Origin of the sequence: Nocardia sp. 2TAF39, assembly GCF_052114905.1 — a bacterium.
Classification (GTDB): Bacteria; Actinomycetota; Actinomycetes; order Mycobacteriales; family Mycobacteriaceae; genus Nocardia.
Genome location: NZ_JBFRFQ010000026.1, coordinates 1 through 54547, shown reverse-complemented (window position 1 = coordinate 54547; position 54547 = coordinate 1). Strand labels below are relative to the sequence as shown.

The window sequence follows — 54547 nt, the reverse complement described above, 5'->3', positions numbered from 1 at the left end:
GTGGAGGTGCTGCGCCCAGGGCTGCTCGTGCTCGGTGCGCGCGGTGCGGCGCGGTTCTTCGGGTCCGAGGAGGCGGCGGCCGAGTGTCTCATCGACGCGGCGGCCGCGGTCGGGGTGGAGACGCAGATCGGGATCGCCGACGAGCTGTCCACGGCGGTGATCGCGGCCCGCCGTGCCGCGATCGTGCCCGCCGGTGCGGGGGCGCGGTTTCTTGCACCGCTGCCGGTGGGCGAACTCGCGGCCGAGCCGAGCCTGGCCACGCCGGCGCGCGCCGACCTGGTCGATCTGTTGCACCGCTTGGGTTTACGCCGGGTCGGTGATTTCGCCGCGCTGTCCACGACCGAGGTCGCCTCCCGATTCGGCGCCGACGCTGTGCGCGCGCATCGCTGTGCGCGGGCCGAGCCGGAACGTCCGCCGTCCGCGCGGCGGTCACCGCCGGATCTGGTGGTGGAGTACCGCTGCGATCCGCCGATCGAGCGGGTCGATGCTGCCGCCTTCGCCGGTCGCCTGCTCGCCACCCGCCTGCACGCCGCTCTCGCGGATGCCGGGCTGGCCTGCACCAGGCTGTCGGTTTTCGCGGAAACCGACGCGGGGGAGGAGCTTTCGCGTATATGGCGGTGCGCCGAGCCGTTGACGCCGGAGGGCACTGCGGACCGGGTGCGTTGGCAGTTGGACGGCTGGCTCACCCGGCGGGGCGGTGGACGGCCCACCGCGCCGATCACCGTCCTGCGGCTGGAACCCGTCGAAGTGGTCGCGGCGGGCGCGCTGCAACTCGGGTTGTGGGGCGGGGTCGGCGAGGAGGACGAGCGGGCCCGTCGCGCGTTGATCCGGGTGCAGGGTCTGCTCGGCGGCGAAGCGGTACGGGTCGGCGTGCTCAGCGGCGGCCGCGGCCCCGCCGAGCGCATCACCATGGTCGCACTGGGTGACGAACTCGTCCCCGCGGCCGACCCCGCGCAGCCCTGGCCCGGCCGCCTGCCGGAGCCCGCGCCCGCCGTGATCCTGCTGAACCGTCCGCTGGTGCGTCTGGAAGCCGCCGACGGCACCCCCGTCAAAGTCACCGACCGCGCCATGTTCGACGCCGATCCCGCGCTGCTGCGCTGGGGAAGCAGACAGTGGCGGCTGACCGGCTGGGCGGGGCCGTGGCCGGTGGATGAACGCTGGTGGGCGCCGGATTCGGACGACACCCCTGTCGAATGCACTGCCCGCGCACAGGTCCAGCTCGACGGCGAGCGCTCCGACGTTCGGGTGCTGCTGCTGGTCTACTACGACGAAACCTGGCGCGCCGAAGGACTCTACGGCTGAAACCAAGGGCGAGACCACACCGTCGCGATGGTGAACGGATGTCCGCGCAGCTGCGCCCATTTCGGCTTCCGCGTCAGGAACGCGTCGTCCACCAGCGCCTCGGCGACCTCGGTGAGCACCCACCCGGCGGACAACCCGGCCGACATGTGCTCGCTGAACAGGTGCAGATGCGTGCTGATCGCCACCGGCTCCCCAGAGGCGCCTGTGTAGTGCGTCGGCATGCCGGACACCATGATGAATTGCGGGTGGTAGCTGACCAGCACGCACAGCGCTCCTGGCGCGGCCAGCCGCCACGCCTCCGCGTAGAACGGCGCCAGTTCCGGCAGGTGCTCGTCGATCAGCGAAGCGATGACCAGGTCGTAGGCGCCCTCGGTCAGCCCTGTGGCCCGCACGTCGCCTTCGGTCAGCGTGGTGTGGGCCCCACGTTGGATGGCCTGCTCCAGCATCCCCGGGCTCAGGTCGACTCCGTCGATGTGTGAGATCCCGTTTTTCCGCAGCCAGGCACCGGTCCGCCCGGTGCCGCAGCCCAGGTCGGCCGCCCGCCGCACCCGGCTGAGGTCCAGCCGTCGCAGTCGCTCCAGCAGCGCGAGATCCATCTCGTCCAGCACCGTCTGCTCGTAGGTCGGCGCCCATCCGTCGTACCCGCTGGCCACGTCGACGGTGCGGTAGTGGCGACGGTCGAAATCGGCGAAGGACGGCATGCGGGCGAGTATTCCCCCGAACTCGATTCCGCGCCAGGAATTTACCGACCGGGTACGTGGTGGGCTGTCCGCCGAAACGGGTTGCCCACCCGGAGCTTCGGCATTCGGCGTGCCCGATTCGGTGGCACCGCAGCTCATTCGAGTGATCCGCGCTACCACTCGCGCCGGGCGAATAACGGCAAGTATCCTCGAAAGTCGTGAATCTGACGGTGGACCGGGTGGCATTCGGAGATGTGCGGATCGCCTACCGGGATTCGGGGGTGGGCGCGGTCAGCGACGTTCCCGTGATGCTGGTGCACGGCATGGGTGGCGACGGGTATACCTGGGACCGGTTCGCCCGTGTCCTGGTGCGGTCCGGGCGCCGGGTGGTCATTCCCGACCTACGCGGACACGGTCGTAGCTCGCATACCGATTCCTACCGCTTCGACGACTTCGGCACCGACCTGCTACGACTCTGCGATCGGCTGGAACTGAGCTCGGTCGATCTGGTCGGACATTCGCTCGGCGGTTACGCGGCGTCCTGCGTCGCGCAGGAGCGGCCGGAGTTGGTGCGCAGGTTGGTCATCGAGGAGTGCCCGCTGCCACTGCGGTCCGGCGCCGAGGAAATGCGGCTGACCCGCCGCTTCCCGACCGTGCCCGAACTGTGGCACGCCTCGTCGAGCCTGGCCAGGCACCCGCGCGCGGTGCTCACGTTCGACCGGTCCATGACGAGGACCGCGCTGGAGCAGTTTCGCAAGCCGAACCCGGAGTGGTGGGACCGGCTCTCCGACATCACCGCGCCGACGCTGGTGCTGCGCGGCGGTCCCGGCGGCATGGTCGATCCGGAGAAGCTGGCCGCGCTGCAGGCCGGCATCCCTGACTGCACTGTGGCGGCGTTTACCTGCGGCCACAGCATTCACCGCGACCGTTACCACGAATTCGCCGCAGTGGTCCGCCCATTCCTGGCGGGCTGAGCACAGTGTGCGGCGTCCGGATTCTGGTGCCGCTGCTGCCCGTGATTACCAGTGCGTGCCGGGAACCCAGCGGGCCGCTCGACGCAGGGCTGTGTTGATGACGCGGAGGGCGGTCGACTGTGGCCATGGCTCCGGTCGGGGGGCGGCGGGTTCGGCAGGCTCCGTGTGCTCGCCCTTGGCGGCGGGGGAGTCCGGCAGGGCGCGGTAGTAGCGGTGCAGGATGCCGTCGCGGATATTCGGGGTGATCAGGGCGCAGTATTCGGCGATGGTGCCCAGCGGCACGTCGATGCGCTTGGGGCGTTCGGTCAGTGCGCGCACGATCGTGGCGGCCGCCCACTCGGGGGACTCGGCGGGGCCCTGATCGCCGCTCGGGGTGATCATCGGGGTACGCACCAGCGGCATGTGGATGGTGGTGAAAGTGACGCCGTCGGCCATGGTTTCGATGGCAGCCACCTCGGTGAACTTGTCCAGCGCAGCCTTGCTGGCCAGATATGCCGAGAACCGCGGTGTGGCCACCTGCACGCCCGCGCTGCTGATGTTGACGATGTGCCCGAACTTGCGTTCCCGCATCTGTGGCAGCAGGGCCAGCGTCAGCCGCAGCGCGCCGAAGTAGTTGACCGCCATGGTCCGTTCGAAGTCGTGCAGCCGGTCGGTGGAGCGGTGGATGGCGCGGCGGATGGATCGGCCCGCATTGTTCACCAGCATGTCGACGTGGCCGTGCTCGTCCAGGAGGGTTTTGACGGTGTGCTCGACGGAGTCGGAATCGGTGATGTCGCACGGGTATGCGTAAGCGACGCCGCCTGCGGCCGTGATCTCTTCGACCAGGGTGGCGAGTTCGTCGCCGCGGCGCGCGAGCAGGAACACGGTGGCGCCCTTGCCCGCGACGGCCAGCGCCGCGGCTCGTCCGATCCCGGACGAGGCTCCGGTGATGAGGACATGTCGTTCGGCTAGGTCGCGGTTGCGGCGCCATCGCCGGATCTGCCCGCGAAAGCCGGCGGTCTCAGCGGATGCGTCGGACATCGCTGCTCCTTTGCAGGGTCGAGTCGGCATTAACTTACTTCGAAGTAAGTTTACTCGCGAAGTGGTCTTGGTCGCGCCCTGGATCAGCCGCTCTCACAGTGGCGGCGCGTCGCATCGGCGCAGTTGGTGTGTTCGAGATCCCCGCGCATGAAGGGGTTCCGGCGCGGCGAGTCGGATCGAACGGCCCTCGAATCAATCGAACATATGTGCGATACTCGGCGCATGGCGGACGATCGGATGGCGGAGGTTTTTGCCGCGGTGCGGCTCGGTGGCGTCGACTCGACGGCGGCGCGGCAGGCGCTGGAAAAGCTGTGGAACGAACTCGGTGAACACGCGGACGCGTTGCACCGCTGCGTGATCGCGCACCACTTGGCCGACCTGCAGGACGAGGCCGCCGACGCGCTGCGCTGGGATCAGCGGGCGCTCGCCGCGGTGTTCGGGCCCGGAATTCCGCTCGACGAAGGTCTGCGCGGTTTTCTTCCCTCGCTGTATCTGAACCTGGCCGACAGTCATCGTCGCGTCGGTGAGTTCGAGGTGGCTCGGATGCAACTGGCCATCGCTCGCGGGCATCTCGACGTCCTCGCCGCCGACGCCTACGGCGCTTTGATCCGGACTCGGCTCCGTAGCGTCGAAGCAGCCCTGGCCGCCGGTTGCACGGAGCGTCTCCCGGGCTCCTGACCTTGCGGTACGGCATGTGGTCGCGAGTTTGCCACCGGTCCGAGGGTGGGCAGTTCGAAGCGCTCCGGCCCACTCCACCGGAAACCGTGATGTACCGTGACCAGAATTTGATCGACGGCATGTGCGTCAGTTGCTCGCGCCAGTCCCTGACATGCTGGCGATTTCCGGGTACATGATGCAGTCGCATCGCTTCGTGCTGGGCGTCGACCAGTTCCGGCGACGATGATGTCGCAGGTGATGCAGAGCATGGCGTGCTGAATCGGGTGCAATGGTGCTGTCCAATCCATCAGCAGCCCAGACTGGCGTTGTCGATGGGGATGATTCCCGTGCTGTTCCCCAACGCCGCGGAACGTGGGCGCGCGACTACCGTATGGATCACCGCGGTCACGCTCGGGACGCCGCTCGGCCCGATCGTCGGTGGGCTGCTGCTGAAGGCCTTCTGGTGGGGCTCGGTATTCCTTATCGACATCCCGACGGTCGTCATCGCCGCCGTCGCGGTCGGCCTGCTGGTACCGGAATCCCGCAGTCGGGTACGCCGCCCGATCGATCCGCTCAGCGTCGTCTTGTCGGCCGCCGGTCTGGTGGGTCTGACCTATGGCTTCATCCGGTTCGGCGAGAAGGGCTGGGGTGACGGCCCGGCGTGGATCACCGCGGTCGCCGGCGTGACGTTGCTGGTCGGCCTGGTCGCGTGGCAGCGGAAGCTGACGCATCCGCTGGTGGATATCGGTCTGTTCCGCGACCGTGGGTTCGGCTGGGCACGGTGTTCCAGTTGTTCAGTGCCTTCGCCATGTTCGGGCTGTTCTTCAGCATTCCGCAGTATTTTCAGGCGATTCTCGGTGTCGACGCGCTCGGTAGCGGTCTGCGGATGCTGCCGATGATCGGTGGCCTGCTCATCGCTACCAATTTCCTGGAGGGGCTCAGCGACAAGCTCGGTGTCCGGCCCACGCTCGTGATCGGGTACGGACTGCTGGCCGTCGGTCTGGCGATGGGAGCGACAACGGATGTCGGCACCGCGTACGGGTTCATCGCGGTGTGGATGGCGGTGGTCGGCCTGGGTGTCGGGTTGGTGCTGCCGACCTCCATGGCGCTGGCGGTAGGCGCGCTCACCCCCGAACGCGCGGGCGCAGGCTCCGCCCTGCTGTCGGCGCTGCGCCAAGCCAGCGGCACGATCGGGGTGGCGGTGCTGGGCACGGTGGTGTCCATGCGGTATCACTCGGCGCTCGGGCCGCTGAACCACGAGCCGATCAGTGCGGGAGTCGGCTCCGGTGTGGCCGTCGCCCACAGCATTGGCGACAACGTGATGCTCGCCGAGGTGCAATCCGCCTTCATGAGCGGCATGAGCCTGCTGATGTGGGTTTGCGCCGGAATCTGCCTCGCGGCGATCGCCATGGTGGGGCTCAGCGGACGGCAATCCACCGAAACCACCCGAGCGCCGGCCGAGCCGGAATCCGCGCAGGTCGGTTGAGCGTCCGATGCGTCGGAATGGCCGCAGGCCCAATGTGTGCAGGTAGTCGGACAAGGCTCTCCAATGCGGAAAGTTGATGAGAATGTGCAGACAGCACCTGTGTTTCGAATGTATGTTCGAGTATAAGGAGGTGCTGTATGGGCTGGGGCAACGGGCCGCCGAGCTGGGCGGAAATGGAGCGAGTGCTGTCCGGGCGGCCCGGACGAGCCGACCCGGACGCCAGGTACCCCGGCGACGGTGGCGACAGCCCGGCGTGGTCGCGCAAGCGCGTCGAGTACCGGCCCGAGCCGGTCGAGCGCGCCGACGAACCGTCGGTGCCGTATGCGGAGCTGCACGCGCATTCGGCCTACAGCTTTCTGGACGGGGCGAGCCAGCCGGAGGAACTGGTGGAAGAGGCGGTGCGGCTCGGCCTGGAGGCGATCGCGCTCACCGACCACGATGGCTTCTACGGCACCGTCCGCTTCGCCGAGGCGGCCAAGGAGTGGGGGATGCCCACGGTCTTCGGCGCCGAGCTGTCGCTCGGCGTCCAGCCCGAGCCACGCGGTCCTGCGATGGAACGCGGGCACGCCACCGCCGACTCGGCGGCGCGTACCGGCTCGCCGGATCCAGCCGGGCCGCATCTGCTGGTGCTGGCCCGTGGCCAGGAGGGCTACCGCCGACTGTCCCGTGCGATCGCGGCCGCGCACCTGGCCGCGGGGGAGAAGGGCATCCTGCGCTACGATCTGGACGAGCTCACCGCCGCGGCCGAGGGGCACTGGCACATCTTGACCGGCTGCCGAAAGGGACACCTCCGCCAGGCGCTCGAGCGCGACTTGCACACGGGGAGCACACGTCTCGTGCACGCGGAGGCCGCGCTGCGCGACCTGACCGAACGCTTCGGCACCGAGCGGGTGAGCGTGGAACTCACCCACCACGGCATCCCGGAGGACGACGAGCGCAACGCCCACCTCCTCGCCCTGGCCGATCGCCTCGGCCTGCCCGTGCTCGCCAGTACCGGAGCGCATTTCGCCGCGCCGGGGCAGCGCAGACGAGCCATGGCGCTCGCGGCGATCCGGGCGCGGCAGAGTCTGGACGAGGTGGCGGGCTGGCTGGCGCCGGCAGGCGGCGCGCATCTGCGTTCCGGGGCGGAGATGGCGCGGCTGTTCGCCGACTGTCCCCATGCGGTGGCGAACGCGGCGGCGCTGGCCCGCGAATGCGCTTTCGATCTGAAGCTGATCGCCCCGAAACTGCCGCCGTTCGACGTGCCCTCCGGACATGACGAGCAGTCCTGGCTGCGCGAACTCACCCTCGCGGGCGCCGCGCGGCGCTATGGCCATCCGAAGCTCAACCCAGAAGCGTATGAGCAGATCGAGCACGAACTCGCGGTGATCAACGCCTTGGAGTTCCCCGGCTACTTCCTGGTGGTGCACGACATCGTCAGCTTCTGTAAAGACAATGACATCCTCTGCCAGGGGCGCGGTTCGGCGGCCAACTCCGCGGTCTGCTACGCGATCGGCATCACCAATGTCGACCCGGTGCGCAACCAGCTGCTGTTCGAGCGGTTTCTCTCCCCGGAACGCGACGGGCCACCCGATATCGACGTCGACATCGAATCCGACCGTCGCGAAGAGGCAATCCAGCACGTCTACGCCCGATACGGCCGCGAGTACGCCGCGCAGGTGGCCAACGTGATCACCTATCGCGGCAAGTCCGCGGTGCGCGATGCCGCACGGGCACTGGGGTTTTCGCCGGGCCAGCAGGACGCGTGGAGCAAGCAGGTGAGCCGCTGGGGCGGTGTTGAATCGGCGGCGCTCCCGGGGCCCTCCGTGGTTACGCAAGCTACCGCCTCCGAGCCCGTCGCTCGCGCCGGTGTTGAATCGGCGGCGCTCCCGGGGCCCTCCGTGGTTACGCAAGCTACCGCCTCCGAGCCCGTCGCTCGCGCCGCGGTCGGCGCCGAGTCGAACACCGACATTCCCGCCGAGGTGCTGGAGCTGGCCGCCGACATCGAGGGGCTGCCACGGCATCTGGGCATCCACTCCGGCGGCATGGTGATCTGTGACCGGCCGATCGCCGACGTCTGCCCGGTGGAGTGGGCCCGCATGCCCGGCCGCAGCGTATTGCAATGGGACAAGGACGATTGCGCCGCCATCGATCTGGTGAAGTTCGACCTGCTCGGACTCGGCATGCTCTCCGCGCTGCATTACATGATCGACATGGTGCGCGAGCACAAGGGCGAAACCGTCGAGCTGCACACGTTGGATCTGGCCGAACCCGCCGTCTACGAGATGCTGTCGCGCGCGGACTCGGTGGGCGTCTTCCAGGTCGAGTCGCGGGCGCAGATGGCCACGTTGCCCCGGCTGAAACCGCGGAGCTTCTACGACCTGGTGGTCGAGGTGGCACTGATCCGTCCGGGCCCCATCCAGGGCGGTTCGGTGCACCCCTACATCCGGCGTCGCAACGGGGCCGAGGAGATCGTCTACGACCATCCGGCGCTGCGCAATTCGCTGGAACGCACCCTCGGCGTTCCGCTGTTCCAGGAGCAGCTCATGCAGATGGCCGTCGACGTCGCCGGGTTCACCGCCGTCGAGGCCGATCAGCTGCGCCGCGCGATGGGCTCCAAGCGGTCTCCGGAACGCATGGACGGCCTGAGGAAACGGCTCTACCAGGGCATGCGCGAACGGCACGGCATCACCGGCGAAGTCGCCGACCGCATCTACGAGAAGCTCTATGCTTTCGCGAATTTCGGTTTCCCGGAAAGTCATTCGCAGAGCTTCGCCTCGATCGTGTTCTACTCGGCCTGGTTCAAGCTGCATCACCCCGCCGCCTTCTGCGCGGGTCTGCTGCGCGCTCAGCCGATGGGTTTCTACTCGCCACAGTCCCTGGTCGCCGATGCCCGCAGGCACGGCGTCGCGGTGCATGGCCCCGACATCAACGCCAGCCGCGGCGAACCCACCCTCGAAGCGAAGGGCACCGAGGTGCGCCTCGGCCTCGCTGCCGTCCGCCATATCGGCACCGACCTCGCCGAACGCATTGTCGCCGCCAGGGGCGAGCGGCCCTACATCTCCTTCCTCGACTTGACCGGACGAGTGGAACTCACTGTCGCCCAGGCGGAATCCCTCGCTACCGCCGGTGCGTTCGGCAGCCTCGGCAGCACGCGCCGGGAAGCCCTGTGGGCGGCGGGCGCCGCCGCAGGCGAACGTCCGGACCGGCTGCCCGGCACCGGCGCGGCTACCACCGCGCCCGCTCTGCCCGGTATGAGCGACCTGGAAATGGCCGCCGCCGACGTCTGGGCCACGGGTGTCTCCCCGGACAGCTATCCGACCCAGTTCCTGCGCTCTCGGCTCGACGCCCTCGGCGTCACACCAGCCTCCGGCCTGCTCGACGTCCCCGACGGCTCGCGCGTCCTGGTGGGCGGTGCGGTGACGCACCGGCAGCGCCCCGCCACCGCCGCGGGCGTCACCTTCCTCAATCTGGAGGACGAAACCGGCATGGTGAACATCGTCTGCTCGGTGGGTCTGTGGAGCCGCTACCGCCGTCTCGCCCAGGGCGCTCCCGCCCTGCTCATCCGCGGCCGGGTGCAGAATGCCGAAGGTGCGGTCAGCGTGGTCGCCGAACACCTGCAGCGCTTGGATCTGCGGATGGAGTCGAGATCGCGCGACTTCCGCTGATCGGAGAACGGCTGGAAGCGTTCTGGAGAAGGATTATTCGGGGCTGTTCGCGCAGTGCGAGCGGCTACTGTGCGATTCCATGAGAAAGCTTGCTGTGCTCGCTATCGGGCTGCTGGGGTTGACACTGCTGGTCGGCTGCGGCGACGACGCAGCGAAGGACCGGTCGTCCTCGGTAGCCACTGGCCCCGCCCCCGCAGTCGTGTCCCCCGGGCTACGTGAGCAGGCGCCCCCGAAGCGGGACAACAACTCCGGCAGTGACACGGTTTCTCTGCGCAAGGAGGTCGTCACCGGCAGCGTCGAGATCACCGCCGACGCGCCTGTCGCCGCCGCGGGCACGATCGCCGATCGGGTGCGCGAGCTGGGCGGCCGGATCGACAGCCGCACCGAGCAGCCCGGCACCGATGACGACGAGCCGAGCGCCACGCTCACCGTCCGGGTGCCCGCCGACAAGACCGACACATTCATCGATGCCCTCGGTGGCGTCGGGCGCGTCACCCGGGTCAGCACCAATCGGGACGACGTCACCATGCGGTGGGAGGACTTGGAAGCCAGGATCAAGGCGCTACAGGCTTCGGTCGACCGGCTACGCGCGCTTATCGCGGGCGCCACCAACACCGCCGACCTGCTCAACGCGGAGCAGGCGATGACCAGCCGCCAGGGTGAGCTCGACAGCCTCACGGCGCAGAAGCGGCATCTCGATGATCAGGTCGCCCTGTCCACGCTGACCATCGATATCACCACCGGTGACAAGAAGTCCGACGACACCGACAGTTTCTGGGATGGCATCGTCTCCGGCTGGCACTCGCTGGTGGACTGGCTGAAGGACGCGGTCGTGTTCACCGGCAAGGCGATACCGTGGCTCGGCTTCCTGCTGGTGATCGCCGCCCTGGTGTGGGGCATCGCCCGGCTGGTGCCGCGGCATAGGAAGGCCGCGCGCGGTGGGGGAGAATCGGTACCGGCTCCCGCGGAGCCCCCGACCAGCGCCGAACCCTCACAAGGCGCTGAAACCAGCGCAGGAGACAAGGGTGCCGACGGTAGTAAGGGCGACGATCAAGCCGAACAGCCGTAAGGGCCCGCTGGTGGAAACCCTCGACGACGGGAGCCTGCAACTGTATGTGCGGGCTCCCGCCGTCGAGGGCAAGGCCAACAAGGCCGCGATCGAGCTGCTCGCCGAACACTATGGGGTGCCCAGGTCCGCGGTCCGGCTGGCGGCTGGCGCCACGTCGCGCTTCAAACGATTCGAGATCGGCCTCTGACAGACCGGATTCCCTTGACGGGCAATGCTTTTCACCTCGGACCCGGCATGGGGTCTACACCCCGCCGGGAAACCCGAGCTGGCGCCACGCCTCGTACACCGTCACCGCCGCCGCGTTCGAGAGATTCATCGAGCGGCGTCCAGGCAGCATCGGAATCCGCAGCCGGTCGGTGATCCGAGGGTCCGCGAGCACATCCTCCGGGAGCCCGGAGGGCTCGGTCCCGAACAGCAGCACATCGTTCTCGCGGTAGGCGACATCGGTGAACCGGGTGGTGGCCTGGGTGGTGAACGCATAGACCCGCTCCGGGCGCAGCGCCTCCCACGCCGCCGCCAAATCGGCGTGCACCGTCACCGACGCCAGATCGTGGTAGTCCAATCCGGCTCGCCGCAACTTCGGCTCGGACAGATCGAACCCCAGCGGCTCGATCAGATGCAGATGGCACCCGGTCCCCGCGACCAACCGAATCGCGTTGCCGGTATTCGGCGGGATGCACGGCTCGTGGAACATCAAGTGGAACACAGCGGACCAGTCAACCAGGTTGCGCGGTGCGATCCGATAGGGCGTTGGTCACGCGGGCAGTAGCCGGAGGGGTTTGGGGTGACGGGACTGGGAGCAGCAGCTTCGTTTTGACGTTGATGAGCGGTCGATGCCCGTCTGCGGAGACTGATGTGCGTCTCGTGGAACACCAGATGGAACACCGGGCCAGTTGATCAGGTGCCGGTGCGGATGAGTCGAGGCCCCGGCGGCGGCATCTAGCCGAAGCTGCCCGTGCTGGGCTTGCCGGTCACGTCGACGGTGATGACGTCCGTCGTCGACGCATAGTCGTGATTCCCGGTGGGGCGTTCCCAAGCACACGCGCCACGCACATGCATCTGTCCGGTCGGGAGACTCCCGTTCCCCAGCGAAGATTGGACCATCTTGCCGTTCGGGATGGCGAAGGACGTGGGGTTGTTGCCGCCGAAGATTTCCCCGGTGTCGTCGTTGTACACCCAGCACACACCCTGGGTGTTCGGGTTGTGGAACTTCGCCGACACGGTTCCAGTCAGCGAAAAGACCTCCTCGATCACCGGGGGTGCGAGCCCGGGGTCTGCGGCAGCAGTGGTGCCAGAGGCGAGCGCCGTCGCTACAGCCGGGAGCGTGGCAAGCGTGAGAAGAGGGAGTCGGCGATTGGTCATGATCGGAATGCTGCCATCCCGTGCCTACATTTCTGGAACATTCAAGCAAGTTGGGCCACAACATCATTGAACCCACACAGGAATCGGCATCCCGGACCGCGCGCGGGCGTCATGTTCCGCGAATGCTCATGGGAATATCAGATGGAACCGAACAGGAAGCTACCCGAGGCGCGCCGAGCGGCTTCACGACATCGAAGGCTGCTCCCGTCGCTGGTCCAGCGCAGTCCGAATCAGCGCACGGGCGTGGTCGGAATGGGCTGAAGACACGGCACGGTCCCGGGTCCAGGCAGTTCGGCCGTCGACAACTGAACAAACCGAACGAAGGGCGCGGCAGACCCGGAGTGCGTTCGAGACGCTGGCGAGGTAGGGCGTGGGATCCGAAATGATCGGGTGAGCCATCGAGGGGCGAAGGTTTGGACAGAAGCCGTATGCCCGTCGGGGGCGCGGTGTAAAGGCGTCTGGAAGAATCGGGCCGTGACCGATGCCGATACTCCTACCGCCGGGCAGCGGTCCGGCAGAAGCCTGGGTGCGCAGTTTTTGCGATGCCATCTGCCGATGGTCGTTGTCACGCTGGTGATTGCGGTGGCGGTGGTGTTCGTCGCCTCCGAGCGGTGGCGACGTGGGGCGTTGTTCTTCGGGGGTGCGACGCTGCTGGCCGCGGCGTTCCGCCTGTGCCTGCCGACGGCGCGGGTCGGTCTGCTCGCGGTGCGCAGCAAGCCGTTCGACGTGGGTGCGCTGACCCTGCTCGGCTCGAGCATCGTGTTCCTCGCGGTCACGATCAACACCATGGGTGTCGGCTAGCGCGGCAATGCTCGGTGTCGGTGTCGGTGTCGGTGTCGGTGTCGGTGTCGGTGTCGGCTGGCATTCGGGCGTACACGCCCCGTCACGGGCGACGTCGCAGCTCAGCGTCCGGACCGCACGCCGATCCGCGCCAGCCGCATGGTCTCGGTCAGCAGCTTCGATACCGCGGCCGCCTCGGTGAGGAAACCGTCGTGCCCGTCGCGCGAGTGCACGACCTCCAGCCCGTCGCAGCCGGGTAGCAGATCGGCCAGCTCCTGCTGGGTCCAGAGCGGGTAGAGCCGATCGGAGTCGACGCCGCCGACCACGCAGGGCACCGGCGTGGCCGCGAGCGCCGCCGCGACACCGCCGCGCCCACGGCCGACGTCATGGCGGTTCATCGCCTCGGTGAGCAGCACGTAGGTGGCGGGATCGAAGCGTTTGCACAGCTTCTCGGCCTGGTGGTCCAGGTAGCTCTGCACCGCGTAGCGGCCGCCGCGTAACGGATCCTCGTCGTCCTGCGGCTTGTTCTGGAACCGGTGGTCGAGCTCGGACTCGGTGCGGTAGGTCAGGTGCGCGATGCGCCGGGCGATGCCCATGCCGGCCCTCGGGGCGCGGTCGGTGTCGTGATAGTCGCCGCCCTGCCAGTCGGGGTCGGCCTTGATCGCCGCGATCTGCGTGGTCTGAGTGCCGATCTGGTCGGCGGTGGCGCGCGCGCCGACCGCGAGCACCAGCGCGGAGGCGACCCGTTCCGGCGCGCCGACCATCCACTCCAGCACCCGCATGCCGCCCATCGACCCGCCGACGATGGCGGCGAGCCGCCGGATGCCGAGCAGGTCCATCAGAACTGCCTCCGCGGTCACCTGGTCCCGGATCGAGATCTCCGGAAACCGTGCGCCCCAAGGCTTTCCGTCCGGAGCGCGGGTGGACGGGCCAGTGCTGCCCATGCAGCCGCCGAGCACGTTCGTCGCGATCACACACCATTCGTCGGTGTCCAGCGGCGCGCCGGGACCGACCATCCCGTCCCACCAGCCGGGCAGCGGGTGGATGTCATCGGGCCTGCCGACGACGTGCGAGTCGCCGGTCAGCGCGTGTTCGACAAGCACGACATTGTCCAGCGCGGGAGAGAGCTCACCCCAACGCTGCACCGCCAAGTGGACATCAGGAACGACCGCCCCGCTCTCCAGCAGCACATCCCCGATGTCGATGATGCCGAGCTGCCCGTCCGGAGGTGGAAGTACCACGCCGGAGGAACGGGCGGAATTCGGTTCGATACGCACGGTCACGACGCCGCTGCCGCGAAACCGGCACGAGGGTCGGCGTCGATATCTTGGATACCAACTGCGAGGCAGACCAGGCCGAAGACAGCTCTGAAGATCGATCTCTCGTTGGGCGTCGAATGAGAATGCGTCGTCGACGCCGGGTGAAGCACGAGAGAACGCACGTCCCTGATGTTAGCCACATGGCTCTGCGGGGCCGATCCGTCGACGAACTTCTTGCCTGCGCCGAAGCGGTCGCGCGGCTCGACCACGGCGACCGTGTCGTTCGGGACCAGTTGCCGCCTGTGCGCGCGAGTGCTCATCATGCCGGAACGAACCTCTCCGACGGGGATTTGCTCAGTGTCGAACGACACCTGCGCCAGGTAGTCTCCGGCCGCGGGCGGGGTGAACTCACTCATGGTTTTGCTCCAAAGCAGGTGTTCGCCGGTACTGAGGCTTATCGGGGTGCGTGTGAACAACAACACATTTCGGCGACCTCCTGAGCGCGCTTGCTCCCGACTTTCGGGAGCCAGGTCATCACCCGGAGCACCCCACCGCAGCTGGAGGGTTGCCGGCCAGCGAGCCGGGGCTTGGCGCTGGCACTCATGACCTTTTCGGCATCATAGCTGGCAGGCGGTCAGCCTTCGAAATCTTCTGGCGAACTCACTGGCCATCGCTGGTTCGCGCGACGCAGCAGGTGCGTACGAATTCGTCGAAGGTGTCGGTGAGCGCGGCGCGTCCTGCCGCGGCCGCGCTCGCAATGTCGCCGTGGCCGAACACCTCGCCCGAGCACTCCATGCCGACGTGGCCGATCAGCTGCCAGGTTCCGACGATCAGGCGCACCGCGGGCGAGTCGGGCTCGGTGCGGAGCCGCTCGGCCACCACGGCTGCGATCGCGGCGGTCTTGTCGTCGGCATGCTCGAGGCTGCGCGCGCTGACCGACGGGCTGCTGCGCAGAATCCGCTGCATCTGCTGGAACTGCCGGAACGAGATCGGTCCCGTGTTGCCTTCGTCGGCAGCCTGGTCGACCACGCGTAGGAACGCCTCGCGCAGCGCACCGAGTTCGTTTCCGGTGACCGGAAGGCCGCGCAAAGTCTCGGCGACGGCGAACCCGAAGTCCTGGATCGGGCCGAGGACGATGTCCTCTTTGCTGTCGAAGTAGCGGTTGATCGTGCGCGGCGAGACGTCGGCGGCGTGGGCGATCTGCTCAACCGTTGTCGCATCGAAGCCCTGGGTGTCGCACAGGTCGAGACCGACCTCGATGATGCGCAACCTGGTCTGCTGCTTCTTGCGTTCGCGCAGGCCGGGCTGCCCCGCGTTCGCTGGGGGGCTCGCGGAGGTGTCCGCCGCAGCGCTCGCGCCGATCGGCGCTGATGACTCGAGCATTCGTACATGGTATCGCGATCTGCCAGTGTGCTGTCTAAAACCGTCAAATGTCTGATTGCGACATTTTTCACTTGACGACAAATGTCGCCAAATGACAGGATGGCTCCACTACTTCGACCAACGAGGAGATGACGGTGACCGAGACTGCGAAAGCGGTAGACGTTCCGGAAAGACAGGGCAGTTCGGCGCGCTGGCTTGCGCTGGGGGTGATTGCTTTGTCCCAGCTCATGGTGGTTCTGGACGCCACGATCGTGACAATCTCGCTGCCGTTCGCCCAACGCGATCTCGACATCAGCGACGGCAACCGGCAGTGGATGCTCACGGCCTACACGCTGATCTTCGGCGGCCTGCTGCTGCTGGGCGGCAGGCTGGCCGATTACCTGGGGCGGCGCCGGATCTTGCTCATCGGGCTGGTCGGCTTCGCAGGTGCCTCCGCCCTGGCCGGTCTCGCGCAGAATGGCGCCGAAATGTTTGCTGGGCGTGCGCTCCAGGGCGCTTTCGCCGCGCTGCTCGCACCGGCCGCGCTCTCGCTGCTGTCGGTGACTTTCACCGAACCCGGTGAGCGCGCCAAGGCCTTCGGCCTGTTCGCCGGCGTCTCCGCGGGCGGCGCGGCGCTCGGCTTGATCGCGGGCGGTGCACTCACCGAGTACGCGTCGTGGCGCTGGTGCCTGCTGGTCAACACGCCGGTCGCGTTCCTCGCGTTGCTCGGCGCGTTGGCCTGGGTGGTGAAGGACGTGCCGACGCCGCGCAGCGGGGGTTACGACGTGCCGGGCGCCGTCACCGTGACGATGGGCCTGATCGCCATCGTGTACGGCTTCAGCCGTGCCGCCGAAGACGGCTGGCTGGCGGGCAGCACCCTCGCGTTGCTCATCGTGGGGCTGGCACTGCTCATCGCCTTCGTCGCGATCGAACGGCGCTCGTCGAACCCGCTGTTGCCGCTGCATATTCCTGGGGAGATCAACCGGGGTGGCGCGTTCCTTGCCGCGCTGCTCATCCCGATCGCCATGTTCGCGATGTTCCTGTTCCTGAGCTTCTACTTCCAGGTCACGCTCGGCTACTCGGCGCTGAAGGCCGGCTTCGCGTTCCTGCCGTTCCCGGCGGGCATCGCGATCTCCGCGGGCGTCACCAGCGCGTTGCTGCCGAAGCTCGGGCCGCGTCCGCTGATGGTGGGCGGCGCCGTGCTCGGGGTCATCGGCCTGGTGCTGCTCGCGCAACTGGGCTTCGGCGACAGTTACCTCGCGGGTGTGCTGCCCGCGCAGGCGCTGATCGCGCTGGGTATGGGCCCGCTGTTCGTCGGCATGCAGACCGTTGCGCTGCATCAAGTTGAGGAAGAGGACTCGGGTGTGGCCTCTGCGCTGCTGAACGCGGCGCAGCAAGTCGGCGGCGCGGTCGGCACAGCGTTGCTGACCACCATCTCGGTGCAGGTCGCGAAGACCTTCGCGGCGAACAATCCGGCCATCGACAACTTGGCTGCCCGCGCCGCGATCCACAGCTACGACGTGGCTTTCTACGTCGGCGCCGGGTTCTTCCTCGCGGCCATCCCGGTCATCGCCCTGATGATCCGGGACCGGCCGGAGAATCTGATCGAAGGCTCCGAAGAAGGCGCTGAAGGCGCCCGGGTTCCGGTCGCGGTCTGATCGGCTCGCACGAGGTCCGCGTATCGCATCGGCGATGCGCGGACCTCGTCGTTTCCCCGATTCACCGCCATACGAGGGGTTGCCGCGCTGAACCACTACGGTTACGGTCCTCCCGCGCCGCGAAGATGCCGCTGAGCTACCAATCGGTAACTATCGTGGCCCGGCTCACTCCGGGGGCTGCCCGCACGGTGAGATCCACGGAAGCAGTACGCTTGTCTTGTTTGCACCAGAAGTCTCGCGGACAACGCGGGACATATACGTTGTCTGTTGGAACAGCTGGGGTCCGCTCACAAGCGTGTTCGCCTGGCCGTGCAATAAGGGCACCATCCTAGGAGGACACGAAGATCCATGTCCAAGATCAAGGTTGAAGGCACTGTCGTCGAGCTCGACGGCGATGAGATGACCCGGATCATCTGGCAGTTCATCAAGGACAAGCTGATCCACCCGTATCTCGACGTGAACCTGGAGTATTTCGACCTGGGCATCGAGTACCGGGACAAGACAGACGACCAGGTCACGATCGACGCCGCCGAGGCCATCAAGAAGCACGGCGTCGGCGTGAAGTGCGCCACCATCACCCCGGACGAGGCGCGCGTCGAGGAGTTCGGCCTGAAGAAGATGTGGCGGTCGCCCAACGGCACCATCCGCAACATTCTCGGCGGCACGATCTTCCGCGCCCCGATCATCATTTCCAACGTCCCGCGCCTGGTGCCGGGCTGGACCAAGCCGATCATCATCGGCCGTCACGCATTCGGCGACCAGTATCGCGCCACCGATTTCAAGGTGTTCCAAGGCGGCACTGTCACCCTCACCTTCACCCCGGACGACGGCAGCGAGCCGATCGTGCACGAGGTCGTGAAGATGCCCGAGGACGGCGGCGTCGTGATGGGCATGTACAACTTCAAGAAGTCCATCGAGGATTTCGCGCGCGCGTCGTTCAACTACGGGCTCGCGCAGAACTATCCGGTGTACATGTCCACGAAGAACACCATCCTGAAGGCCTACGACGGCATGTTCAAGGACACCTTCCAGGAGGTCTTCGACGCGGAGTTCAAGACCCAGTTCGACGCGGCCGGCCTCACCTACGAACACCGCCTGATCGACGACATGGTCGCCTCGTCCATGAAATGGGAGGGCGGTTACGTCTGGGCTTGCAAGAACTACGACGGCGACGTGCAGTCCGACACCGTCGCGCAGGGATTCGGCTCGCTCGGCCTGATGACCTCCGTGCTGCTGACCCCGGACGGCCGCACCTGTGAGGCCGAGGCCGCACACGGCACCGTCACCCGGCACTACCGCCAGCACCAGCAGGGTAAGCCGACCTCGACCAACCCGATCGCGTCGATCTTCGCCTGGACCCGCGGCCTCGAGCACCGCGGCAAGCTGGACAACACTCCTGAGGTCATCGGCTTCGCGCAGACCCTGGAGGACGTTGTCATCAAGACCGTCGAGGGCGGCCAGATGACCAAGGATCTCGCGCTGCTCGTCGGCGGGGACCAGGGCTACCTGAGCACCGAGGAGTTCCTCGGCGCGCTGGACGCCAACCTGGCTCACGCGCTGCGCTGAGCCGACCCGGCGCCGAACCGTCTCGGCGCCGAGCTGCGGGGCCGAGACATAATGTTCGGCCGACTCCGGCGCTGGGTACGTACCCAGCGCCGGGCTGAACGGAATCGGACACCCGCCCCACCTGCGGTGGAACGGGTGTCCGGACTGTTTTCGGGGTCAGTTCCGGTTCGCCGCGCCGCTGCCGATCAGGCCGGCGACGGCACGGGTGAAGCTTGCCGAACCGTTGCCGCGTTCGACCTCCGCGTCGAACAGTCGCTGCAACGGGTCGAGCAGATCCGTCGGCACGCCCTGGTTGCGGCTGGCCGTCCGGATACCGGCCAGCCCCGCCTGGTTGACCGCCAGGTCGGAGTAGTTGACCGGGAACTCCCCGGAGTCGACCTCCGCGGCGAGCACCGGCAGCATGTCCAGCAGTGCGCGGAACCACGGGACCAGGAAGCTGTCGGTGAACTCGCTCGCAGCGAAATTCTCGCTGCCCACCATCGCGACGGCCTGGAAGAACCCGCCGAACATGCCGTACATCCCCGCGAGCACCGCCATGTCGTGCAGCCCAGCCAGGCCGGCGTCCGCACCGAGGTACTTCGCGTTCCCGAGTTCGGCGATGGTGTCGACGTGCTCGGCCTGCCCGATGGGAGAGCCGCTGTACATCAGCAGGGTGTCGGGTGTGCCCAGGGTCTGCGGCACGCCCAGGATGCCGCCGTCCAGGAAGGAGCCACCGCGGCCGCTGAGCGTGCCGGCCAGTTCGCGCGCCTCGTCCGGGCGTCCGGTCGCAACGTTCAGGATGGTGCGCCCGTCCAGCCCGCCGGGTGTGGAGCCGAGCAGGGCGGCGGCCCCGCCGGTGTCGGCCACCGCGACGACGACCAGTCTGCCCGCGCCGATCGCCTCGGCAGGCGTCGCTGCCGGTCGTGCGCCCAGCTCCGCGAGCCGGGTTCCCTTGTCGGCGGACCGGTTCCACACGGTGGTCGGGTGGCCGTTGCGCAGGAAGATCTCGGCGATCGTCGTGCCGATGCGCCCCAGGCCGAGGACGGTCACCGGAGTCCGGTTGTCGTTCATTGGTTTCTCCGTCGGTTCGTGAGTTCGAGTGTGTGGGACGCCCGGAGACCAGTCTCGGTGCTCCGGGCAGCGTGCAGTGAGTGGCAGAACTGCCCATGATCGAACGCTTCCTGCCATGCTGGTGGTATGACCGGTCGAACCGTCGCGATGGCACTCGCTCCCGGCGCCCTGCACCCCTGGGATCTCTACGAGCTGGGCGTAGTGGCCTCGATCTTCGGCACACCGCAGCCCGATCTGGCCGACCCTTGGTACGACCTGCGGGTCTGCTCGGTGACGTCGGCGACGGACGCGCAGCCGATGGGCTTCGGCGCGTTCCTGCGGCCGGAGTACGGGCTGGGGGAACTGCTGGAGGCCGACACGGTCATCGTCCCTTCGGTCGCGCAGGACTGCGTCACCGCCGAACGTGAATTGCCGCGGGGACTGCTCGATGCCCTTGTCGAAGCGCATCGCCGCGGCGCGCGCATAGTCGCCCTCTGCGACGGCACCTTCGCCCTCGCCGCCGCCGGGATCTTGCACGGGCGCCGGGTCACCGCGCACTGGGAACACGCGCCCCTGCTGGCCAAGCGCTATCCGACTATCGAGGTCGACGGCTCGGTGCTCTACGTCGACGACGACGACATCCTCACCAGCGCGGGCATGACCGCCGCGCTCGACCTCTGCCTGCACCTGGTCCGGCGGGACCTCGGTGCGGCCGTCGCCAACCGGCTGGCCCGGCGCATGGTGATCCCGCCGCACCGCTCCGGGGGGCAGGCGCAGTTCGTCGACCTGACCATTCCTGCGCGCGCGGAGGACGATCTCGGCCCCGTGCTGCAATGGGCCATCGCGCACCTCGGCGAGTCGCTCACCGTCGAGACCCTCGCCGCCAAGGCCAACATGAGCCAGCGCACCTTCCACCGCCGCCTGCAGCAGTCCACCGGCGTGACCCCGATGCAGTGGCTGCTCGGCCAACGCCTCGCACACGCCCAATCCCTGCTGGAATCAACCGATTACGGCATCGAACGAATCAGCCGCATGTGCGGCCTCGGCACCGCCACCAACCTACGCCGCCACTTCTCCGGCGTTATCGGGGTTACTCCGGCGGAATACCGCCGCACTTTCCAGCGGCGCTCACCGGCGGGTTCCGGTGCGGGTAGGAGCCCCTGGCATGGATCGGCGCCGGACTGAAGCGTTCGACCCATCGGTCCGGCGACGGAAAGCGCGTACCCTACGCGCTGCGCTGATGCGGCGTTCAGCACTCGCGTACCAGCGAATTCTGTTGTCTTGCAGTGAATATCGTTGACGCTTCAGGCGCGTGGTTCGGCAGCGTTGTGATCGCCGAGGGCTTCGGCTACCCCGCCACCGTAGGCGCCGCCCTCGCGGTTCTCGGCATTCTCCCGCGGAGTCCTTCACCGGACCTGCGCTCTCGGGAGCCGCCGCCTACTGCTGCCGGGGCAGGGACTACGCGCAGACCTTGTCACCTGCGGGAGGTTCGTCCGCATTGCGGCTTCCGAAGCCGGCCTACATGATTTCTCGATGGCACGGTGGTCGAACTCACGTCTGCTCCAGGAAGCGGATCCGCCGGCCGAGCGGTTACATGACCGTGTGACCCTGGTAGCCACTCGTACGACTGCACGCCCCGACGAGGCTGAGCGGATGCGGTGGCACATTCCCGCCATGCTGGCGCTGGCGCTCGGCGGATTCGGCATCGGCACAACCGAATTCGTCGCCATGGGTTTGCTGCCAGACATCGCTTCCGCCATGCGAGTCTCCGAACCGATCGCGGGGCACGCGGTGTCGGCCTACGCGCTCGGCGTGGTGATCGGCGCTCCGGTGATCGCCGCACTGTGCGCGCGAGTTCCGCGCAAGCGATTGCTCGTCGCGCTGATGGTGGCGTTCACCCTGGGTAACGTGGCCACCGTACTGGCACCCTCGTTCCAGACCTTGGTGCTCGCGCGGTTCGTCTCCGGGTTGCCGCACGGCGCCTACTTCGGTGTCGCCTCGCTCGCCGCCGCTACGCTCGCCCCGGTGGGGTAGCGCGCCAAGGCGATTGCCGCAGTTATGCTGGGGTTGAGCGCCGCCAATGTCGTCGGCGTTCCCGCCGCCACCTGGCTCGGCCAGCATCTGGGCTGGCGCGACGCGTTCGTGGTGGTCGCGGTGATCGGCGTCGCCACCGTCGCGGCCCTGATCCATTTCGTCCCGGAACTCACCGGCATCAAAGCGACCAACCCGATGACCGAACTCGGGGCGCTGCGCCGCCCGCAGGTGTTGCTGACCCTGCTGGTCGGTGCCGTCGGCTTCGGCGGCATGTTCGCCGTCTACACCTACATCGCGACCACGCTCACCGACGTCGCGGGAATGCGGGCTGGACTGGTGCCCGTGGTGTTGATGCTGTTCGGCGTCGGCATGGTGGTCGGCAACATCGCCGGCGGCGTGCTGGCCGACCGCGGTGTGGACCGAGCGATCTTCGCGATCGCCATGGCCGTCGTCCTCGCCGGTTTCGTCGCCGCCGCACACAACCCGTACACCGCGGCCGTCGGGGCATTCCTGGTCGGAGCCTCCGGGGCCGTGTTGTCGCCTGGCCTGCAGACCCGTCTGATGGATGTCGCGGCCGCCGCCCAAACGCTCGCTGCCGCCCTGAACCACGCCGCCCTGAACACCGCCAACGCCGCCGGTGCCTGGCTCGGAGGCATCGTCATCGCCGCGGGCCTGGGCTATTGCGCTCCCGCCATCGTCGGCGCGGGTCTCGCTGTGCTCGGCATCCTCCTCTTTCTCCTCACCACCTGGATCGCCCGCCGCCCCGCCACCCAACCCTGACCCCAGCGCGAGTGGTCCCTGTTGCGGCATCGGCCCCTTTGCTACCTTTGCCCACCGCTCGTCGGAACATACAGGGATGTATGTAAGTGTAACGACGATGTTCGAATGGTCCGAGACCGATGTGCTGATCCGCTATGCCGTCCGGGCGTTCATCGACAAGGAGATCCGCCCCAACCTGGACGTGCTCGACCGCGGCGAACTGCCGCCGTACCCGATCATTCGAAAACTGTTCAGCCAGTTCGGGATCGATGCCATGGGCGCCGAGGCCGTGGACAAGATGCTGGTCGAGCAGCGGGCACGCGGGGCAGCGGCCGCCGGCCCACGCGGGAGCCCGTCAGGGCCGGGCGTGCCCTGAACCGGGCGGTCCTGTGCCAAGTGCGTGTGCAGCATGAAAACGCGGTTTCTGCCGTGCGAACAGTTGCCATATTCGGTCATGAACCAACGGTAGGGTCAGAGTGTGCAGTTTCGGTACAACTTCCGCCTGTATCCCACTGTGGGACAACAGCGGTCGTTGGCGAAGGCATTCGGATGTGCCCGCGTGGTGTACAACGATGCACTGCGGGCGCGGCAGGAAGCTTTCGCGGCCGGGCAGCGGATCAGCGACGGAGAACTGTCCAAGCGGCTCACCGAATCGAAACACACTTCGGAGCGGAAATGGCTCCGGGAAGTGTCGTCGGTGGTTCTTCAGCAGGCAGTCGCCGACCTCAATGTTGCCTACCGAAACTTTTTTACGTCGGTGGGCGGCATACGAAAGGGTGCGAGGGTCGCGGCACCGAAGTACCGGTCTCGCAAGGACAATCGGCAGTCGATCCGGTTCACCAAGAACTCCCGGTTCGCGGTTACGGCTGGGCGCAGGCTTCGGCTGCCGAAGGTTGGGGTTAAACCGGTTCGCTGGTCGCGAGAGCTGCCTTCCGAGCCATCGAGCGTGACGATCGTGAAGGATGCGGCGGCCCGGTATTTCGCTTCGTTCGTGGTCGAAGTCGAGTCCGAGCTGCTGCCGCAGTCGGATTCCGAGGTCGGTATCGACTTGGGGCTGACTTCGTTCGCGGTGTTGTCGAACGACACCGTGGTCGAGAACCCGAGGTTCCTTCGCCGCGCCGAACGCAAACTCCGCAAGGCGCAGCAGTCCTTGTCCCGCAAGGACAAGGGCAGCAGGAACCGTGCCAAGGCGCGGGTTCGGGTGGCTCGTGCTCACGCCAGGGTGGCCGACGCGCGACGGGATCACGCGCACAAGCAGTCCACGGCGATCATCCGCGACAACCAAGCGGTGTTCGTCGAGGACCTGTGCGTCAAAGGTTTGGCATGTACCAGGTTGGCGAAGTCGGTCCACGACGCCGGATGGAGCATGTTCACTCGCATGTTGGAGGAGAAGTCCGCGCGGTACGGCCGACACTTCGGCAAGGTGGATCGCTGGTTCCCGTCCTCGCAGCTCTGCTCGGTTTGTGGAGCGCTGGGCGGAAAGAAGTCATTGCAGGTCCGGGAGTGGACGTGCATGTGCGGTGTGACCCATGATCGGGATGTGAACGCCGCGAGGAATATCTGGCCGCAGGGCGTGCGGCCAGTCCAACGCTTGTGGAGCTGGTGTCGGCCTCGGCCTCGGCCTCGGTCGAGCAGTCGGCGTTGAAGCAGGAACCCACCGGAAGCGCGGCACAGCCCGCACAGGCCGGAATCTCCCGCCTTCAGGCGGGAGAGGACGTCAAATGACCGAATACCGCGCGCGACGCCAAGTCGCTGATGATCTACGCGGGCAGCAACGAAATCCAAGTGACGCACATCGCCAAGAGCCTGCTCGCGCAGTAGTTCCCAAATCCTGGCTCGTCCGGAAAATATTGTGCTGCTACCAGCGGCCGCTCGGACGCGAGCCACCAGGGGGCCGCGAACCGCCGCGCCCGCGCGGCCGATCACACAGCGCGCAGCCGGTTCCGGCTGGCGTAGACGTGCTCGGCGATGAGGGTGGCGATGCGGTCCGGCGCCTCGAGCATCGGCACGTGGCCGACGCCGTTGACGAGGATGCGGTCGGCGGATTCGGGCAGTTCCTTCAGGTAGCGGCGGGCGTAGACGCGATTCGGGATGATCCGGTCGTATTCCGACAGCAGCAACCGGACCGGCGTCTGCAGGGTGGATAGATCTTCCTGCTCCGGCGAACGGATGCTGCCGAGAATCATCGGAATCATGGCGGGGCAGTGCAGCGCTGCCGCGATGGCGGCCGCGGTGTCGCGCCGCGATACCGCGGAGGCATTCTTGCTCAACGCGAGCCGCGTGATGCGTTGGGCGATCGGGTTGTCCACCGCGAATCCGCTCAGGTGCTTGGCGATTTCGACGAACGGGACCAGTGCGAGGAATTTCAGGGTGACCCGCAGCTGGGTGAGCGAGGGCGCGTGCCAGCCGCCTGCGGGAGCGATCAGCGTCAGCGTGCGGGCCCGGCCGCGGCGGGCGAGTTCGACGCCGACCCGGCCGCCGAGCGCGTTTCCCGCGATATGGCAGGTGCGCCAGCCGAGATCGTCGAGCTGGTCCTCGATCCGGTCGGCGAGCGCGTGCACGTCGACCGACCAGTTGTCCGCGGGCGCGCCGCCCCAGTGACCCGCGAACGCGGGCGCGAACACCTCGCACTGTGTCGACAGCCGCGCCGCGGTCTGTTCCCAGCAATGCGGCGACAGCATGAATCCGTGCAGTAACAGCAGCGGGTCGCCGGAACCCACGTGCAGTGCCTTGATCGGCTGGGGTTGAGCGGCGCAACCGCGTGCGACGGTCTTTCGCGGGGCGGTGCCGGAGCGATCGGCGGCAGCGGAGGACTTGGAGGTGTCAGACGACATCGTCATCACCCCTTCCTGGACGGCGGTGTCCGGGGGAGTTCATCTGACCAGCATTGTACGGTCGTGTAGTGCCGTACATCATCTCGACAGTGAACGTGAACGGTGTCCGCGCGGCAACGGGCAAAGGCATGCTCGCCTGGCTCACGGCCACTGAGGCCGACATCGTATGTCTGCAGGAAACGCGCGCCACCGACGAACAGGTCAGGGCCGCCCTGGCGCCCGCGCTCGATGCCGGGTGGTGGCTGTCGCACGCCGAGCCGGAGTCCAAAGGGCGCGCCGGTGTGGGAATCCTGTCCCGGCGCGCGCCGCACGCGGTAAGAATCGGTTTCGGCAGCAGCGAGTTCGGAGCGTCCGGCCGCTACCTCGAGGCGGACTTCGACCATGTCACCGTTGCCAGCGTGTACGTGCACTCGGGGGAAGCGGGCACCGTGCGCCAGGACGAGAAGTACCGCTTCCTGGCCGAACTCGGCGTCTACCTGGCCGCGCGTACCGGCGATTTCGTGGTGAGCGGGGACTGGAACATCGCGCACACCGAGCTCGATCTGAAGAACTGGAAAGGTAACCGGAAGTCGGCCGGGTTCCTGCCCGAGGAGCGCACCTGGATCGACGAGCTGCTTGCCGCGGGCTACGTCGACGTCGTGCGCAGGCTGCATCCCAGGGTCGAGGGGCCGTACAGCTGGTGGTCCTACCGCGGGCGCGCCTTCGACAACGATACGGGCTGGCGCATCGACTACCAGTTGGCCCGCGGTGATCTCGCCGCACGCGCCAAGCAGGCGGTGGTGGAACGCGCTGCCGCCTATGACCTGCGTTGGTCCGACCACGCGCCCGTCACGGTGCAGTACCGATGAGCCTCTCGCCCAAGGTGTTTCGCGTCCTCGGCGCGGTCGCGCTGGCGCTGGCGGTCGTCGCGGTCCTCGTGCTGCGCGGTGGCGGCCACGAGAACACCGCCGCCACGTACCTCGAGAGCGCTTACGCCACTGCGACGCAGACCTCGGCACCCGGTGTCACCGCCCCGCACGGATCCTCCGCGTCGCCGATCACCCAGGCGCTCGGCGTCCCGGACCGCGCCTACGCCACGCTGCGCGAAATCGACGCGGGCCGCTGGCCCGACTCGGCGAACGCCGCTGGCACCAAAGGCGGCGAACGCTGGATGAACCGCGGCGGCGACCTGCCCGCCGCGGACGCATCCGGTAAACCGATCACTTACCAGGAGTGGGACGTCAATCCGAAACAGCCCGGCCGATCCCGGGACGCCGAACGCATCGTCACCGGCAGTGACGGCTCGGCCTGGTATACAGGCGACCACTACAAGACCTTCACGAGGATGCGCTGATGCCGAAATCGGTCACGTTGTCGCAGTTCCTTGCCCGTCCGGTCGGCGAAGGCGCCGAGCATACTCCCACTCGGTCCACACCACCCACGCTCGGCGTTCTCGCGGTCGACGCCGCCGAGTTCAGCGGGCTGCGAGACAAGGTGCTCTCCGGCTACCTGGTGCGCGAGCTACGCGGCGCGAAAATGCGCACCACCGCAGGTGTTTTCGACGAGTTCGCCGCCGCGTTCCAGTTCCCGTACTACTTCGGCGAGAACAAGGACGCCTTCGACGAATGTCTCCGTGACCTGGACGATTTCATCGGGGACGCGCCCGGATACGTTGCCGCGGTCCGCGACTCGGCCGAGCTGGCCGCCGACGAGCTGGTCGAGCGGGACTGGTTCGCCGAGGCCATGCGCGACTGCGCGGCCTACTGGGCTCGGCGCGAGGTGGCCTTCCGTGTGGTGTTACAGGGGGACGCGCCCGACATCCAGGACGTGTCGCTGCGGCTGTGACGTGCGCGCTTACGTCAGCTTGTCCGCCAGATCCTCGCCTAGCAGCACGAACACGTCGACGGTGTGCTCGATCAGTTCGTCGCGGGTGAGGTTCAGGTCGCCTTGGAGCCAGGCGGTCAGCGTCTGCACCAACCCGCCGACCAGGTACATGGCGCGGAAATCGATTGCGGGGTCCGGGGCGGCGTCGCTCATCCGGTAGAAGTCGATGCCCTCCGCGGCCACCATCCGCGCGAACACCCGCACCGTCTCGGTGGTGCGGGCACGCAGCTCCGGCGTCGCCATGCCCGCGATCAGGGCGACTTTCGCCTTGCGCGGGTCGTCGGTGAGCAGATGCACGCCCGCGGTGATCGCGGCGTGCGCGGTCGCGCGGGTGTCCGCTGGGGCGGTGCCTACCGCCACGAGGATAGCGGCCGCGAGTTCCTCCGCGATCCTGTCGATCAGCGCCGCGAGGACGGCGTCGCGGCTGTCGAAATTCTCGTAGTAGTACCGCTCGTTGAGCCCGGCCTGCGCACACAACCCGGAGACGGTCAGCTTCGCCACCCCTTCGGTCCCGACGATCTCCAGCGCGGCCTCCAGTAGCGCCGCGCGCCGCTGCGCCCGGCGCTGCTGCGCCGAAATGCCCCCATAGGTCCGCTGCGCGGTCACGACACGATTCTCGCACGGTGTCAATTCTGGTAGAGGATATTGCCAGAAGTGTAGATCTGGTGGATGCTGTTGCCAGATGCTCTCGATGAGGAGGCGACGATGTCCGAGCCCGGCTATTTCAGTGACCAATCGATGATTCGGCGAGTCATGAGCAAGCGTGCGGTAGGTCTCACGTACGGCCTGCGCGCCCTGGTCGTCGGGGCGGTGCACCCGCTGCTCTACGTCGGTACCGCGGAGAACACCGAGCATCGGATGACGCCTTACACCAGGCTCGCGCTGACCGGGCATCTGTTCGAGGCCGTGTTCCTCGGCAGCAAGGCCGAGGCCGACCGCGCGCTGACCTTCACCACGAAGAAGCACGCCAGGGTGCGCGGCGCGCTGCCAGAGGACGCGGGCCCACGCCATCCGGCGGGCACCGATTACTCCGCGCTCGACCCACATCTGATGTTCATGACGATGGCCTTCACCTTCGACTCCGCCGAGGCGATGCACGACCTGCTGGTGCGCACCATGACCGATGGCGAACGCGAGGGCCTCTACCAGGATTACGTGCGCTGGGGCGAGCTGTTCGGCATGCCCGCGGACGCGGCGCCGGGCAGCTACCGTGAGTTCCGCGCGTTCTTCGACGGCTACCTTGCCTCCGATGAGCTGTTCCTCACCGACGAGGCGCGGCTGGTCGGCTCCTATCTGGCCGGACAGCGCGTGCCCTATGCGCAGGCTGTGCCGTTGCAGCAAGTCACCTCCGCGTTCTACCTGCTGGTACAGGGCAGCCTGCCACCGCGGATTCGCCAGATGTACGGGATGCGCTGGGGTGTTGGCGACGAGGTCACCTACCGGGCGCTGTCGCGGGCCGTCCGCACCGCGCACGTGTCGGTCCCGCTGGTGCCGCCGGTGCTGCGCGGCACGCTGGCCGGGCCGAGCGCACCCGTCTACAAACTGATCTCCAAGCGCGAACACGAATTGGCCGGCACCGGGCGGCCGAGCATGCCCGGTATCGATCCGCGCAACTGGGTGCAGCGAAATTCGGCTTGAGCCTCATGCGAAGATCGGGGTATGTCCAGTCCTGCGCAAACCCCGGCCGCTGAACGCAAGCAGCGGGTCCTGTCCGGGATCCAGCCGACCAGCTCCTCCTTCCATCTCGGCAACTACCTTGGCGCGCTGCAGTACTGGGTGACCATGCAGGACGACTACGACGCGCTGTACTTCATCCCGAACCTGCACGCGATCACGGTGCCGCAGGATCCCAAGGAGCTGAAGGCGCGCACCAAGGCCGCCGCCGCACAGCTGCTGGCGCTCGGCATCGACCCGAAGAAGTCCACCCTGTTCACGCAAAGCCAAGTGCCCGAGCACGCCGAGTTGACCTGGGTGCTCAGCTGCATCACCGGTTTCGGCGAAGCCAGTCGGATGACCCAGTTCAAGGACAAGTCGGTGAAGCAGGGTGCGGAGAACGCGACCGTGGGCCTGTTCACCTACCCGGTGTTGATGGCCGCGGACATCCTGCTCTACCGCGCCCACCAGGTCCCGGTCGGCGAGGACCAGCGCCAGCACCTGGAGCTGACCCGAAACCTGGCCCAGCGCTTCAACACTCGATTCAAGAAGACGTTCGTGGTCCCGGAGGCCCACATCGTCAAGGGCACGGCGAAGATCTACGACCTGCAGGACCCGACCGCGAAGATGAGCAAGTCGGCCGCCTCCGACGCGGGCCTGATCAACCTCCTTGACGATCCGAAGGTCACCGTCAAGAAGGTGAAATCGGCGGTTACCGACACCGAACGCGAGATCCGCTACGACCAGGAGCGGAAGCCGGGCGTCAGTAACCTGCTGGTGATCCTGAGTTCCCTGACCGGCGCGCCGATCGTCACGCTGGAAAAGGATTTCGAGGGCAAGGGCTACGGCGATTTGAAAGCCGACGTCGCCGACGCGTTGGTCGAATTTGTCACGCCGTTGCGTGCGAAAGTGCAAGAGTACTTGTCGGATCAAGGCGAACTCGACCGCATCCTCGCCGCCGGCGCGGAGCGGGCGCGCGAGATCGCCGGCAACACCCTCGCACAGGTTTACGACCGGGTCGGCCTACTGGGTCGCTAGGGCGGCTGCCTCGCGTTCGCTCGGCCCGGCGCATAAGCGCCTACGTCGAGCGTTCGCTCGGCCCGGCGCATAAGCGCCTACCTCGAGCGTTCGCTCGGCCCGGCGCATAAGCGCCTACGTCGAGCGTTCGCTCGGCGCGGTGCATGAGCGGCTACGTCGAGCGTTCGCTCGGCCCGGCGCGGGTTGCGGACGGACTTCCTCCGGCTGCACCCGTTATGCGGCACCTGCGAGGCTCTTGTTTCGAAGGAGCGAATGGTGCAGGTGATCGACAACATCAAGACCGGGATCGAACGCCGGATACAAGCGCTGCCGTGGCTGGATCATCTGGTGCGGGCGGGCGGACGGTATCAGCGACAGCGCGGTAACTACTACGCCGCAGGAATCACGTATTTCACTGTCCTGTCGCTGTTTCCGCTGTTGATGGTTGCGTTCGCGGTCGCGGGCATCGTGTTGTCCAGCAATCCGGAACTGCTCGGCGAGCTACAGACCAAGATCGTCGACAACATCCCTGGCTCGCTCGGCACCCAGCTGAACGACCTCGTCGATCAGGCGGTCGAATCGCGAGGCACGGTCGGCACCCTCGGCCTGTTCGCCGGCGTTTACGCCGGCCTCGGCTGGATGGCCAACCTGCGGGCCGCGCTCACCGAGCAGTGGGAGCAGAAGAGTCCGGACGGAAACTGGTTGCTGACCAAACTCTCGGATCTGGGCGCGTTGATCGGCCTCGGCCTTGCCTTCGTGGTCTCGCTGGGGCTGTCGGCATTGGCGTCGAGCACTCTCGGGGCGCAGTTGCTCAGCACCCTGGGCCTTGCCGATCTGCCTGGCGCTGGGCTGCTGCTGGCGCTGGTGTCGATCCTGCTGGGATTCCTCGCCTCCTGGGCGGTGTTCGCCTGGATCATCGCGCGGCTGCCGCGGGAGCCGGTCACGCTGGCCAGCGCGGCCGAGGCGGCGGCACTGGCCGCGGTGGTTTTCGAGGCGTTCAAGATCGTCGGCTCGGTCTACCTACACTCCGTACTGAGCAGTCCCGCGGGCGCCACGTTCGGCTCGATCCTCGGTCTGATGGTGTTCAGCTACATCACCTACCGCATCATCCTGTTCGCCACCGCCTGGGCCGCCACCGCCGCCGAGAATGAACCCGAGGCCGACGTTCCCGCGCCCGGTCCCGCCGTCATCGCGCCGCGGGTCAGCGCCCGCGACGTGTCCGTAGGGGTGGGCGCCGCCTTCTTCGGCGCGGGCGCCCTTGCGGCCCTGGCGCTTTCGGCACTGCGTCGACCGCATGGTCGCCGTTGACGCACGCGCAACCCGGTACTCACCAACGCGCAGCCTGCCGAGACCTACGACAGGTCGAGGTGCTCGACGACCGGGCACAGCCCGGCGAGTTCGATAGCCCGGTTCATCCAGTGCTGATGGTTCACCTCGGTCACCGGTTCTCCCTGAGCTTGTAGCGCAGCACGGCAACATCGCCGAGCTGGGTGACGTCGATCAGCCGCATCCTGCGAGTCGGGCCGCCAGGGAACTGCGCAGGGTTCAGGAACCGCGGGGCACCGGAATCGCCCACCAGGTTGGGGCCGATCGCGACATGCAGCTCGTCGGCGAGCCCAGCCGACAGGAACGCGGTGTGCATGTGGCTGCCGCCCTCGACCATCAGCCGCCCGACACCGCGGCCTCCGAGATCGTCGAGCATCGCGCCGAAATCGATCGTCTCGCCGAGCGATACGACATCGGCCAGCCCGCCGAGTCGTTCGGTTGCCTTCTGCGCGCCGGCCATTGTCGTGTAGACGACGGGCCGGTGCTCCTCGGTACCGTGGTGCCAGAACATCGCATCCCGGTCGAGGTGGCCGCTGGCCGTGACAGTGACCTTCAAGGGCTGCGCCGTGCGCCCAGCCGAGGCGCGCTCGGCTTGCCGGGCTCGGCTTTTGACGATCAGGCGCGGGTTATCGCTGCGGATGGTCTCGGCGCCGATCAGGATGGCGTCGGATTCGGCTCGGACCTGGTCGACGCGATCGAAGTCCTCGGCGTTGGACAGCAGAAGCCGCTCCGGGCTGGTGTCGTCGATGTAGCCGTCGATGCTGACCGCAACCGACAGGAGCACGAACGGGCGCGTCACGATGCGACGACCGTCCACCGCTGCGCGGCAGTGCGGAACTCGGCGACGTCGGGCAGGCTGCTTGCCGAGTCCAGCAGATCGTCGAGTATGCGCACGTTGTGTAAGACCCGTTCCGATCCGGTGCTGACACCGACCTGCGTTGCGGCCGGGCCAAGCGCGGCAGCGGACTCGACTTCGCCCGCACGGGCGTATGCGACTACGGTGCGACGAGGGAGTGACACGACGACGACCTCTCCAGCGGCGGTCGGGGCTCGCACCCGAACCTGATCGGTTTCACCGGCACCCGGGCCGATCGGCACCTGCCGACCGAGGGTGTTGTTCGCCAGCGTAGTTGTTGCGGGCATACCGGGATCGGGTTCGTGTAACTGCGATCGGATGTCCGCGAGGGCCCTCTCGAACCGCACAATGGCCTCCGGCGCCGCGGACGCCAGCGCGTTCTCGGCTGGTCGGGCGTAGGCGTGCCGCTGTGCTCTGGACCTCCCAGTTCGCTACCGTCCGCGCGACGATGTTCAGCTCGGCCGCCAACTCGTCGATGCCGGTGTGCCCTCGAACCCTCCCAGGGGCGCCCTCTGCGTGCCGGACTACCGCCGCCGTCTGGCCTGTCGCGCGCCGACCAGCAGGGCGAGAATCAGAATGATGCCGCCGACGATCAGCAGGGTATTTGTATTGACACGCCGGTCCTCCGCAGGGGGCGCGGCGGTATATCCGCTCCCACTCGCGGGTGGTGCGGCGACGGCGACATCGGTCTGCGTGGACTGGACGGTGGTCTCGCGCATATCACCGATCGTCGTGCCGCGGGGGAGCGCGAAACCGTAGTCGAGCAGGCGGGCTGCCTGTTCCCACGGGCGCAGCGGGCGCACATCGGCCTTCAATAAAGTGACGGCGAGCCTGCGGCCGTCACGCTGGGCGGCGACGACGAATGTCTGCCGCGCGTCGTCGGTGAACCCGGTCTTGCCGCCGAGGGTGCCCTCATAGTTGTAGAGCAGGTGGTTGTCGTTGGCGATGGCGAAGCCGGGGTGGTCGGTATCTCCGGGGATTCTCGGGTCCGCGGGATAGCCGGGGAAGTCGACCTGCTCGGTGTGGATCAGCTCGGCGAACAGCGGAATCGTCATGGCCTCGCGGAACAGCAGGGCCAGGTCGTAGGCTGAGGTGCTCATGCCGGGGCCATCCAGGCCGGAGGGACTGGCCGCGCGAGTGTCCAAGGCACGCAACGACTTCGCCACTTCGTTCATTTTCGCGACGGTTGCCGCGTCGCCGCCGAGCTGGGCGGCGATGGCGTGCGCCGCGTCGTTGCCGGAGGCCATGATCAGCGCCTGCAGCAGTTGCCGGTTGGTGTAGAGCCCGCCGGAACCGATACCGACCTTGGTGCCGTCGACGTCGGCGTCTGCTTGCGTGCCGACCACCACCTTGTCCAGATCCAGCGTTCGCAGTGCCACCGTGGCGAGCAGCACCTTGATCGTGCTGGCCGGCCGATAGCGTCCGTGCGGGTCCTTCGCCGCCAGCACCTCGCCGGTGTCCAGGTCGGATACGAGCCAGGCCGTCGCCGAAATGTCCTGTGGCACCGGTGGTGCGTCTTGTGGCAGTACCACACCGCAGTCGCCGAGTCGGGCGCCGCCGATCGGGGGTGTGGGGACCGGCAGCGGCGTCGGCGTCGGCTGTCCGGGCGCGGGCACCTCGGATTCGTCGATCGGCGCGGGCGGCTGCATCTTCTGCGGACAGCCGTCGGTGTTCGGGGTGGCGAACGGCGTGGTCGTGCTCGGCGCGGCGAGCGAGGGCGTGGCCGCCGACCCGATCGCGGCGATGGCCAGCACGGCGCCGACGCAGAGCGTGACGCGTCGACGGAACTCCCTGATCTTCATCGGCAGTGAGCCTAGCGAGCGATCGGCCTGGAGGCCGAAGGCGATCCAGATTACCGCTGACGTATTGACAGTTACTGCTAAATAGGAGTTACTATCAAAAAGTATTAACATTCACTTTCCGGAGGGCTTGATGAAATCCGACTCGACCCGCCGCTGGCTTGCCCTCGGCGCGCTGGCGGTGGCGATGCTCACCATTGGGCTCGATGTCACCGTGCTGACCGTGGCGCTGCCCACGCTCGCCGTCGACCTGAACGCGAATACCTCCGCGCTGCAGTGGTTCAGCAGCGCGTACACGCTGGCGCTGGCCGCCGTGATGCTGCCCGCCGGCGCGCTCGGCGACCGCTACGGCCGCAAGAAGTTCCTGCTTGCCGCGCTGCTGCTGTTTGGAGCCGCGTCTATCGCCTGCACCGTGTCCAGCTCGGCTGGTCAGCTCATCGCAGCGCGCGTCGTGCTCGGGATCGCGGCGGCGGCCATGATGCCGCTGTCGATGTCGGTGCTGCCCGCGATGTTCCCCGAGCCGGTTGAACGGCAGCGCGCGCTCACGATCTGGATCACCTCGACCGCGATCGGACTGCCGCTCGGCCCGATCGTGGGCGGCTGGCTGCTGCGCAACTTCTGGTGGGGCTCGGTGTTTTTGATCAACGTGCCGATGGTGGTGATCGGCGCGGTCGCCGTCGCCGTACTGGTGCCGGAATCACGTAGCGCCTACCGCTACCGCATCGATCTGCCCGGCGTCGTGCTGTCGGCAGCAGGCATGCTCGGACTCACGTACGGCTTCATTCGAATCGGCGAGGAGAGGTGGGGCGACGGACCCGCCTGGGCTACCGTCCTGGCCGCAGCGCTGCTACTCGGCGCGTTCCTGTTGTGGCAGCACAGGACGGCGCATCCACTGGTGGACCTCGCGCTCTTCGCCGCCGACGGATTCCGATGGGGCACAGCGTTTTCCATCATGGTGAACTTCGCCATGTTCGGCATGTTCTTCGCCGTTCCGCAGTACTTCCAGGCAGTGCTCGGCGTGGACGCGCTCGGCAGCGGCCTGCGGCTGCTTCCGCTGATCGGCGGATTGCTGGTCGGCAGCAGACTGGTGGACCGGGTGCTGCCGAAGCTGGGCATTCGCGTAGTGCTCACTGTGGGGTTCGCACTGCTCGCGGGCTCGCTCGCGCTGGGCGCGCTGACGACTGTGGACAGCGGGTACGGGTTCACTGCACTGTGGATCACGCTGCTCGGCGTGGGAATGGGCCTTGCGACGCCCGCGGCCATGGGTTTGGCGATGGGCGAGCTGACCGCCGAGCGCTCCGGGTCCGGGTCCGCGCTGCTGCAGGCACTGCGCCAGGGCGGCGGCACCATCGGCGTCGCGGTTCTCGGCACCGTCTTGTCCACCCGATACCGGTCGGAATTGGGTGAGCTGAATCGCGATCCGCTCGCCGACGGCGTCAACGCGGGCGTCGCGACCGCTGAGAAGCTCGGCGATCCGTCGATACTGCACCACGTGCAGAGCGCATTCGTCGGCGGAATGGGCGCGATGCTGTGGGCCTGTGCCGCACTCTGCCTGCTCTCGGCCGCGGTCGCCGCGGCGTTCGTCCGTGCGAAGCGACCCGTCGAGGTGGCCGAGCCTGGTACGGCAGAATCGATCCATGTCGGTTGAGCTACCCGCGAGTGGGACGGCGCAGGGTCTGCGCGAGCGGAAGAAGGAGCGAACCCGCCGGACGATTCGCCTGGAGGCGTTCCGGCTGTTCCGCGAGCAGGGCTACAACGAGACGACGATCGAGCAGATCGCCGCTGCCGCCGATGTCTCGCCGAGCACCTTCTTCCGCTACTTCCCGACCAAGGAGCAGCTGGTGCTCGCCGACGACCTCGACCCGGTGATCATCGACGCGCTGCGCCGCCAGCCGCGCGACGTCACGCCGATGGCCGCCTTCCGTAGCGCGGTGATCGAGGTCTTCGGGAATCTGCCTGCCGCCGAGATTGCCTTCGAGCAGGAGCGGCAGGCGCTGCTCTATCACGTACCTGAACTGCGGTCGGCCATCGGCTTGGAGATCATGCGCAGCATCGATCTCATCGCGGGTCTCTTGGCCGATCACATCGGCAGGTCCGCCGACGACTTCGAGGTGCGAGCGGCGGCGGGCGCGATGGCGGGCGCCGCCCTGGCCATTTCGACGATGACGCCGATGAACACCGAGAACATCACCCGCCTACTGGATTTCATGGATGCGGGCCTTCCGCTCGGACCAGGCCACGAGGCCGAGCAGGACTGAGGATCCGGCCGGTCGGATTCCGGTCCGCAGCCGCGGCTCGGGATCGAACCGGGGCACGTGGTGCCACCTACTGCGCGCCTGCGGTACTCGAGTGTGCCAGACGTTCGGTAGTGTCGTCGTTCACCGTCGCGAAGAAGCCGCCGATCACGTCCTCGATCTCGGCAATCGATTCCGCGCAGTAGAGGGTTGGCTGGTAGTGGGTGATGTCGTAGACCGCGCTGCCCATTTCGGCGACGTCGAGCGGGCGCAGCTCGGCGTGCCGGAACTCCTCGATCTCGCCGTAGGAGGACAGCAAACCTGCCCCATAGCACCGGATCTCGTCGCCTTCGCGGACAACGCCGAATTCCATCGAGAACCAGAACACGTTGGCGAGGAACTTCAGCGCGCTTTCACTGCTCAGCCTCCCCACGGCCGCGCCGACCTCGGCATAGACGGCCGCGAACCGGGGGCTGGCGATCTGGTTGGCGTGCCCGATGATCTCGTGGATGGCGTCCGGCTCCGGAGTGTACAGCGGTGCCGAGTGGTGCCGGATGTATTGCGTGGAGTGGAAGATCCGATCAGCGAATGAGCCGAAGAACTGCCGCAGCGGAACCAGGCCCGCGGCCGGGACATAGCGGAACCCGCTGAGCGGCGCGAGCGCCGCGGACACCTCGTCCAACTGCGGGATGTGATCGTTCGGCAGAGCGAGTGCTTCGGCCGCCGCGAGCACCTCCCCGCTGGCGTATGTGCGGTGCTTACGGGCGAGTTCGGCGGACACGATCCGCCACACCTGCTGTTCCTCATCGGTGTAGGCGATGTGGGGGAGCGGTGAGCCTGGTGTGTAGTTCAGCGCCAGCGCAGCGATAGCGTTGCGCCGGGCCCGATAGTCGGAGTCGTGCACGCCGGGATGTTCGTCACTCAGGTGCACCTTCACATCACCCTCGCCGGTGCGGGTCACCGGCGAGTACAACTGAGCCTCGCTGAACATACCTCGATGCAAGCACTGCTCGGCGCTTCCGACAACAAAAGCCCGTCCAGCTGGGCATATTGCCTAGCTGAACGGGCTTTTCCATGCGATTCCGGCAGAGGGGGTAGCTCAATGGGCTCTGATCAGTGGTGGGCGTGCAGCGAGTGCACCACCGCGTGCCCCTTGCCGCGCCCGATCATCCACTTGTTCACCGGGGTGGTCAGTACGAACGCCACCGCGAGGGAGAACACGAGGGTGGTCCAGAACAGCGCGCTGTCCAGGTGGGCGTCCATGGCGCCGGGGACGGCGAGGATCACGGCGTTGTCCACGATCTCCATCACCGTGATCGACACGGTGTCGGCCGCGAGTGCCGTGGTGACGGCAGCGGCTAGGGGCAGGCCCGCCTTCAGCACGCCGCGCATGGTGAACGCGTAGCCGAACAGGAACGCCAGCACGATGGCCAGGACCGTCGTCGAGGCGTTGTTCCAGCCGAGCGCGGTGCCGATCACCATGCCGAGAATCTCGCCGATGGCACAGCCGGTCAGGCAGTGCAGTGTCGCCGCGGCCGCCGTCCGCCAGGTAGCCGGAGCGTACCGACCGGCATGGTCTTCGGCAGTGTGTGTCGCATGTGCGGAGTGGAAAACGTGTTCTCTGGACCGCTCGTACCTGTACTCCATGCGCCTTACTATACCCCCGTAAGGTATCTATTCGGAAGATGGAGTTCGCGATTTGCCAGACATGAGCGGGCCTCGTGCCGCAAGATAACGAAAGGATGAAGGAGGGCGCATGAAATCCGTGCGGATCGATCTCGACCAGAAGTTACTCGACGACGCGGCCGCCATCATGGGTACGTCGACGAGCCACGCCACCGTCAACGAGGCTCTGCGCCGAATCGTCGTGCACGAGCGCCAGCTGCACCACCTCGAAAAGTTGGCTGCCAACGCGTTCTTCGACCTACCCGAGTCGGGGGCGGTAGCAGTCGACCGATAGCCGCCGCGGACCACGCAACCTGCTGCCGGGCGGTTGGAGGGCCACCCACGGCACCGTGCATCGTGTGCGCGGGACGTGTCGGTGGGGGCTGGCAGAATCCGGGGGACTGTTGATGCGGCCGAGGGGTGGAATTATGGCGGTCTCTCTTGTCGATGTGCCTGCCGCGCAGCGGCCGCGGGAGCGATTGGTGGCGCTCGGGCCGCAGGCGCTCACCGATGTGGAGCTGCTCGCGCTGTTGTTGCGGCACGGCAGGCGTGGCGCGAGTGCGTTGGATCTGGCAGTGGAATTGCTGGTCGAGCACGGTGGGCTCGCGGGGTTGGCGGCGGCGCGCCCGGAGGAGTTGGTACGCGGGGCCGGGGTCGGCGTGGCGAAGGCGTCCGCCATCATCGCTGCGTTCCATCTGGGCGCGCGAGCGCGGGGCGAAGAGGATGCGTCGATCCGGCTGGCCACTCCCGCCGACGTGGCCTCAGCCGCCCGGCCGCTGTTCGCCGGGGCGCGGGTGGAGCGGCTGCTCGTCTTGGTGTGTGATGCGCAGAACCGGTTGCGGCGCAAGGTGTTCGTCGCGGAAGGCGCCGTCGACCAGGTCGCCGTCCCGGTGCGGGAGATCATGAACACGGTCCTGCGGCACGACGGCCGCGCCTTCGCCGTAGTACACAACCACCCCTCGGGCGACCCGACCCCCAGCGTGGACGACCGGCGCGCCACCACCTTTCTCACCGAGGCGGCCCACACGGTGGGCCTGCGATTCCTCGACCATGTGGTGATCGCGGGAGAGGAATGGGCCAGTGCATCCGGGTTACCGGCGTGCTGACGGGTAGGTCCACCCCGGACTGAGCAACCGGCGCGAGAGCGAAAGCCGCCACCATCGAAAGATGGAGGCGGCCTTCTTTCTTCGAGACCGGAGGGTCAGCGGGTGAACAGCAGTGCGCGCTTGACTTCCTGGATGGCCTTGGTGACTTCGATACCACGAGGGCACGCGTCGGTGCAGTTGAAGGTGGTGCGGCAGCGCCAGACGCCTTCGACGTCGTTGAGGATGTCGAGGCGTTCGCGGGCGGCTTCGTCCCGGCTGTCGAAGATGAAGCGGTGCGCGTTCACGATCGCGGCCGGGCCGAAGTAGCTGCCGTCGCTCCAGTACACGGGGCAGGAGGTGGTGCAGCAGGCACAGAGGATGCACTTGGTGGTGTCGTCGAACCGGGCGCGATCGGCCTGGCTCTGGATGCGTTCGCGGGTGGGCTCGTTACCCGAGGTGATCAGGTAGGGCTTGACGGCGCGGAACGCGTCGAAGAACGGCTCCATGTTCACCACGAGGTCCTTTTCCACGGGAAGGCCGCGGATCGGCTCGACGGTGACGGTGACGGACTTGCCGTCCTTGGGCAGCATGTCCTTCATCAGCACCTTGCACGCCAGCCGGTTGACGCCGTTGATGCGCATCGCATCGGAACCGCAGACGCCGTGCGCGCAGGAGCGGCGGAAGGTGAGCGTGCCGTCGAGGTAGGACTTGATGTAGATCAGCACGTTCAGGAAACGGTCGGTCGTCAGGACCGGCACCTGGAAGGACTCCCAGTGCGCGCCCTTGTCGTCCTCCGGGTTGAACCGGGCCACCTTGACGGTGATCATCACCGAGCCCTCGGGGACCGGTGCGGGAGCCTGTGTCGCGGGTGCTTCGGCTACAGCAGTCATCAGTACTTACGCTCCATCGGCTCGTAACGGGTCTGCACCACCGGCTTGAAGTCGAGACGGATGTCCGAGAGGAGACCCGAGCCCTCCTTGTAGGCCATCGTGTGCCGCATGAAGTTGACGTCGTCGCGGTGCGGGTAGTCCTCGCGGGCGTGGCCGCCGCGCGTTTCCTTGCGGTTGAGCGCACCGACCACGGTGACCTCGGCCAGCTCGAGCAGGAAGCCGAGTTCGACGGCCTCGAGCAGGTCGCTGTTGTACCGCTTTCCCTTGTCCTGCACCGTGATCCGCGCGTAGCGCTCCTTGAGCGCGTGGATGTCGGTGAGGGCCTGCTTGAGCGTGTCCTCGGTGCGGAAAACCGAGGCGTTGTTGTCCATCGAGCGCTGCAGCTCGGTGCGGATGTCGGCCACCCGCTCGTTGCCGTGCTCGCTCAGCAGCATGGCCAGCCAGTCCTGCACCATCTGCGCCGGCTGCTCCGGCAGCTCCACGAAGTCGCTGCGCTGCGCGTACTCCGCGGCGGCGATGCCCGCGCGGCGACCGAATACGTTGATGTCCAGCAGCGAGTTGGTGCCGAGGCGGTTGGCGCCGTGCACCGAGACGCACGCGCACTCGCCCGCCGCGTACAGGCCGGGCACCACGTCGGAGTTGTTGCGCAGCACCTCGCCGCGGATCCGGGTCGGGATGCCACCCATCACGTAGTGACAGGTCGGGAACACCGGCACCAGTTCCTTCACCGGGTCCACGCCGAGGTAGGTGCGGGCGAACTCGGTGATGTCGGGCAGCTTCTCCTCGAGCACGTCCTCGCCGAGGTGGGTCACGTCGATGTAGACGTAGTCCTTGTTCGGCCCCGCGCCGCGGCCTTCCAGCACCTCGAGCACCATCGAGCGGGCCACGATGTCGCGCGGCGCGAGGTCTTTGATGGTGGGGGCGTAGCGCTCCATGAAGCGCTCGCCGTCGGCGTTGCGCAGGATGCCGCCCTCGCCGCGGACCGCCTCGGAGATCAGGATGCCGAGGCCGGCAAGACCTGTCGGGTGGAACTGGTGGAACTCCATGTCCTCCAGCGGCAGACCCTTGCGGAACACGATCGCCATGCCGTCGCCGGTCAGCGTGTGCGCGTTCGAGGTGGTCTTGTACATCCGGCCCGAGCCGCCGGTGGCGAACACGATCGACTTGGCGTGGAAGACATGGATGTCGCCGGTGGCCAGCTCGTAGGCGACGACACCGGTCGCGACCGGGCCGCGGTCGGTCTCGGTGAGCACCAGATCCAGCACGTAGAACTCGTTGTAGAACTCCACGTCGTGTTTGACGCAGTTCTGGTAGAGCGTCTGCAGGATCATGTGGCCGGTGCGGTCGGCGGCGTAGCACGCGCGGCGGACCGGGGCCTTGCCGTGGTCGCGGGTGTGGCCGCCGAAGCGGCGCTGGTCGATCTTGCCTTCGGGCGTGCGGTTGAACGGCAGGCCCATCTTCTCCAGGTCGAGCACCGCGTCGATGGCTTCCTTGGCCATGATTTCCGCGGCGTCCTGGTCGACCAGGTAGTCACCACCCTTGACGGTGTCGAAGGTGTGCCATTCCCAGTTGTCCTCTTCGACGTTGGCCAGCGCGGCACACATGCCACCCTGGGCAGCGCCGGTGTGGCTGCGGGTCGGGTACAGCTTGGTCAGCACCGCCGTCCGAACACGCGGGCCCGCCTCGATCGCGGCACGCATACCCGCGCCACCCGCGCCGACGATTACGACGTCGTAGCGATGCTCCTGAATCCGGGATTCACTCATGCCTGCACCTCGCTGCGCTCGGCTCCGGCATGTGCGAAGCACGCTGAGTCGATGATTCGTTCGCTGCGCTCACTCATGGAGGTGGCCCGTTCCTAACTGATGTTGGGGTCGAAGGTGAAGATGACGTAGGTGCCCACGCCCATGATCAGGATCATCGAGATGGCCAGCAGCGTGTTCAGCCAGAACCGGGTCGAGTCCTTGCGGGAGTAGTCCGCGATCACGGTGCGCAGCCCGTTGCCGCCGTGCAGTTGGGCGAGCCACAGCATGGTCAGGTCCCAGAACTGCCAGAACGGGCTGGACCAGCGACCGGCCACGAAGGCGAAGTTGAGGCGCTTCACACCACCGTCGAGCAGCAGCATGATCGACATGTGGCCGAACACGAGCACGATCAACAGCAGGCCGGAGAAGCGCATGAACAGCCACGCGTACTTCTCGAAGTTGTTGTTCGAGCGGGCGCGCGGCGAGCGGGGCAGATCCAGGCTGGCCGGACGGTCGTACGACTTCCCGATGACAGGTGCGGTCATTGTGTCAGTGCTCCGTGAACAGGTAGAAGAACTGGCGTCCGATCGCGGGAACCGCCAGCAGGAACCAGATCGCGAGGATGACCCAGAGCATCAGGCGCTGGTATTTCGGGCCCTTGGACCAGAAGTCCACCAGGATCACGCGGACGCCGTTGAGCGCGTGGAACAGCACGACGGCGACAAGGCCCATCTCCATCAGCGCGACGATGGGGTTCTTGTAGGTCTCGATCGCCTCGTTGTAGGTATCGGGGCTGACCCGCACCAGCGCGGTATCCAGGACATGAACGAAGAGGAAGAAGAAGATGGCGACGCCGGTGATCCGGTGCAGTGCCCATGACCACATTCCGGGGTCGCCTCGGTACAGCGTCTTCCGCTTCGGCTGGGCCGAAGCTTCAATCGTGGTCATAGCGTGCGGTCGCCTCCAACGTCGTTGATGGACCCGGTTGCAGGTCCGACGCCGGCGCCGTTGGGGGGCGAATGCCCAGGTGGCAGCACTTTGGCCCGCCGAAGGGAACCTGAACCGATCTGTTGTGGACTCTAATCCTCTCTCGGTGCCGGAACTAATTCGGAGTGCCGTGCGTTGCGCGACAATCGGCCGGGTTAGGTTTACCTTTCTTGATATGCGCGGGGTTCTGTCGTTGCCCTTGCGCGGCCATGTTCGGCCCAGTTCGAGAGGGGTTCCCCGTGTCGCAAATCGACTGGAATGTCTTGCGTGACAACGCTATTCGAATTATGTATAACGCCTATGCGCCGTACTCGCGGTTTCCGGTCGGCGCCGCCGCCCTCAGTAGCGATGGCCGAATTGTGAGCGGCTGCAATGTGGAGAATGTCTCATATGGGTTAGGCCTGTGTGCCGAATGTGTACTGATCGGTAACTTTATCGCGGGTGGCGGAGGGCGTCTTCTGGCAGTCTCCGTGACCGATTCCCGCGGCGAAATCCTCATGCCTTGTGGTCGCTGCCGCCAATTGCTTTATGAGCACGGCGGCGCCGAGCTCCTGGTCGATCACCAGGCCGGAGCGGTGCCGCTGCGCGCGCTTCTTCCGGACGCCTTCGGCCCCGACGACCTGGACGCCGGGCAGGTGTGAGCCGAACTGGTCAGCAGTCGGCCTCGAGCGCCGCGTCGACATCGGCGTCGGCGGGCACGATGCGGTGCGGCTGATCGATGCCGCCGGTAAGAATCAGGGATCCGCGTCGCCTCGTGCCAGACTGACGGATGTGACGGCACTGGACGCGGTTTCGATCATCACGACCAAGCGCGACGGAGGGGAACTGTCCGACGCGCAGATCGACTGGGTGATCAACGGATTCACCCGCGGCGAGGTCGCCGACGAGCAGATGTCGGCGCTGGCCATGGCGATCGTGTGGCGGGGTATGACGCGGCGCGAGACGGCCAGGTGGACGGCCGCGATGATCGCCTCGGGGCAGCGCATGGACTTCACCGACCTGTCGCGCCCGACGGTGGACAAACACTCGACCGGCGGGGTCGGCGACAAGATCACGCTTCCGCTGGCGCCGTTGGTCGCCGCGTGTGGCGCCGCGGTGCCGCAGCTGTCGGGGCGCGGGCTCGGGCACACCGGAGGGACGCTGGACAAGCTGGAGGCAATTCCCGGTTGGCAGGCGGACGTGGCGGTACCGCGGATGCGCGACATCCTGGCAGACCCAGGCATCGGCGCGGTGGTCTGCGCGGCGGGCGCGGATCTCGCACCGGCGGACAAGCGGCTCTATGCCCTGCGCGACGTTACCGGCACGGTCGAATCGATCCCGCTGATCGCCAGCTCGATCATGAGCAAGAAGATCGCCGAGGGCACCGCGGCGCTGGTGCTCGACGTCAAGGTCGGCTCCGGCGCCTTCCTGAAGACCCTCGACGGCGCGCGCGAACTGGCCACGGCCATGGTGGAACTGGGCACCGACGCGGGCGTGCGGACGGTCGCGCTGCTCACCACCATGGACACCCCGCTCGGCCGCGCCGCGGGCAACGCACTGGAAGTGGCGGAATCGGTGGAGGTGCTCGCGGGCGGCGGACCCGCCGACGTTGTCGAGCTGACGCTGACCCTGGCGCGCGAGATGGTGGCGCTGGCCGGACTGGAGATCGATCCCGCCGATGTGCTCGCCGACGGCCAGGCGATGGACCACTGGCGCGCGATGGTCCGCGCCCAGGGCGGCGACCCGGACGCGCCGCTGCCCATCGCGAAGCACACCGAGACCATCCGGGCCGAGCGCGACGGTGTGCTGACCCGGCTCGACGCGCTCGGCGTCGGCCTTGCCGCCTGGCGGCTCGGTGCGGGCCGTGCGCGGCAGGGCGACCCGGTCCAGTTCGGCGCGGGCGTCGAAATGCACGCCAAGCCAGGCGATTCCGTGACGGCGGGGCAGCCGTTGCTCACCATGCACACCGATACCCCTGCGGCATTCGCGGGTGCCTCGGCAGCCCTGCACGATGCCGTCACCGTCGAGGCCGCTGCCCCGCTCTCGCCGGCCCCGCTGATCCTCGGACGCATCGGAGCCTGATCTGCGCCGGACGTGGCGCACCGCGGCGGTTCGGCGTGCCGTTGTGAACCGGGCTGAGTCGGACCGGCAACGAGATGGTTGCCACGGAGAAGTCCGCTGCCGTTTCGGCGTGGTGCGGCTACCGTCGACACATGACTGGACCGATGCCTCTGACTCTCGCCTCGATCCGCCAAGCGCCCAAAGCGCTGCTGCACGATCACCTCGACGGTGGTCTGCGGCCGGCTACGGTGCTCGAGCTCGCCGCGACCTGCGGCTACGACGAACTACCCGCGACCGACGCCACCGCGCTCGGAGCCTGGTTCCGCGACGCGGCCGACAGTGGCTCGCTCGAGCGGTACCTCGAGACCTTCGCGCACACCGTCGCCGTGATGCAGACCCCGGAGGGTCTGCGCCGGGTTGCCCGTGAATGCGCCGAGGACCTCGCCGCCGACGGCGTGGTGTACGCCGAGGTTCGCTTCGCTCCCGAGCAACACTTGGAGCGCGGGCTGACGCTGGACGAGGTGGTCGACCACACCCTCGCCGGTTTCCGCGAGGGCGAGGCGGCAGCCGCGGAACAGGGCCACACCATCGTGGTGACGTGTCTGCTCACCGCCATGCGGCACGCGGCGCGCTCGCGGGAGATCGCGGAGCTGGCGGTGCGATTCCGCGACCGCGGCGTCGGCGGCTTCGACATCGCGGGCGCGGAGGCGGGCTTCCCGCCCAGCCGGCACCTCGACGCGTTCGAGTACATGCGTGCCAACAGCGCGCACTTCACAATCCACGCGGGCGAGGCGTTCGGTCTCCCGTCCATCCATGAGGCGCTCGCATTCTGCGGGTGCGACCGGCTCGGTCACGGAGTACGGATCACCGACGACATCAGCGCGCCAGGCGCGGTCGAGGACGCGCGGCTCGGACTGGTGGCGAAATACGTGCGGGACATGCGCATTCCGCTGGAACTGTGTCCTTCGTCGAACGTGCAGACCGGCGCCGTGCCTTCGTTGGACAAGCATCCGTTCGACCTGCTTGCCCGGCTGCGCTTCCGTGTCACGGTGAACACCGACAACCGGCTGATGAGCGACACCAGCATGAGCCGGGAGATGCTCAAGTTGGTCGAGACATTCGGTTACGGCTGGAGTGATCTGGAGCGGTTCACCATCAATGCCATGAAGTCGGCATTCATCCCGTTCCCCGAGCGGCTGCGCATCATCGACGACATCATCAAGCCCGGCTACGCCGTGCTGATCGGATAGCTGTGTTTATGGCCGCGCGGGCGCGGCGGGTTCGCGGCCCCCTTGTGGCTCGCGTCCGAGCGGCCGCCGCTGGCGACTTCGTCGCGGACGCGGCGGCCGCTCGGACGCGAGCCGGGCCGCGAACGGGCAATGCTCGGTCTCGCTGCGCTCGGAAGTGGGGGTTTGCGGCGAGTAGTTGCGTGAGGCGGTAACCGCGGCATTGGGTGCGTCATGTCTGGCTCGCAGCGCGCGTCGGGCCGAGTGGAGCCAGGGGTAGCCGCAGGTCGGGCGCTGCCGGACTGTGTCTGCCCGCTGCCCGCTGCCCGCGCCGGGCAAGGTAGAGGTAGCCACTTCTAGGCGCTGCCGGACTRTGTCCGCCGGCCGCTTGCTTCGGGCCGAGTGGAGGCAGGGGTAGTCGTCTGTCGGACCGTGCCGGACTGTGTCTGTCCGCTGCCCGGGCCGGGCCGGGCCGGGCAAGGCAGGGGTAGCCCACCTTTAGTCGCTGCCGGACTGTGTCCGCCGGCCGCTTGCTTCGGGCCGAGTGGAGGCAGGGGTAGTCGTCTGTCGGACACAGCCGGGCTGTGTCTGCCCGCAGCCCGCGTCGAGGTAGTTGCCTACTGCCGGTCGAGTCGGGACTCGAGATTGCGTTCCAGCTCGCGCCAGGTCTGCGCCTCGGCGGTGAACGGCGGGTTGGGCGCCATCCGGGTCGGGTCCGGGTTCAGCAGGTAGGAGATGTACCAGCCGAGCGGAGTGGACTGCGCCAGCGCCTGCTCGACGGTGTCGTCGTCGGCGTAGTCGGCGGCGTCGGTGAACAGTTCGACGGCCAGGTCGAGCTGTTCGATGTCGACCGCCTCCGGCCCCTCGGCCAGGTCGTCGGCCAGGCCGGGCAGCACGTAGACGTTCTCGTCCGTGACCTCGACCTCGAGGGAGCCGTCGACCGCTGCGGTCTGCACGTCGGTGAACGTGCTCACCCGGGCAAGGTCGTGTTCGTGGTCGTCGGCGAGATAGCGGGCCAGTGCACGCTCGGCGGAGAAGACCGTGATCGAGCCCTTGGCGCCGAGGAAGATCGGTTCGTCATCGAGGTAACAGCGCAGCGTGAAGAAGCTGCCCTCGGAGGTGACGATCTTGACCGGGTCGATGCCGACTTCGTTCCAGAACGACTCGTCCTCTTCGTCCTCCTCGTCTTCCTCATCGAGGTCGACGGACTCGAACTCCTCGTCCTCCTCGCTGTCGGACGCGTCGTCGGCGTCGACCACGTTCTCCTCGGCGGCGAGCAGCTCGGCCTCCGCGACAGCGACCGCCTCTGCGTCCACCTCCGGGGTCTGGACCACGGAGTCGATGGCGTCCAGGACGTCGTCCCAGCCCTTGGCGATCGCGGCGCCGATCTGATCCCACAGCTCCTCGCCGTCGCGCCCGACGAATGCGCTGACCCCGCCGGGCAGGGCACCGAGCACCGGGTGCGAACCGAAGAACTTGGTCACCGTCTCCAGCTCGCAGACCTCGCCGATGTTGCGCACCATGCCGAGGGTGTCCTCCAACTCGGCGACAGTGTCCACGTCGGGGTTGCCCGCGGCCAGTTCCGGCACCGCGACCAGATCGAAGGTGAAGTTCTCCTCCGGCTCTAGTTCGACCGCCGAGAGGCCGGCGACGACCTTCCACGCCGGATGGTCGACGAGGTCGTTGTCGGAGTTGGTGCGGATGAACGCGGCCAGTTCCGCAACGGAGTCGAAACCGTAGAGGGAGTCCTCGTGCCCGAGGAATGCCTCCCACTCGTCGTCACCATCTCGCCAGCGCGGTGCCCACAGGGTGACGAGATCGCCGTCGGTCAGGCCGAGCTCGATCGGGACGATGTCTCCAGAAGCCATGAGCGGAAGCCTATCGACCTTCCGCGTCAGGCACTATCCGGCCCGCCCCCATTTGTTCCTCCGGGCTCCTGCCCGGCCGGAACGAATGACTCGTTCAGTGTCGCAACGACCTTCGAGCGCTGCGCGCCGGCATCCTCGGCGGCCCGCCTGCATGCCCAGACGATCAGCTGTCCGACCTCGGCGGGCGGCAACGACGTGACCGATTCCGCCAGGCTCAAACCGACCAGCGCACCATCGCTGTTCACCTCGACGCCGACCGAGCCGTCCTCGGTGATGAACCGTCCGCGCACCTGCTTCAGGCCGAACAGCGCCGCCTCCAGCGCTTCCAGTTTCTGGGTCGCCGACGCGACCAGGGTGTCCATTTCCGCACTCATACCGGCCTCATCCAGCTCGTCGGTCCTGTGTCCGCGTCGTCGATGCGGTCCAGCTCGTCCACCGCCTGCTGACGAGTTGGCAGGCCGAGCCGATCCAGAATGTCGGCGGGCATGCCCGCCTCGGCGAGCAGTTCGCGCCGTCGCGCCCGCGCCGCGATAGCCGAGCGCTGGGTGAGCCGCAGGATCTCGTTGGCGAGAGACTGCGCACCATAACGGTATTCGCTCCGCTCGAACTCGATCTCCACCGGCATGCCCTGATCCGTCGCCCGCACCGAGATGGTGCCCGAGCGGTTGCTGCTGCTCGCCACCGTGACGTTGGGGACCTGCGGTCGGGTCATGCCGTCGGCCTGTAGAAGCCGTAGAAGTCCATGCCTGAATTCTCCGTTCGAATCGAGCTGATCTGGACCGGGTCACCCGCCTCGACGAATTGCCCGTTGCCGACCACCATGGCCACATGGCCGTCCCAGATCGCGAGGTCGCCGGGCATCAGGTCACCGGCGGATACCGGTGTGGCCCCGTTGCCCTGATCGGCTGCGAGCCGGGGCAGGTCGACACCCGCCTCGCCGTAGGCATACTTGGTGAGCCCGCTGCAGTCCAGCCCCGCTCCGGGACTGTTGCCACCCCAGACGTAGGGGGTGCCGACGGCGCCGATCGCCGAGCGGACCGCCGTCGCGGCCTGCTCGTTCGGCGCCTCCACGATGCTGCCGTCGGGCAGCGTGATCTTCACGCCTTTGCCGTCGGCGGGCCTTCCCGACGAGCCGGTGTCGGGCCGGGGCGTACTGGTGCCGGGACTTCGTTGGGACTGCAGCGAGGGGCGCGGTGAACTCATCGCGGTGCTCATCATCTGGCCCGCGCCGGTGAACACGCCGGACGCGGTGGACGCCAGTTGCTGCACGGCGGGGGCGGAGACGGGCAGACCGGCGGGCGGGGTCGGCGGCGGCGGGGTGAGGTCGTTCATCGATGCGGTATGCGTGTGCAGCTCGTTCTGCACCCGGCCGACCACGTTGAGCGCCTGGCCGAGGTGGTCGATCGCCGAGCCGACGATCACTGTCAGCCCCTCGGGCGTCGCCAGTGCGGGGCCCATGCTCGCCGCGGTGTTCACGAACGACTGGGCGATGCCGGTGAGTTCCTTCTGGCCCGTCTCGACCTCGGCCGCGGCCTGGTTCACCACGGTGGCCATGTCATTGCCACGATCGGAGATCGTGGCCGCGGAGGTCTGCACCCGTAGTGCCTTGGCGGTGGCGGCGTCGGCGGCGCGGCCGTCCCACGCGGCGTTCATGCCGTTGATGCTGTCGCGACCCATCTGGTGGATCTGGTCGACCACGGTCGAGGTGTCGCGCAGTGCGTCGGCGGGGCCACCGGTGGGCAATACGCCGGTGCCGAAGCTGGCGAGCAGATCGAAGAGCGGCTTGGCCAGCGCGTTGACGTCGATCACAGACTCACTCCAGTTCGGTCGCCGCGTTCCGCAGCGCGCTCGCGTGGGACGTATCGGTCTCGGTGAGCACAGTTGCCGCGCCGGCGGCCGCGCCACCCATACTGGCGAGTACCGCCGAGAGCTGGCCGATCGAGGCGATGTGCCCGGCGTGCGCCGCGGTGTAGGCGGCCATGAAATCGCCGCCGATGAGGCCCATGATCGGACCGAGTAACACCGGCTCGGCCGCCGTCGCACTAACCCCCGCTGCCGCCATCTCGGCCGCCATGACCTGGGCGGTGGCACCATAGGCTGCGATACCCTCGGTGTCCGCCGACATCTTTCGCATCAGAGCTTCCCCCATCTGTTGTTCCCAGGCAGAGTACGTCATCCACTTGATTCGACGCGCGCTCTTCCCGTTCGGTTCCGCCGGTTCGCAAAAAATCGGGCGGAGTTCGGCGACAGACCCCGACCGACCTTATCGTTCCCTCATGCGCACCCACACCGTGGACCATCCACTCGTCACCGCACTGCTCACGACGATGCGGGACAAGCGAACGGCGAACGCGGCTTTCCGTGCCGCGCTGCGCGATCTCACCGGAATCCTGATCTACGAGGCGCTGCGCGATGCGCCGGTCGAGCGGTTCGAGATCGTCACGCCGGTCGCCGACACCGAGGGCATCCGGCTGGCCGAGCCGCCGCTGCTGGTTCCGGTGTTGCGTGCCGGGCTCGGCATGGTCGACGCGGCCGCCGAGCTGATCCCCGACGCCAGGGTCGGGTTCGTCGGCATCGCCCGCGACGAAGCGACCCACCAGCCGGTCCCCTACATGCAGTCGCTGCCCGCCGACCTCGCGGGGCTGCCGGTCTTCGTGCTCGACCCGATGCTGGCCACCGGCGGCTCGATGCGCCATACGCTGGAATTGCTCACCGCGCGCGGCGCCACCGACATCACCGCTCTGTGCGTCGTCGCGGCCCCGGAGGGCATCGCGGCACTGGCTGATTCGGGTCTTCCGGTGCGGCTCGTCACCGCCGCCGTCGACGCGGGACTGAACGAGAACGCCTACATCGTGCCCGGCCTCGGTGACGCGGGCGATCGGCAGTTCGGCCCGCGGTGAGCCATCCACGCGGCGGGCCTGCGCCCACGGGTCAGAGTGTTCGGCAGAAGTCGCGCAGCGCCGAAAGCCGCACTTGCGCATCGGCTCGCGCGACGGCCAGATCCGCGCGCGTGGCGACCGGCTCGACCACTTCCAGGTAGCACTTGAGCTTCGGCTCGGTGCCCGAGGGACGGACCACCAGGCGCGACGAGCCGCCCTCGAAGATCAGCGCGTCGGTCCGCATCCGGCCGCGAACCTGCAGCTGGTCGGTGTATTTCACCGGCTCACCCGCGATTTCGTCCGGCGGATTCGCCCGAAGCCGTGTGACCACCGCGGCGGCGTCCTCGGCCGACGCCAGCCGCAGCGCGAGTTGGCCGCCGGCGTGCAGGCCGAATTCGACGGCGTAGTCATCGAGTTCGTCGCCGAGGGTACGGCCCGCGGCCTTCAGCCGGGCCACCAGATCGGCGGTCAGCACGGCGGCGGAGATGCCGTCCTTGTCTCGGACGGTCGCAGGGTCGACACAGTGCCCGATCGCCTCTTCGTAGGCATACACCAGGCCGTCGCCCGCGCGGGCCAGCCATTTGAAGCCGGTGAGGGTTTCCGCGTAACGTCCACCGCGGGCGGGAGCCAGCTTGGACAGCAGCCGGGACGACACGATTGTCGTGGCCACGAGCGCACCGGGACGCGCGGTGCGCAGCGCGTCGTCGCCTAACAGCACGCCTGTTTCGTCGCCGCGCAGCATCCGCCAGGTGTAGTCGGGCAGCGGGATCCCTACCGCGCACCGGTCTGCGTCCGGGTCGAGCGCGATTGCCAGGTCGGCGTCGACCCGGGCGGCCAGCGCGAGCAGCAGATCGGTGGCGCCGGGCTCCTCCGGGTTCGGGAAGGCGACGGTGGGGAAGTCGGGGTCGGGCTCGAACTGCTGGTCGACCACATGGATGTCGGTGAATCCCGCCGCGGTGAGCGCTTGTACGGCGAGATCGCCGCCGACGCCGTGTAGCGGGGTGAGCGCGATCCTGATCCCCGCGCGCTCGCCGGTACCGCCGATCAGCGTGGGCAGTTCGGTCACCCGGTGCAGATAGTGCCGCACCACATCGTCGTCCGCGGCGGCGACCGGCGTGCGGGCGACCGGCTCGGTGACTGCCTCGATGCAGCGCTCGATTTCGGTGTCGGCCGGGGCGATCAACTGCGCGCCACCGTCGAGGTACACCTTGTAGCCGTTGTCGGTGGCCGGGTTGTGCGACGCGGTGATCTGCACGCCAGCGACGGCACCCAGCTCGCGCACGGCATACGCGACCACCGGCGTGGGCAGCGGACGCGGCAGCAGCGTCACCGGAAAGCCCGCAGCGGCAAAGATTTCCGCAGTCGCCGCAGCGAATTCGGCGGACCCGTGCCTGGCATCGCATCCGACGACCACCGCGCCGCCGCCGAGGCAGCGGCCGCGCAGCCAGTCGACGATCCCAGCGGTCGCTCTGGTCACCGTCGTGACGTTCATGCCGTCCGGGCCATCCTGCAGCGGCCCGCGCAGGCCGGCCGTGCCGAAGCGCAGCATCTACACCCGTTCCAGCACGCCGCGCAGCAGTTTGCCGAGCCGCGGCGCTGCGGCGTGGCCCTCGGCAAGCACCTCGGCGTGCGACAGGTGCGAACCTGTGACGCCCGCGGCGAGGTTGGTGACCAGCGAGATGCCGAGCACCTTCGCGCCGAGTGCGCGGCAAGCGATCGCCTCCAGCACCGTGGACATCCCGACCAGATCCGCGCCGATCGTGCGCAGCATCCGGATCTCGGCCGGGGTCTCGTACTGCGGACCGGTCAGACCCGCGTACACGCCCTCCGTCAGACTCGGATCGAGTTCCTTTGCCAGGGCGCGCAATTCGGGATCCCACGCGTCGACCAAGTCGACGAAAGTCGCGCCGGTCAGCGGCGTGCGGCCGGTCAGGTTGAGGTGATCGCTGATCAGGACCGGGTCCCCCACCTGGAGGCCGGGACGGATGCCACCCGCGGCGTTGGTGAGCACGACGATCTCCGCGCCCGCGGCGACGGCAGCGGTCACCGGGTGTACCACGTCGGTGGGTTGGTAACCCTCGTAGAGATGCTGGCGGCCCATCAGCACCAGCACGGCGGTGTTGTCCACCTCGACGGAGTGGATTACGCCGACGTGGCCCTGCGCGCTCGGCGTTCCGAACCCCGGTAGCTCCGGCATCGGCACCGACGCGCGCGGCGACCCGATCTCAGCGGCCGCGTCCTGCCAGCCTGATCCCAGCACCACCGCGACCCGGTGGCGCGGCACTCCCGTACGTTCGGCGATCGCCTCGGCGGCCTGTTCGGCAAGCATGATCGTCACGATAGTGGTGTTTGTTTCGCAGCGACAGCCACACAACGGCGAGCCGCGCGGATCACGGCGCACCCCAATGCCGCGGTTGCCGCCTCACCGCAACTACTCGGCCCAACCCCCGCTTCCGAGCGTAGCGAGATCGAGCGTTTCCTGTTCGCGGCCCGGCTCGGGTCCGAGTGGTCGTCGGGTTTGCGACGAGGTCCAGTGGYGGTCGCTTCGCGTACGAGCTGCGGCAGGGGCGCGAATACTCGGCGTAAAGAGCGGACAAATCAATATCGAGTTCGCCAGCCGACGCGACCGCATTGGTCGCGCTCCGAGTTCCGAGCGTAGCGAGATCGAGCGTTTCCTGTTCGCGGCCCGGCTCGGGTCCGAGTGACCGTTGCGTCCGCGACGAAGTCGCCAGCAGCGGTCGCTCGGACGCGAGCCAATAGGGGGCCGCGAACACGCAGCGCCGCAGGCGCTGCCAAACAAACACAGCCCCTACCCGCGAGTAGGGTTGTCGGCGCATACCCGATACGCTGCACGCATGCCGCATCTGGAACGTGAAGGGGAAGTGTTCGTCGTCTACCTCGGCAACGAAGGGCAGACCGACAGCGAGAACCGCTTCCACCCGAACTGGATCGATGAATTCCACCGGTTGCTGGACCAGGTCGAGAGCTCCGAGGGGCCCGCGGCGCTGGTAACCACCGCCAGCGGAAAGTTCTACAGCAACGGCCTGGACACCGATTGGCTGTTCGGCAACCTGGACAAGATGCACGGCTACCTGGACCGCGTGCACTCGCTCTACACCCGCCTCCTGGCTTTCCCGATGCCGACCGTCGCCGCGATCAACGGCCACGCGTTCGGTGCCGGCGCTATGCTGGCCACCTCGCACGATTTCCGGGTGATGCGCGCCGACCGCGGCTTCTGGTGCCTGCCCGAGGTGCACCTCGGCATGCCTTTCACCGTCGGGATGAACGCCCTGCTCGCCGAGCGGCTGACCAACCAGGTCTGCGTCCAGGCGATGACCACCGGACACCGTTACCCGGCCGACGAAGCGATCGCCGCAGGCATCGTGGACGGCAAGGCGGATGCGCCTACGTTGCTCCCGACCGCGATCGAGCGGGCTGGGGCACTCGCCGGCAATCGCAAGCCGAATCTGCCGGTGATCAAGCGCGCGCTGCACGCGAAGGCACTGGCTGGCCTCGCGGTACCGACCGCCCCGGAGAACCTGGCCTTCGCGGCTGGCTGACCCGGTGTTCGCTGTTATCCGCATCGGCGAACACCCAGGTCGTGCGGCCACCGCCGCAAAGCAACCACATCGGCCGAACGCCCGAGCGTAGCGAGACCAAGCTTTCCCCCGTTCACGGCCAGGCTCGCGTCCGCCGTCGCGTTGCGACGAAGTCGCCGGTGGCGGCCCCCGCGGTGTATGGGCTGCGGCGGGGGTGGCGAATGCTCGGTGCAGAGGGTGGGCGAATCAATGCTGAGTTCGCCGGCTGACGTGACCGCATCGGCGGCACTCCTGGTTTCGAGCGTAGCGAGATCGAGCATTCGCTGTTCGTGGCCCGGTTCGTGTTCGGGTGGTGGTGTTTGTGACGAAGTCGCCGGTGGCGGCTCCCACGGTGTAT

The 54547-nt window shown here is 67.6% G+C and carries 55 protein-coding genes, 2 pseudogenes and 1 riboswitch (1 of these 58 cut by a window edge); of the genes and pseudogenes, 31 read left to right on the top strand and 26 right to left on the bottom strand.

The annotated features are described in order from the left end of the window. Positions 1 to 1302, top strand: partial view of a DNA polymerase Y family protein gene (locus tag AB4Z47_RS17950; RefSeq protein WP_441952199.1) — the 3' portion only. Its footprint begins 219 nt before the window's first position; only the last 1302 of its 1521 coding nucleotides appear in the window; the start codon falls outside the window, past its left edge; the stop codon is at positions 1300 to 1302. On the opposite strand, the gene AB4Z47_RS17945 is transcribed toward AB4Z47_RS17950, so the two are convergent. Continuing rightward, positions 1293 to 2003 (bottom strand): class I SAM-dependent DNA methyltransferase, encoded by a 711-nt coding sequence (locus AB4Z47_RS17945; RefSeq protein WP_441952146.1) that lies wholly within the window; start codon positions 2001 to 2003, stop codon positions 1293 to 1295. The two genes, AB4Z47_RS17950 and AB4Z47_RS17945, sit on opposite strands and share 10 nt — an antisense overlap. A gap of 197 nt (positions 2004 to 2200) precedes the next feature. On the opposite strand from AB4Z47_RS17945, the gene AB4Z47_RS17940 reads away from it, so the two are divergent. Further along, positions 2201 to 2956, top strand: a complete 756-nt coding sequence (locus AB4Z47_RS17940; RefSeq protein ID WP_441952144.1) for an alpha/beta fold hydrolase — start codon at positions 2201 to 2203, stop codon at positions 2954 to 2956. A 45-nt stretch (positions 2957 to 3001) separates the two neighbouring features. Here AB4Z47_RS17940 and AB4Z47_RS17935 read toward each other — a convergent pair whose 3' ends face one another. Beyond that, a complete protein-coding gene (locus tag AB4Z47_RS17935; RefSeq protein WP_441952142.1) occupies positions 3002 to 3976 on the bottom strand; it encodes an SDR family NAD(P)-dependent oxidoreductase in 975 nt (324 codons plus the stop codon). Positions 3977 to 4198: 222 nt separating this feature from the next. Here AB4Z47_RS17935 and AB4Z47_RS17930 point away from each other — a divergent pair, with 222 nt between their 5' ends. The 6 genes from AB4Z47_RS17930 to AB4Z47_RS17905 all read left to right on the top strand — a co-directional run bounded on the left by AB4Z47_RS17930 (position 4199) and on the right by AB4Z47_RS17905 (position 11022). After that, positions 4199 to 4654 (top strand): hypothetical protein, encoded by a 456-nt coding sequence (locus tag AB4Z47_RS17930; RefSeq protein WP_441952141.1) that lies wholly within the window; start codon positions 4199 to 4201, stop codon positions 4652 to 4654. Positions 4655 to 4965: 311 nt separating this feature from the next. Further along, entirely contained in the window at positions 4966 to 5532 is a 567-nt protein-coding gene (locus tag AB4Z47_RS17925) for an MFS transporter (RefSeq protein ID WP_441952139.1), read from the top strand. Further along, on the top strand, positions 5424 to 6119 hold the full coding sequence (locus AB4Z47_RS17920) for an MFS transporter (RefSeq protein ID WP_441952137.1): 696 nt from the start codon (positions 5424 to 5426) through the stop codon (positions 6117 to 6119). Before AB4Z47_RS17925 ends, AB4Z47_RS17920 begins: the two co-directional genes overlap by 109 nt. A 137-nt stretch (positions 6120 to 6256) precedes the next feature. Next, positions 6257 to 9766: an error-prone DNA polymerase gene (locus AB4Z47_RS17915; RefSeq protein WP_441952136.1), complete on the top strand. Its 3510-nt coding sequence runs from the start codon at positions 6257 to 6259 to the stop codon at positions 9764 to 9766. 79 nt (positions 9767 to 9845) lie between these two features. Beyond that, positions 9846 to 10835: a DUF4349 domain-containing protein gene (locus tag AB4Z47_RS17910; RefSeq protein WP_441952134.1), complete on the top strand. Its 990-nt coding sequence runs from the start codon at positions 9846 to 9848 to the stop codon at positions 10833 to 10835. Next, entirely contained in the window at positions 10792 to 11022 is a 231-nt protein-coding gene (locus AB4Z47_RS17905) for a DUF167 domain-containing protein (protein WP_441952132.1), read from the top strand. The genes AB4Z47_RS17910 and AB4Z47_RS17905 overlap by 44 nt, the downstream gene beginning before the upstream one ends. A 54-nt stretch (positions 11023 to 11076) precedes the next feature. On the opposite strand, the gene AB4Z47_RS17900 is transcribed toward AB4Z47_RS17905, so the two are convergent. Next, positions 11077 to 11541: a tRNA (cytidine(34)-2'-O)-methyltransferase gene (locus tag AB4Z47_RS17900; protein ID WP_441952131.1), complete on the bottom strand. Its 465-nt coding sequence runs from the start codon at positions 11539 to 11541 to the stop codon at positions 11077 to 11079. Positions 11542 to 11774: 233 nt separating this feature from the next. Continuing rightward, entirely contained in the window at positions 11775 to 12197 is a 423-nt protein-coding gene (locus tag AB4Z47_RS17895; protein ID WP_441952130.1) for a hypothetical protein, read from the bottom strand. A 555-nt stretch (positions 12198 to 12752) separates the two neighbouring features. Here AB4Z47_RS17895 and AB4Z47_RS17890 point away from each other — a divergent pair. Further along, positions 12753 to 12998, top strand: a complete 246-nt coding sequence (locus AB4Z47_RS17890; RefSeq protein ID WP_441952128.1) for a DUF3017 domain-containing protein — start codon at positions 12753 to 12755, stop codon at positions 12996 to 12998. 101 nt (positions 12999 to 13099) lie between these two features. On the opposite strand, the gene metX is transcribed toward AB4Z47_RS17890, so the two are convergent. The 3 genes from metX to AB4Z47_RS17875 all read right to left on the bottom strand — a co-directional run bounded on the left by metX (position 13100) and on the right by AB4Z47_RS17875 (position 15619). After that, positions 13100 to 14260 (bottom strand): homoserine O-acetyltransferase MetX, encoded by a 1161-nt coding sequence (gene metX, locus AB4Z47_RS17885; protein ID WP_441952127.1) that lies wholly within the window; start codon positions 14258 to 14260, stop codon positions 13100 to 13102. After that, positions 14257 to 14652: a hypothetical protein gene (locus AB4Z47_RS17880; RefSeq protein WP_441952125.1), complete on the bottom strand. Its 396-nt coding sequence runs from the start codon at positions 14650 to 14652 to the stop codon at positions 14257 to 14259. The genes metX and AB4Z47_RS17880 overlap by 4 nt, the downstream gene beginning before the upstream one ends. A gap of 81 nt (positions 14653 to 14733) precedes the next feature. Then, positions 14734 to 14844: riboswitch (SAM riboswitch) on the bottom strand. Between the two features lie 52 nt (positions 14845 to 14896). Continuing rightward, on the bottom strand, positions 14897 to 15619 hold the full coding sequence (locus tag AB4Z47_RS17875) for a TetR family transcriptional regulator (RefSeq protein ID WP_441952123.1): 723 nt from the start codon (positions 15617 to 15619) through the stop codon (positions 14897 to 14899). A 128-nt stretch (positions 15620 to 15747) separates the two neighbouring features. On the opposite strand from AB4Z47_RS17875, the gene AB4Z47_RS17870 reads away from it, so the two are divergent. Next, positions 15748 to 17256, top strand: coding sequence for an MFS transporter (locus AB4Z47_RS17870; protein WP_441952122.1), 1509 nt, complete (start codon positions 15748 to 15750; stop codon positions 17254 to 17256). A 348-nt stretch (positions 17257 to 17604) separates the two neighbouring features. Further along, a complete protein-coding gene (locus AB4Z47_RS17865; protein ID WP_441952121.1) occupies positions 17605 to 18822 on the top strand; it encodes an NADP-dependent isocitrate dehydrogenase in 1218 nt (405 codons plus the stop codon). Between the two features lie 156 nt (positions 18823 to 18978). Here AB4Z47_RS17865 and AB4Z47_RS17860 read toward each other — a convergent pair whose 3' ends face one another. Continuing rightward, positions 18979 to 19872, bottom strand: coding sequence for an NAD(P)-dependent oxidoreductase (locus tag AB4Z47_RS17860; protein WP_441952119.1), 894 nt, complete (start codon positions 19870 to 19872; stop codon positions 18979 to 18981). Between the two features lie 126 nt (positions 19873 to 19998). On the opposite strand from AB4Z47_RS17860, the gene AB4Z47_RS17855 reads away from it, so the two are divergent. The 5 genes and pseudogenes from AB4Z47_RS17855 to AB4Z47_RS17835 form a co-directional block, all read left to right on the top strand. Beyond that, positions 19999 to 21036, top strand: coding sequence for a GlxA family transcriptional regulator (locus AB4Z47_RS17855; protein WP_441952117.1), 1038 nt, complete (start codon positions 19999 to 20001; stop codon positions 21034 to 21036). Between the two features lie 468 nt (positions 21037 to 21504). Next, positions 21505 to 22665: pseudogene (locus tag AB4Z47_RS17850) on the top strand (MFS transporter). Positions 22666 to 22762: 97 nt separating this feature from the next. Further along, entirely contained in the window at positions 22763 to 23020 is a 258-nt protein-coding gene (locus tag AB4Z47_RS17845; protein ID WP_441952116.1) for a hypothetical protein, read from the top strand. Between the two features lie 102 nt (positions 23021 to 23122). Then, positions 23123 to 24289 (top strand): RNA-guided endonuclease InsQ/TnpB family protein, encoded by a 1167-nt coding sequence (locus tag AB4Z47_RS17840; protein WP_441952114.1) that lies wholly within the window; start codon positions 23123 to 23125, stop codon positions 24287 to 24289. A gap of 89 nt (positions 24290 to 24378) precedes the next feature. Beyond that, positions 24379 to 24465 (top strand): annotated as a pseudogene (locus AB4Z47_RS17835) (acyl-CoA dehydrogenase family protein); the annotation flags it as partial. A gap of 101 nt (positions 24466 to 24566) precedes the next feature. Here the strand turns inward: AB4Z47_RS17835 and AB4Z47_RS17830 are convergent. Then, positions 24567 to 25484, bottom strand: a complete 918-nt coding sequence (locus AB4Z47_RS17830; RefSeq protein WP_441952113.1) for an alpha/beta fold hydrolase — start codon at positions 25482 to 25484, stop codon at positions 24567 to 24569. Positions 25485 to 25546: 62 nt separating this feature from the next. Here AB4Z47_RS17830 and AB4Z47_RS17825 point away from each other — a divergent pair, with 62 nt between their 5' ends. Genes AB4Z47_RS17825 through AB4Z47_RS17815 form a run of 3 tightly spaced genes read left to right on the top strand, consistent with a single transcriptional unit; the run spans position 25547 to position 27302 of the window. Next, positions 25547 to 26326, top strand: coding sequence for an exodeoxyribonuclease III (locus tag AB4Z47_RS17825; protein ID WP_441952111.1), 780 nt, complete (start codon positions 25547 to 25549; stop codon positions 26324 to 26326). After that, the gene (locus AB4Z47_RS17820) at positions 26323 to 26811 is read left to right on the top strand and encodes a ribonuclease domain-containing protein (RefSeq protein ID WP_441952109.1); all 489 of its coding nucleotides are present in this window, start codon (positions 26323 to 26325) and stop codon (positions 26809 to 26811) included. The genes AB4Z47_RS17825 and AB4Z47_RS17820 overlap by 4 nt, the downstream gene beginning before the upstream one ends. Then, positions 26811 to 27302: a barstar family protein gene (locus AB4Z47_RS17815; RefSeq protein WP_441952107.1), complete on the top strand. Its 492-nt coding sequence runs from the start codon at positions 26811 to 26813 to the stop codon at positions 27300 to 27302. The genes AB4Z47_RS17820 and AB4Z47_RS17815 overlap by 1 nt, the downstream gene beginning before the upstream one ends. 9 nt (positions 27303 to 27311) lie before the next feature. Here the strand turns inward: AB4Z47_RS17815 and AB4Z47_RS17810 are convergent, their stop codons facing one another. Continuing rightward, positions 27312 to 27947 (bottom strand): TetR/AcrR family transcriptional regulator, encoded by a 636-nt coding sequence (locus tag AB4Z47_RS17810; protein WP_441952106.1) that lies wholly within the window; start codon positions 27945 to 27947, stop codon positions 27312 to 27314. Positions 27948 to 28046: 99 nt separating this feature from the next. Between AB4Z47_RS17810 and AB4Z47_RS17805 the strand changes: the two genes are divergently transcribed. From AB4Z47_RS17805 to yhjD, 3 genes are all read left to right on the top strand, one after another. Continuing rightward, positions 28047 to 28979 (top strand): oxygenase MpaB family protein, encoded by a 933-nt coding sequence (locus tag AB4Z47_RS17805; protein WP_441952104.1) that lies wholly within the window; start codon positions 28047 to 28049, stop codon positions 28977 to 28979. Positions 28980 to 29000: 21 nt separating this feature from the next. Further along, the gene (gene trpS / locus AB4Z47_RS17800; RefSeq protein ID WP_441952102.1) at positions 29001 to 30032 is read left to right on the top strand and encodes a tryptophan--tRNA ligase; all 1032 of its coding nucleotides are present in this window, start codon (positions 29001 to 29003) and stop codon (positions 30030 to 30032) included. 255 nt (positions 30033 to 30287) lie between these two features. Further along, the gene (gene yhjD, locus AB4Z47_RS17795; RefSeq protein WP_441952197.1) at positions 30288 to 31319 is read left to right on the top strand and encodes an inner membrane protein YhjD; all 1032 of its coding nucleotides are present in this window, start codon (positions 30288 to 30290) and stop codon (positions 31317 to 31319) included. Between the two features lie 130 nt (positions 31320 to 31449). Here the strand turns inward: yhjD and AB4Z47_RS17790 are convergent, their stop codons facing one another. From AB4Z47_RS17790 to AB4Z47_RS17780, 3 genes are all read right to left on the bottom strand, one after another. Beyond that, positions 31450 to 32136, bottom strand: a complete 687-nt coding sequence (locus tag AB4Z47_RS17790) for a RibD family protein (RefSeq protein WP_441952101.1) — start codon at positions 32134 to 32136, stop codon at positions 31450 to 31452. Continuing rightward, positions 32133 to 32480, bottom strand: a complete 348-nt coding sequence (locus AB4Z47_RS17785) for a hypothetical protein (protein WP_441952100.1) — start codon at positions 32478 to 32480, stop codon at positions 32133 to 32135. The genes AB4Z47_RS17790 and AB4Z47_RS17785 overlap by 4 nt, the downstream gene beginning before the upstream one ends. Before the next feature lie 237 nt (positions 32481 to 32717). Next, entirely contained in the window at positions 32718 to 33995 is a 1278-nt protein-coding gene (locus tag AB4Z47_RS17780; RefSeq protein ID WP_441952099.1) for a D-alanyl-D-alanine carboxypeptidase family protein, read from the bottom strand. A 130-nt stretch (positions 33996 to 34125) separates the two neighbouring features. On the opposite strand from AB4Z47_RS17780, the gene AB4Z47_RS17775 reads away from it, so the two are divergent. After that, positions 34126 to 35640 carry an MFS transporter gene (locus AB4Z47_RS17775; protein WP_441952097.1) on the top strand — a complete coding sequence of 505 codons (1515 nt, stop codon included), beginning with the start codon at positions 34126 to 34128 and terminating at the stop codon, positions 35638 to 35640. Continuing rightward, complete coding sequence (locus AB4Z47_RS17770; protein ID WP_441952095.1) at positions 35630 to 36250, top strand: acyl-CoA-like ligand-binding transcription factor; 621 nt, start codon at positions 35630 to 35632, stop codon at positions 36248 to 36250. The genes AB4Z47_RS17775 and AB4Z47_RS17770 overlap by 11 nt, the downstream gene beginning before the upstream one ends. A gap of 67 nt (positions 36251 to 36317) precedes the next feature. On the opposite strand, the gene AB4Z47_RS17765 is transcribed toward AB4Z47_RS17770, so the two are convergent. After that, positions 36318 to 37217 (bottom strand): phenylalanine 4-monooxygenase, encoded by a 900-nt coding sequence (locus AB4Z47_RS17765; RefSeq protein ID WP_441952093.1) that lies wholly within the window; start codon positions 37215 to 37217, stop codon positions 36318 to 36320. A gap of 122 nt (positions 37218 to 37339) precedes the next feature. Further along, a complete protein-coding gene (locus AB4Z47_RS17760) occupies positions 37340 to 37873 on the bottom strand; it encodes a DUF4396 domain-containing protein (protein WP_441952092.1) in 534 nt (177 codons plus the stop codon). 109 nt (positions 37874 to 37982) lie between these two features. Between AB4Z47_RS17760 and AB4Z47_RS17755 the strand changes: the two genes are divergently transcribed. Both AB4Z47_RS17755 and AB4Z47_RS17750 read left to right on the top strand, forming a co-directional pair. Then, positions 37983 to 38186, top strand: coding sequence for a type II toxin-antitoxin system VapB family antitoxin (locus AB4Z47_RS17755; RefSeq protein WP_441952090.1), 204 nt, complete (start codon positions 37983 to 37985; stop codon positions 38184 to 38186). A 133-nt stretch (positions 38187 to 38319) separates the two neighbouring features. Then, complete coding sequence (locus AB4Z47_RS17750; protein WP_441952089.1) at positions 38320 to 38997, top strand: JAB domain-containing protein; 678 nt, start codon at positions 38320 to 38322, stop codon at positions 38995 to 38997. 95 nt (positions 38998 to 39092) lie between these two features. On the opposite strand, the gene AB4Z47_RS17745 is transcribed toward AB4Z47_RS17750, so the two are convergent. From AB4Z47_RS17745 to sdhC, 4 genes are all read right to left on the bottom strand, one after another. Beyond that, positions 39093 to 39866 carry a succinate dehydrogenase iron-sulfur subunit gene (locus AB4Z47_RS17745; RefSeq protein WP_441952087.1) on the bottom strand — a complete coding sequence of 258 codons (774 nt, stop codon included), beginning with the start codon at positions 39864 to 39866 and terminating at the stop codon, positions 39093 to 39095. Continuing rightward, entirely contained in the window at positions 39866 to 41632 is a 1767-nt protein-coding gene (gene sdhA / locus AB4Z47_RS17740) for a succinate dehydrogenase flavoprotein subunit (protein WP_441952086.1), read from the bottom strand. The genes AB4Z47_RS17745 and sdhA overlap by 1 nt, the downstream gene beginning before the upstream one ends. Positions 41633 to 41724: 92 nt before the next feature. Beyond that, positions 41725 to 42156: a succinate dehydrogenase hydrophobic membrane anchor subunit gene (locus tag AB4Z47_RS17735; protein WP_441952085.1), complete on the bottom strand. Its 432-nt coding sequence runs from the start codon at positions 42154 to 42156 to the stop codon at positions 41725 to 41727. Between the two features lie 4 nt (positions 42157 to 42160). After that, positions 42161 to 42559 (bottom strand): succinate dehydrogenase, cytochrome b556 subunit, encoded by a 399-nt coding sequence (gene sdhC, locus AB4Z47_RS17730; RefSeq protein ID WP_441952083.1) that lies wholly within the window; start codon positions 42557 to 42559, stop codon positions 42161 to 42163. Positions 42560 to 42837: 278 nt separating this feature from the next. On the opposite strand from sdhC, the gene AB4Z47_RS17725 reads away from it, so the two are divergent. The 3 genes from AB4Z47_RS17725 (at position 42838) to AB4Z47_RS17715 (ending at position 45888) form a co-directional block, all read left to right on the top strand. Beyond that, positions 42838 to 43239: a cytidine deaminase gene (locus AB4Z47_RS17725; RefSeq protein ID WP_441952081.1), complete on the top strand. Its 402-nt coding sequence runs from the start codon at positions 42838 to 42840 to the stop codon at positions 43237 to 43239. Positions 43240 to 43369: 130 nt separating this feature from the next. After that, positions 43370 to 44659: a thymidine phosphorylase gene (locus AB4Z47_RS17720; protein WP_441952080.1), complete on the top strand. Its 1290-nt coding sequence runs from the start codon at positions 43370 to 43372 to the stop codon at positions 44657 to 44659. A gap of 131 nt (positions 44660 to 44790) precedes the next feature. Then, on the top strand, positions 44791 to 45888 hold the full coding sequence (locus tag AB4Z47_RS17715) for an adenosine deaminase (RefSeq protein ID WP_441952078.1): 1098 nt from the start codon (positions 44791 to 44793) through the stop codon (positions 45886 to 45888). A gap of 593 nt (positions 45889 to 46481) precedes the next feature. Here the strand turns inward: AB4Z47_RS17715 and AB4Z47_RS17710 are convergent. Genes AB4Z47_RS17710 through AB4Z47_RS17690 form a run of 5 tightly spaced genes read right to left on the bottom strand, consistent with a single transcriptional unit; the run spans position 46482 to position 49908 of the window. After that, positions 46482 to 47732 (bottom strand): primosomal protein, encoded by a 1251-nt coding sequence (locus AB4Z47_RS17710; protein WP_441952076.1) that lies wholly within the window; start codon positions 47730 to 47732, stop codon positions 46482 to 46484. A gap of 26 nt (positions 47733 to 47758) precedes the next feature. Further along, on the bottom strand, positions 47759 to 48106 hold the full coding sequence (locus tag AB4Z47_RS17705; protein WP_441952074.1) for a YbaB/EbfC family nucleoid-associated protein: 348 nt from the start codon (positions 48104 to 48106) through the stop codon (positions 47759 to 47761). Next, on the bottom strand, positions 48103 to 48444 hold the full coding sequence (locus AB4Z47_RS17700; RefSeq protein ID WP_441952073.1) for a hypothetical protein: 342 nt from the start codon (positions 48442 to 48444) through the stop codon (positions 48103 to 48105). Before AB4Z47_RS17700 ends, AB4Z47_RS17705 begins: the two co-directional genes overlap by 4 nt. Beyond that, complete coding sequence (locus AB4Z47_RS17695) at positions 48441 to 49541, bottom strand: C40 family peptidase (protein ID WP_441952071.1); 1101 nt, start codon at positions 49539 to 49541, stop codon at positions 48441 to 48443. Before AB4Z47_RS17695 ends, AB4Z47_RS17700 begins: the two co-directional genes overlap by 4 nt. 4 nt (positions 49542 to 49545) lie before the next feature. Beyond that, on the bottom strand, positions 49546 to 49908 hold the full coding sequence (locus tag AB4Z47_RS17690) for a hypothetical protein (protein WP_441952069.1): 363 nt from the start codon (positions 49906 to 49908) through the stop codon (positions 49546 to 49548). Positions 49909 to 50008: 100 nt separating this feature from the next. Between AB4Z47_RS17690 and upp the strand changes: the two genes are divergently transcribed. After that, positions 50009 to 50632, top strand: a complete 624-nt coding sequence (gene upp / locus AB4Z47_RS17685; protein ID WP_441952067.1) for a uracil phosphoribosyltransferase — start codon at positions 50009 to 50011, stop codon at positions 50630 to 50632. Positions 50633 to 50663: 31 nt separating this feature from the next. Here upp and AB4Z47_RS17680 read toward each other — a convergent pair whose 3' ends face one another. Together AB4Z47_RS17680 and AB4Z47_RS17675 are read right to left on the bottom strand one after the other, a co-directional pair. Beyond that, a complete protein-coding gene (locus tag AB4Z47_RS17680) occupies positions 50664 to 52160 on the bottom strand; it encodes a phospho-sugar mutase (protein ID WP_441952065.1) in 1497 nt (498 codons plus the stop codon). Continuing rightward, positions 52161 to 52940 carry a purine-nucleoside phosphorylase gene (locus tag AB4Z47_RS17675; RefSeq protein WP_441952063.1) on the bottom strand — a complete coding sequence of 260 codons (780 nt, stop codon included), beginning with the start codon at positions 52938 to 52940 and terminating at the stop codon, positions 52161 to 52163. Between the two features lie 526 nt (positions 52941 to 53466). Between AB4Z47_RS17675 and AB4Z47_RS17670 the strand changes: the two genes are divergently transcribed. Next, on the top strand, positions 53467 to 54171 hold the full coding sequence (locus AB4Z47_RS17670; RefSeq protein WP_441952061.1) for an enoyl-CoA hydratase-related protein: 705 nt from the start codon (positions 53467 to 53469) through the stop codon (positions 54169 to 54171). The last annotated feature ends 376 nt before the right edge of the window (positions 54172 to 54547 follow it).

Excerpts from the sequence above, each read along its gene's own strand:
- AB4Z47_RS17945 (WP_441952146.1), bottom strand. The coding sequence starts at position 2,003 with ATGCCGTCCTTCGCCGATTTCGACCGTCGCCACTACCGCACCGTCGAC.
- AB4Z47_RS17935 (WP_441952142.1), bottom strand. The coding sequence starts at position 3,976 with ATGTCCGACGCATCCGCTGAGACCGCCGGCTTTCGCGGGCAGATCCGG.
- AB4Z47_RS17930 (WP_441952141.1), top strand. The coding sequence starts at position 4,199 with ATGGCGGACGATCGGATGGCGGAGGTTTTTGCCGCGGTGCGGCTCGGT.
- AB4Z47_RS17925 (WP_441952139.1), top strand. The coding sequence starts at position 4,966 with ATGGGGATGATTCCCGTGCTGTTCCCCAACGCCGCGGAACGTGGGCGC.
- AB4Z47_RS17915 (WP_441952136.1), top strand. The coding sequence starts at position 6,257 with ATGGGCTGGGGCAACGGGCCGCCGAGCTGGGCGGAAATGGAGCGAGTG.
- AB4Z47_RS17910 (WP_441952134.1), top strand. The coding sequence starts at position 9,846 with ATGAGAAAGCTTGCTGTGCTCGCTATCGGGCTGCTGGGGTTGACACTG.
- AB4Z47_RS17895 (WP_441952130.1), bottom strand. The coding sequence starts at position 12,197 with ATGACCAATCGCCGACTCCCTCTTCTCACGCTTGCCACGCTCCCGGCT.
- AB4Z47_RS17890 (WP_441952128.1), top strand. The coding sequence starts at position 12,753 with ATGGTCGTTGTCACGCTGGTGATTGCGGTGGCGGTGGTGTTCGTCGCC.
- AB4Z47_RS17880 (WP_441952125.1), bottom strand. The coding sequence starts at position 14,652 with ATGAGTGAGTTCACCCCGCCCGCGGCCGGAGACTACCTGGCGCAGGTG.
- AB4Z47_RS17875 (WP_441952123.1), bottom strand. The coding sequence starts at position 15,619 with ATGCTCGAGTCATCAGCGCCGATCGGCGCGAGCGCTGCGGCGGACACC.
- AB4Z47_RS17870 (WP_441952122.1), top strand. The coding sequence starts at position 15,748 with ATGACGGTGACCGAGACTGCGAAAGCGGTAGACGTTCCGGAAAGACAG.
- AB4Z47_RS17865 (WP_441952121.1), top strand. The coding sequence starts at position 17,605 with ATGTCCAAGATCAAGGTTGAAGGCACTGTCGTCGAGCTCGACGGCGAT.
- AB4Z47_RS17860 (WP_441952119.1), bottom strand. The coding sequence starts at position 19,872 with ATGAACGACAACCGGACTCCGGTGACCGTCCTCGGCCTGGGGCGCATC.
- AB4Z47_RS17855 (WP_441952117.1), top strand. The coding sequence starts at position 19,999 with ATGACCGGTCGAACCGTCGCGATGGCACTCGCTCCCGGCGCCCTGCAC.
- AB4Z47_RS17845 (WP_441952116.1), top strand. The coding sequence starts at position 22,763 with ATGTTCGAATGGTCCGAGACCGATGTGCTGATCCGCTATGCCGTCCGG.
- AB4Z47_RS17830 (WP_441952113.1), bottom strand. The coding sequence starts at position 25,484 with ATGACGATGTCGTCTGACACCTCCAAGTCCTCCGCTGCCGCCGATCGC.
- AB4Z47_RS17820 (WP_441952109.1), top strand. The coding sequence starts at position 26,323 with ATGAGCCTCTCGCCCAAGGTGTTTCGCGTCCTCGGCGCGGTCGCGCTG.
- AB4Z47_RS17815 (WP_441952107.1), top strand. The coding sequence starts at position 26,811 with ATGCCGAAATCGGTCACGTTGTCGCAGTTCCTTGCCCGTCCGGTCGGC.
- AB4Z47_RS17805 (WP_441952104.1), top strand. The coding sequence starts at position 28,047 with ATGTCCGAGCCCGGCTATTTCAGTGACCAATCGATGATTCGGCGAGTC.
- trpS (WP_441952102.1), top strand. The coding sequence starts at position 29,001 with ATGTCCAGTCCTGCGCAAACCCCGGCCGCTGAACGCAAGCAGCGGGTC.
- AB4Z47_RS17785 (WP_441952100.1), bottom strand. The coding sequence starts at position 32,480 with ATGCCCGCAACAACTACGCTGGCGAACAACACCCTCGGTCGGCAGGTG.
- AB4Z47_RS17780 (WP_441952099.1), bottom strand. The coding sequence starts at position 33,995 with ATGAAGATCAGGGAGTTCCGTCGACGCGTCACGCTCTGCGTCGGCGCC.
- AB4Z47_RS17775 (WP_441952097.1), top strand. The coding sequence starts at position 34,126 with ATGAAATCCGACTCGACCCGCCGCTGGCTTGCCCTCGGCGCGCTGGCG.
- AB4Z47_RS17770 (WP_441952095.1), top strand. The coding sequence starts at position 35,630 with ATGTCGGTTGAGCTACCCGCGAGTGGGACGGCGCAGGGTCTGCGCGAG.
- AB4Z47_RS17765 (WP_441952093.1), bottom strand. The coding sequence starts at position 37,217 with ATGTTCAGCGAGGCTCAGTTGTACTCGCCGGTGACCCGCACCGGCGAG.
- AB4Z47_RS17760 (WP_441952092.1), bottom strand. The coding sequence starts at position 37,873 with ATGGAGTACAGGTACGAGCGGTCCAGAGAACACGTTTTCCACTCCGCA.
- AB4Z47_RS17755 (WP_441952090.1), top strand. The coding sequence starts at position 37,983 with ATGAAATCCGTGCGGATCGATCTCGACCAGAAGTTACTCGACGACGCG.
- AB4Z47_RS17750 (WP_441952089.1), top strand. The coding sequence starts at position 38,320 with ATGGCGGTCTCTCTTGTCGATGTGCCTGCCGCGCAGCGGCCGCGGGAG.
- AB4Z47_RS17745 (WP_441952087.1), bottom strand. The coding sequence starts at position 39,866 with ATGACTGCTGTAGCCGAAGCACCCGCGACACAGGCTCCCGCACCGGTC.
- sdhA (WP_441952086.1), bottom strand. The coding sequence starts at position 41,632 with ATGAGTGAATCCCGGATTCAGGAGCATCGCTACGACGTCGTAATCGTC.
- AB4Z47_RS17735 (WP_441952085.1), bottom strand. The coding sequence starts at position 42,156 with ATGACCGCACCTGTCATCGGGAAGTCGTACGACCGTCCGGCCAGCCTG.
- sdhC (WP_441952083.1), bottom strand. The coding sequence starts at position 42,559 with ATGACCACGATTGAAGCTTCGGCCCAGCCGAAGCGGAAGACGCTGTAC.
- AB4Z47_RS17715 (WP_441952078.1), top strand. The coding sequence starts at position 44,791 with ATGACTGGACCGATGCCTCTGACTCTCGCCTCGATCCGCCAAGCGCCC.
- AB4Z47_RS17710 (WP_441952076.1), bottom strand. The coding sequence starts at position 47,732 with ATGGCTTCTGGAGACATCGTCCCGATCGAGCTCGGCCTGACCGACGGC.
- AB4Z47_RS17705 (WP_441952074.1), bottom strand. The coding sequence starts at position 48,106 with ATGAGTGCGGAAATGGACACCCTGGTCGCGTCGGCGACCCAGAAACTG.
- AB4Z47_RS17700 (WP_441952073.1), bottom strand. The coding sequence starts at position 48,444 with ATGACCCGACCGCAGGTCCCCAACGTCACGGTGGCGAGCAGCAGCAAC.
- AB4Z47_RS17690 (WP_441952069.1), bottom strand. The coding sequence starts at position 49,908 with ATGACGTACTCTGCCTGGGAACAACAGATGGGGGAAGCTCTGATGCGA.
- upp (WP_441952067.1), top strand. The coding sequence starts at position 50,009 with ATGCGCACCCACACCGTGGACCATCCACTCGTCACCGCACTGCTCACG.
- AB4Z47_RS17680 (WP_441952065.1), bottom strand. The coding sequence starts at position 52,160 with ATGCTGCGCTTCGGCACGGCCGGCCTGCGCGGGCCGCTGCAGGATGGC.
- AB4Z47_RS17675 (WP_441952063.1), bottom strand. The coding sequence starts at position 52,940 with ATGCTTGCCGAACAGGCCGCCGAGGCGATCGCCGAACGTACGGGAGTG.
- AB4Z47_RS17670 (WP_441952061.1), top strand. The coding sequence starts at position 53,467 with ATGCCGCATCTGGAACGTGAAGGGGAAGTGTTCGTCGTCTACCTCGGC.